Source organism: Enterococcus sp. DIV1758, from assembly GCF_051711985.1.
GTDB lineage: Bacteria > Bacillota > Bacilli > Lactobacillales > Enterococcaceae > Enterococcus > Enterococcus faecalis.
The window spans coordinates 1,128,187-1,185,857 of the sequence record NZ_JBIOOA010000001.1 but is presented as its reverse complement, the minus strand read 5'-3'; the positions used below and the strand labels follow the sequence as shown (position 1 = coordinate 1,185,857).

Annotated in this window: 56 protein-coding genes, 3 tRNA genes and 1 riboswitch (1 of these 60 running past the window's edge); of the genes, 10 read left to right on the top strand and 49 right to left on the bottom strand. The window is 38.0% G+C overall.

Features of this window, described 5'->3' with window-relative positions:
- Together IGJ52_RS05920 and IGJ52_RS05915 are read left to right on the top strand one after the other, a co-directional pair.
- A protein-coding gene (locus IGJ52_RS05920; protein ID WP_219259509.1) for a PepSY domain-containing protein crosses the window boundary here: on the top strand, window positions 1-129 show its end. Its footprint begins 372 nt before the window's first position; only the last 129 of its 501 coding nucleotides appear in the window; its start codon lies off the left edge, out of view; the stop codon is at window positions 127-129.
- Between the two features lie 196 nt (window positions 130-325).
- On the top strand, window positions 326-787 hold the full coding sequence (locus IGJ52_RS05915) for a hypothetical protein (protein ID WP_002419792.1): 462 nt from the start codon (window positions 326-328) through the stop codon (window positions 785-787).
- Window positions 788-828: 41 nt separating this feature from the next.
- Here IGJ52_RS05915 and trxB read toward each other — a convergent pair whose 3' ends face one another.
- The 4 genes from trxB to IGJ52_RS05895 form a co-directional block, all read right to left on the bottom strand.
- The gene (gene trxB, locus IGJ52_RS05910; protein WP_002357780.1) at window positions 829-1,743 is read right to left on the bottom strand and encodes a thioredoxin-disulfide reductase; all 915 of its coding nucleotides are present in this window, start codon (window positions 1,741-1,743) and stop codon (window positions 829-831) included.
- A 168-nt stretch (window positions 1,744-1,911) separates the two neighbouring features.
- Window positions 1,912-2,343 (bottom strand): cupin domain-containing protein, encoded by a 432-nt coding sequence (locus tag IGJ52_RS05905; protein ID WP_002419793.1) that lies wholly within the window; start codon window positions 2,341-2,343, stop codon window positions 1,912-1,914.
- A 725-nt stretch (window positions 2,344-3,068) separates the two neighbouring features.
- On the bottom strand, window positions 3,069-3,776 hold the full coding sequence (locus IGJ52_RS05900; protein ID WP_002357800.1) for a GntR family transcriptional regulator: 708 nt from the start codon (window positions 3,774-3,776) through the stop codon (window positions 3,069-3,071).
- 206 nt (window positions 3,777-3,982) lie between these two features.
- The gene (locus IGJ52_RS05895) at window positions 3,983-8,230 is read right to left on the bottom strand and encodes an acyl-CoA dehydratase activase-related protein (protein WP_438792181.1); all 4,248 of its coding nucleotides are present in this window, start codon (window positions 8,228-8,230) and stop codon (window positions 3,983-3,985) included.
- A gap of 175 nt (window positions 8,231-8,405) precedes the next feature.
- On the opposite strand from IGJ52_RS05895, the gene IGJ52_RS05890 reads away from it, so the two are divergent.
- Window positions 8,406-9,017 (top strand): TetR/AcrR family transcriptional regulator, encoded by a 612-nt coding sequence (locus IGJ52_RS05890; RefSeq protein WP_002357803.1) that lies wholly within the window; start codon window positions 8,406-8,408, stop codon window positions 9,015-9,017.
- A gap of 55 nt (window positions 9,018-9,072) precedes the next feature.
- Here IGJ52_RS05890 and IGJ52_RS05885 read toward each other — a convergent pair whose 3' ends face one another.
- From IGJ52_RS05885 to IGJ52_RS05850, 8 genes are all read right to left on the bottom strand, one after another.
- Entirely contained in the window at window positions 9,073-9,252 is a 180-nt protein-coding gene (locus IGJ52_RS05885; RefSeq protein ID WP_002357804.1) for a hypothetical protein, read from the bottom strand.
- A gap of 154 nt (window positions 9,253-9,406) precedes the next feature.
- A tRNA-Gln gene (locus IGJ52_RS05880) sits at window positions 9,407-9,478 on the bottom strand.
- A 9-nt stretch (window positions 9,479-9,487) separates the two neighbouring features.
- Window positions 9,488-9,568: transfer RNA gene (locus IGJ52_RS05875), tRNA-Tyr, on the bottom strand.
- Window positions 9,569-9,664: 96 nt separating this feature from the next.
- Window positions 9,665-9,898: a DUF2969 domain-containing protein gene (locus tag IGJ52_RS05870; protein ID WP_002357806.1), complete on the bottom strand. Its 234-nt coding sequence runs from the start codon at window positions 9,896-9,898 to the stop codon at window positions 9,665-9,667.
- Window positions 9,899-10,044: 146 nt separating this feature from the next.
- On the bottom strand, window positions 10,045-11,514 hold the full coding sequence (locus IGJ52_RS05865) for a flotillin family protein (protein ID WP_002365565.1): 1,470 nt from the start codon (window positions 11,512-11,514) through the stop codon (window positions 10,045-10,047).
- Between the two features lie 16 nt (window positions 11,515-11,530).
- A complete protein-coding gene (locus tag IGJ52_RS05860; protein ID WP_002357809.1) occupies window positions 11,531-12,064 on the bottom strand; it encodes a hypothetical protein in 534 nt (177 codons plus the stop codon).
- A 182-nt stretch (window positions 12,065-12,246) separates the two neighbouring features.
- The gene (locus tag IGJ52_RS05855) at window positions 12,247-14,883 is read right to left on the bottom strand and encodes an FtsX-like permease family protein (protein ID WP_033624597.1); all 2,637 of its coding nucleotides are present in this window, start codon (window positions 14,881-14,883) and stop codon (window positions 12,247-12,249) included.
- A 9-nt stretch (window positions 14,884-14,892) separates the two neighbouring features.
- Entirely contained in the window at window positions 14,893-15,594 is a 702-nt protein-coding gene (locus IGJ52_RS05850) for an ABC transporter ATP-binding protein (protein WP_002363831.1), read from the bottom strand.
- Between the two features lie 160 nt (window positions 15,595-15,754).
- On the opposite strand from IGJ52_RS05850, the gene IGJ52_RS05845 reads away from it, so the two are divergent.
- Together IGJ52_RS05845 and IGJ52_RS05840 are read left to right on the top strand one after the other, a co-directional pair.
- Complete coding sequence (locus tag IGJ52_RS05845) at window positions 15,755-16,414, top strand: DNA/RNA non-specific endonuclease (RefSeq protein ID WP_002363828.1); 660 nt, start codon at window positions 15,755-15,757, stop codon at window positions 16,412-16,414.
- A 13-nt stretch (window positions 16,415-16,427) separates the two neighbouring features.
- Window positions 16,428-16,814 carry a hypothetical protein gene (locus IGJ52_RS05840; protein WP_002419803.1) on the top strand — a complete coding sequence of 129 codons (387 nt, stop codon included), beginning with the start codon at window positions 16,428-16,430 and terminating at the stop codon, window positions 16,812-16,814.
- A gap of 42 nt (window positions 16,815-16,856) precedes the next feature.
- Here the strand turns inward: IGJ52_RS05840 and nagA are convergent, their stop codons facing one another.
- Both nagA and IGJ52_RS05830 read right to left on the bottom strand, forming a co-directional pair.
- Complete coding sequence (nagA, locus tag IGJ52_RS05835; protein ID WP_002357814.1) at window positions 16,857-18,005, bottom strand: N-acetylglucosamine-6-phosphate deacetylase; 1,149 nt, start codon at window positions 18,003-18,005, stop codon at window positions 16,857-16,859.
- Between the two features lie 100 nt (window positions 18,006-18,105).
- Window positions 18,106-18,933, bottom strand: coding sequence for a helix-turn-helix domain-containing protein (locus IGJ52_RS05830; RefSeq protein WP_002381942.1), 828 nt, complete (start codon window positions 18,931-18,933; stop codon window positions 18,106-18,108).
- A 177-nt stretch (window positions 18,934-19,110) separates the two neighbouring features.
- Between IGJ52_RS05830 and IGJ52_RS05825 the strand changes: the two genes are divergently transcribed.
- On the top strand, window positions 19,111-19,287 hold the full coding sequence (locus tag IGJ52_RS05825) for a hypothetical protein (RefSeq protein ID WP_002357816.1): 177 nt from the start codon (window positions 19,111-19,113) through the stop codon (window positions 19,285-19,287).
- A gap of 65 nt (window positions 19,288-19,352) precedes the next feature.
- Here IGJ52_RS05825 and IGJ52_RS05820 read toward each other — a convergent pair whose 3' ends face one another.
- The 12 genes from IGJ52_RS05820 to mgtA all read right to left on the bottom strand — a co-directional run bounded on the left by IGJ52_RS05820 (window position 19,353) and on the right by mgtA (window position 33,990).
- Window positions 19,353-20,570: a pyridoxal phosphate-dependent aminotransferase gene (locus tag IGJ52_RS05820; protein WP_002357817.1), complete on the bottom strand. Its 1,218-nt coding sequence runs from the start codon at window positions 20,568-20,570 to the stop codon at window positions 19,353-19,355.
- A gap of 246 nt (window positions 20,571-20,816) precedes the next feature.
- Window positions 20,817-20,900, bottom strand: a tRNA-Leu gene (locus IGJ52_RS05815).
- A gap of 68 nt (window positions 20,901-20,968) precedes the next feature.
- Window positions 20,969-21,430 carry a SprT family protein gene (locus IGJ52_RS05810; RefSeq protein ID WP_033600782.1) on the bottom strand — a complete coding sequence of 154 codons (462 nt, stop codon included), beginning with the start codon at window positions 21,428-21,430 and terminating at the stop codon, window positions 20,969-20,971.
- Between the two features lie 26 nt (window positions 21,431-21,456).
- Complete coding sequence (locus IGJ52_RS05805) at window positions 21,457-23,649, bottom strand: Tex family protein (protein WP_002381943.1); 2,193 nt, start codon at window positions 23,647-23,649, stop codon at window positions 21,457-21,459.
- Between the two features lie 97 nt (window positions 23,650-23,746).
- Complete coding sequence (locus tag IGJ52_RS05800) at window positions 23,747-24,481, bottom strand: metallophosphoesterase family protein (RefSeq protein ID WP_002377683.1); 735 nt, start codon at window positions 24,479-24,481, stop codon at window positions 23,747-23,749.
- A gap of 238 nt (window positions 24,482-24,719) precedes the next feature.
- Window positions 24,720-25,889: a molecular chaperone DnaJ gene (dnaJ, locus tag IGJ52_RS05795; RefSeq protein ID WP_002357822.1), complete on the bottom strand. Its 1,170-nt coding sequence runs from the start codon at window positions 25,887-25,889 to the stop codon at window positions 24,720-24,722.
- 54 nt (window positions 25,890-25,943) lie between these two features.
- On the bottom strand, window positions 25,944-26,066 hold the full coding sequence (locus IGJ52_RS05790) for a hypothetical protein (protein WP_002357824.1): 123 nt from the start codon (window positions 26,064-26,066) through the stop codon (window positions 25,944-25,946).
- A gap of 114 nt (window positions 26,067-26,180) precedes the next feature.
- On the bottom strand, window positions 26,181-28,010 hold the full coding sequence (gene dnaK / locus IGJ52_RS05785; RefSeq protein WP_002357825.1) for a molecular chaperone DnaK: 1,830 nt from the start codon (window positions 28,008-28,010) through the stop codon (window positions 26,181-26,183).
- A gap of 59 nt (window positions 28,011-28,069) precedes the next feature.
- Entirely contained in the window at window positions 28,070-28,609 is a 540-nt protein-coding gene (grpE, locus tag IGJ52_RS05780) for a nucleotide exchange factor GrpE (RefSeq protein WP_002357827.1), read from the bottom strand.
- A 54-nt stretch (window positions 28,610-28,663) separates the two neighbouring features.
- Window positions 28,664-29,707 (bottom strand): heat-inducible transcriptional repressor HrcA, encoded by a 1,044-nt coding sequence (hrcA, locus tag IGJ52_RS05775; protein ID WP_438791965.1) that lies wholly within the window; start codon window positions 29,705-29,707, stop codon window positions 28,664-28,666.
- A gap of 225 nt (window positions 29,708-29,932) precedes the next feature.
- Window positions 29,933-31,081, bottom strand: a complete 1,149-nt coding sequence (gene hemW, locus IGJ52_RS05770; RefSeq protein ID WP_438792180.1) for a radical SAM family heme chaperone HemW — start codon at window positions 31,079-31,081, stop codon at window positions 29,933-29,935.
- A gap of 248 nt (window positions 31,082-31,329) precedes the next feature.
- Window positions 31,330-33,990, bottom strand: coding sequence for a magnesium-translocating P-type ATPase (mgtA, locus tag IGJ52_RS05765; RefSeq protein ID WP_438791964.1), 2,661 nt, complete (start codon window positions 33,988-33,990; stop codon window positions 31,330-31,332).
- A 113-nt stretch (window positions 33,991-34,103) separates the two neighbouring features.
- Window positions 34,104-34,274: riboswitch (M-box (ykoK) riboswitch) on the bottom strand.
- A 252-nt stretch (window positions 34,275-34,526) separates the two neighbouring features.
- Here mgtA and IGJ52_RS05760 point away from each other — a divergent pair.
- The gene (locus IGJ52_RS05760; RefSeq protein WP_002382245.1) at window positions 34,527-35,402 is read left to right on the top strand and encodes a LysR family transcriptional regulator; all 876 of its coding nucleotides are present in this window, start codon (window positions 34,527-34,529) and stop codon (window positions 35,400-35,402) included.
- 23 nt (window positions 35,403-35,425) lie between these two features.
- A complete protein-coding gene (locus IGJ52_RS05755) occupies window positions 35,426-36,313 on the top strand; it encodes a LysR family transcriptional regulator (RefSeq protein ID WP_002357832.1) in 888 nt (295 codons plus the stop codon).
- A 61-nt stretch (window positions 36,314-36,374) separates the two neighbouring features.
- Here IGJ52_RS05755 and IGJ52_RS05750 read toward each other — a convergent pair whose 3' ends face one another.
- The 23 genes from IGJ52_RS05750 to IGJ52_RS05640 all read right to left on the bottom strand — a co-directional run bounded on the left by IGJ52_RS05750 (window position 36,375) and on the right by IGJ52_RS05640 (window position 56,425).
- A complete protein-coding gene (locus tag IGJ52_RS05750; RefSeq protein ID WP_002357833.1) occupies window positions 36,375-37,523 on the bottom strand; it encodes an FtsW/RodA/SpoVE family cell cycle protein in 1,149 nt (382 codons plus the stop codon).
- The gene (locus IGJ52_RS05745) at window positions 37,489-38,664 is read right to left on the bottom strand and encodes an FtsW/RodA/SpoVE family cell cycle protein (RefSeq protein WP_002377695.1); all 1,176 of its coding nucleotides are present in this window, start codon (window positions 38,662-38,664) and stop codon (window positions 37,489-37,491) included. Before IGJ52_RS05745 ends, IGJ52_RS05750 begins: the two co-directional genes overlap by 35 nt.
- 158 nt (window positions 38,665-38,822) lie before the next feature.
- Window positions 38,823-39,053, bottom strand: coding sequence for a DUF2087 domain-containing protein (locus tag IGJ52_RS05740; protein WP_225597045.1), 231 nt, complete (start codon window positions 39,051-39,053; stop codon window positions 38,823-38,825).
- A gap of 55 nt (window positions 39,054-39,108) precedes the next feature.
- A complete protein-coding gene (locus IGJ52_RS05735; protein ID WP_002395093.1) occupies window positions 39,109-39,450 on the bottom strand; it encodes a DUF1048 domain-containing protein in 342 nt (113 codons plus the stop codon).
- A gap of 3 nt (window positions 39,451-39,453) precedes the next feature.
- The gene (locus IGJ52_RS05730; RefSeq protein WP_002357837.1) at window positions 39,454-39,777 is read right to left on the bottom strand and encodes a PadR family transcriptional regulator; all 324 of its coding nucleotides are present in this window, start codon (window positions 39,775-39,777) and stop codon (window positions 39,454-39,456) included.
- A gap of 545 nt (window positions 39,778-40,322) precedes the next feature.
- Entirely contained in the window at window positions 40,323-40,919 is a 597-nt protein-coding gene (locus tag IGJ52_RS05725) for a GNAT family N-acetyltransferase (protein WP_010816469.1), read from the bottom strand.
- Window positions 40,919-41,869, bottom strand: a complete 951-nt coding sequence (ribF, locus tag IGJ52_RS05720; RefSeq protein WP_002363808.1) for a riboflavin biosynthesis protein RibF — start codon at window positions 41,867-41,869, stop codon at window positions 40,919-40,921. The genes IGJ52_RS05725 and ribF overlap by 1 nt, the downstream gene beginning before the upstream one ends.
- A 25-nt stretch (window positions 41,870-41,894) precedes the next feature.
- Window positions 41,895-42,815, bottom strand: a complete 921-nt coding sequence (truB, locus tag IGJ52_RS05715) for a tRNA pseudouridine(55) synthase TruB (RefSeq protein ID WP_002419811.1) — start codon at window positions 42,813-42,815, stop codon at window positions 41,895-41,897.
- Window positions 42,816-42,968: 153 nt separating this feature from the next.
- Window positions 42,969-44,093: an SH3 domain-containing protein gene (locus tag IGJ52_RS05710; RefSeq protein WP_016614150.1), complete on the bottom strand. Its 1,125-nt coding sequence runs from the start codon at window positions 44,091-44,093 to the stop codon at window positions 42,969-42,971.
- A 118-nt stretch (window positions 44,094-44,211) separates the two neighbouring features.
- Window positions 44,212-44,607: a phage holin family protein gene (locus tag IGJ52_RS05705; RefSeq protein WP_002357842.1), complete on the bottom strand. Its 396-nt coding sequence runs from the start codon at window positions 44,605-44,607 to the stop codon at window positions 44,212-44,214.
- Between the two features lie 5 nt (window positions 44,608-44,612).
- Entirely contained in the window at window positions 44,613-46,448 is a 1,836-nt protein-coding gene (locus IGJ52_RS05700) for a hypothetical protein (protein ID WP_438791963.1), read from the bottom strand.
- A gap of 32 nt (window positions 46,449-46,480) precedes the next feature.
- Complete coding sequence (locus tag IGJ52_RS05695; RefSeq protein WP_010715127.1) at window positions 46,481-47,938, bottom strand: phage tail protein; 1,458 nt, start codon at window positions 47,936-47,938, stop codon at window positions 46,481-46,483.
- Window positions 47,939-47,950: 12 nt separating this feature from the next.
- Window positions 47,951-48,877, bottom strand: coding sequence for a distal tail protein Dit (locus IGJ52_RS05690; protein ID WP_002365553.1), 927 nt, complete (start codon window positions 48,875-48,877; stop codon window positions 47,951-47,953).
- 1 nt (window position 48,878) lies between these two features.
- A complete protein-coding gene (locus IGJ52_RS05685) occupies window positions 48,879-51,812 on the bottom strand; it encodes a phage tail protein (protein WP_438791962.1) in 2,934 nt (977 codons plus the stop codon).
- Window positions 51,802-52,170, bottom strand: a complete 369-nt coding sequence (locus tag IGJ52_RS05680) for a hypothetical protein (protein WP_002361692.1) — start codon at window positions 52,168-52,170, stop codon at window positions 51,802-51,804. Before IGJ52_RS05680 ends, IGJ52_RS05685 begins: the two co-directional genes overlap by 11 nt.
- 17 nt (window positions 52,171-52,187) lie before the next feature.
- A complete protein-coding gene (locus IGJ52_RS05675) occupies window positions 52,188-52,547 on the bottom strand; it encodes a tail assembly chaperone (protein WP_002357848.1) in 360 nt (119 codons plus the stop codon).
- Between the two features lie 32 nt (window positions 52,548-52,579).
- Entirely contained in the window at window positions 52,580-53,092 is a 513-nt protein-coding gene (locus tag IGJ52_RS05670) for a phage major tail protein, TP901-1 family (RefSeq protein WP_002369526.1), read from the bottom strand.
- A 12-nt stretch (window positions 53,093-53,104) separates the two neighbouring features.
- Window positions 53,105-53,521, bottom strand: coding sequence for a hypothetical protein (locus IGJ52_RS05665; protein ID WP_002382237.1), 417 nt, complete (start codon window positions 53,519-53,521; stop codon window positions 53,105-53,107).
- A 221-nt stretch (window positions 53,522-53,742) separates the two neighbouring features.
- Complete coding sequence (locus IGJ52_RS05660; RefSeq protein ID WP_002360491.1) at window positions 53,743-54,150, bottom strand: RinA family phage transcriptional activator; 408 nt, start codon at window positions 54,148-54,150, stop codon at window positions 53,743-53,745.
- A gap of 19 nt (window positions 54,151-54,169) precedes the next feature.
- Window positions 54,170-54,562, bottom strand: coding sequence for a hypothetical protein (locus tag IGJ52_RS05655; protein WP_002360492.1), 393 nt, complete (start codon window positions 54,560-54,562; stop codon window positions 54,170-54,172).
- 66 nt (window positions 54,563-54,628) lie between these two features.
- Window positions 54,629-55,471, bottom strand: coding sequence for an ATP-binding protein (locus IGJ52_RS05650; protein WP_010816466.1), 843 nt, complete (start codon window positions 55,469-55,471; stop codon window positions 54,629-54,631).
- A gap of 18 nt (window positions 55,472-55,489) precedes the next feature.
- A complete protein-coding gene (locus tag IGJ52_RS05645; protein WP_002419821.1) occupies window positions 55,490-56,245 on the bottom strand; it encodes a DnaD domain protein in 756 nt (251 codons plus the stop codon).
- Between the two features lie 45 nt (window positions 56,246-56,290).
- Complete coding sequence (locus IGJ52_RS05640; RefSeq protein ID WP_002360495.1) at window positions 56,291-56,425, bottom strand: hypothetical protein; 135 nt, start codon at window positions 56,423-56,425, stop codon at window positions 56,291-56,293.
- A 217-nt stretch (window positions 56,426-56,642) separates the two neighbouring features.
- Between IGJ52_RS05640 and IGJ52_RS05635 the strand changes: the two genes are divergently transcribed.
- Together IGJ52_RS05635 and IGJ52_RS05630 are read left to right on the top strand one after the other, a co-directional pair.
- Window positions 56,643-57,125 carry a helix-turn-helix domain-containing protein gene (locus IGJ52_RS05635; RefSeq protein WP_002371257.1) on the top strand — a complete coding sequence of 161 codons (483 nt, stop codon included), beginning with the start codon at window positions 56,643-56,645 and terminating at the stop codon, window positions 57,123-57,125.
- Between the two features lie 34 nt (window positions 57,126-57,159).
- Window positions 57,160-57,645 (top strand): toxin, encoded by a 486-nt coding sequence (locus tag IGJ52_RS05630; protein ID WP_002382232.1) that lies wholly within the window; start codon window positions 57,160-57,162, stop codon window positions 57,643-57,645.
- Window positions 57,646-57,671 lie beyond the last annotated feature (26 nt).

Genomic DNA, 57,671 nt, shown 5'->3' with positions numbered 1-57,671 from the left:
GAAGTTGGAGGACTTTCTCCACGTATTTTGACTTGGAAGTTAACCAAAAATAACAACAAACTTGTTTATACAGTAGATGTTAAAACGACTACGGCAGATGAAAAAGTTACTTTAGATGCCAATAAATAAGTACAAGCGTATAACTTATCACTAAATAACCAAATCTTAAAATACTCTTCGGGACAGAACCTACGCTTTCGGAAAGCTTAACATTTTCTGAAGCCGATCGTTCTGTCCTAATTTCATTCTTTTAAGCAATAATAATTGTTCGTTACCCCTGCTACCGTTATACTTAGTTTAAAAGAAAAGATGGGAGTATCAATTCATGGTTTATACAGTTGATTTTAAAGAAGTAGCCACTCTTGGTTTAGAAAGTTCACCAGTGGCACCTGTTCTTGCTGGACTAAGAGCGAATGAAGCTCGCTATTTTTGGAATAAATACAAACATCGCTTTACAACCGTCCCTGCCTCTGAAGCTCCAGAAACATTGGCCTGGATTGAAAAAATTTTATTAGAACGAGAATTACATTTCCCTTACAAGCCACTTGAAATTTCTTCTTTCACTTTAGATGGCATAAAAATGGCCTATGTATTTTATGAAAACGGCTTAGCAGTTAACGTGATGTACACATTAGCTGATGAAGGCAAACGCGCCGTTGGGTTTAAACTTTCAGACGGTATGGCAATTCCTGCAGAATTTGAAGGAAAATTCAAATTTGCTCGTCAAAAATCAAAATTAGCTGGAACCATTCGCGGCTCTTATTTTGGCATTAAAGGAACCTATTAAAAAATGCTTTTGCCTTTAATAATAAAGGCAAAAGCATTTTTTTATTTTAATTCTTCAATGTAGTTAAATACTTGTTGTCCAGCAATACCGCCTTCACCGACCGCTGTAGTGATTTGACGCAATGTTTTTTCACGGACATCACCAATGGCATAAACACCAGGAATTTTTGTTCTCATTTCTTGGTCTGTTTCAATCCAACCAGCCTCATTCGTAATACCAGCTTTCTTAAATGGTTCTGTTAATGGATCTAGCCCCACGTAAATGAACACGCCGTTTGCTTCAATTTCAGAAACTTCATCTGTTTTGACATTCCGGGCTTTCACACCTGTCACAACCATTTCATTGCCAACAATTTCTTCGACAACTGTATCCCAAACAAAGGAAATCTTTTCATTTGCAAAGGCACGATCTTGAATGATTTTTTGCGCACGCAATTCATCACGACGGTGAACAATCACTACTTCAGAAGCAAATTGCGTTAAATAGATTGCTTCTTCAACTGCAGAATCGCCGCCGCCAACGACTACTAAGCGTTTATTTTTAAAGAAAGCACCGTCACAAACGGCACAATAAGAAACACCACGGCCAGCAAATTCTTCTTCGCCTTTTACACCCAATTTTCGGTGTTCACAGCCTGTTGCAATAATTACCGCTTTAGCTTCATAAGATTTGTCATCACAAATCACTTCTTTATAAGATCCGTGGTCTTCAATGCCCATCACAATGCCATACGCATTTTCCGTACCAAATTTCTCTACATTTTCATACATTTTATAGGCCAATTCTGGACCCATAATAGAATCAAAGCCTGGGTAATTCTCTACCTCAGCAGTGTTGTTCATTTGCCCACCAGGCGCACCGCGTTCAATCATCAATACAGAAAGATTGGACCGTGATGCATAAAGTGCTGCCGTCATCCCAGCAGGACCGGCACCAATGATAATTACATCATACATTTTATTTCCCCCAAAATTTTAAGTAAGTTTACTTTACTCCTTAAACAATTTCTTGTCTACTTTTCTGCCCTTTTTTGACATTCGGAGTAGGTGTGTCTATTACGTAAGTTATTGTACCACGGTTTTGTGTTTTCTAGGAGGGGGAAAAGAAAAGTTTAAAAATAACGATCACAATGAATCATTTATTTTTAGAAGCCGTTGTACTGCCGCATCAGAGAATTCTTCTTTATCATTTTTTATGCATTCTTGTTGATTTTGCCCTTGTGGAACAAAACGAAATACTGTAAATGATGCAGATAACGTATCAGGATTACTAATCCGATGAAGACTATTATGCATCCGAATAAGTTCTCCTCCTGCACAAATTCTTGAAATAATTTGCTGATTTTCTAGCTCTTCTATTTTCACTTTTCCCGACTGCACAAGTAAAACTTCTTCGATTTCGTGATGCCTATGCCAACCTTGCACAGTTTTTCCTGGCAAGCTATTTATATGTATTTCAAACTCTGGAAATAGAAAATAATTTACTTCTGTTCCATCTGGCTTTTTACGAAAGATGGCCTCGTCTCTTGTTAAAATTTCTATATATTTCTGTAACATGGCAGGCTCCTTTTAACTTTTTTTATAGCCGAAAGCTATTCTTTCAAACTAAGTTTGAAGCTACTTTCTGAAAATTCAAGTTCCTTTAAATATACTTTTGTTACCGTTTGAAAATCACTTTTTTAAACAATTGACTGTTCAGTATCAATATCCACTAATCCATCTGTTCATCAGAAACACTTCTACTCTTCTCAAGTACCGCTATGGTATACATTAACCTTACTACTAGCATTATAGCATCAAGTTTTAATCATATGTAGATTTAAAAAAATTGATAGCACTCTAACTGATGCTTTCGCTGTTCATTTAATTTACATGATTATTTTTTAGATGCTAATTAAATGTTTGTCAGTAAGCTGAATTTTTGATATTTTTATCCAGATTACTTATGTCGGCTTATCAATTAAAAAAAAGAATATAAAAAATGGACAAGAACGAACTACAGCCAAAAAAAGAATAAATCAAATAAACTAGCAGCTATTATAAGTTTATTTTTTAACAATATTTATAGCGGGACAAACCATCTCACTTTTCTGGTATTCAGACTTGCTACTCTATTCAATATTTATTTGAATTGAGATGCTTTCACTAATTTTAATTTGAATTCTACCTTATAAGTTCATAAAAATAACCTCCAAAAATTGTATTTTTCAGATACAACTTTTGGGGGTTAAAATATCTTACCTCAGCCTATTCCTCGGCATTTTTCCATACTTATCATTTCTCTACTTCTCTAAATAAAACTCAAATCGACTTCCTGCATACTGCGTACGAACATATTCAAAAGGTAGTCCGTTTTCAAAATAGGATACTTGGCGCACACGCAGAATCGCATCGCCTCGTTTAATCTCTAAATATTCTGCGATCTGTTCCGATGCTTGAACAGCAGAGATTGTTTGGTTAGAATGGCCAATTTTGTGGCCAGATTTGGCTTCAAGTGTTTTATAAAAAGAGTTCGTGATTTCAGATTTGCCATATTGCGAGACCAATGAATAAGGAATGCTCGCCACCTCAAAACAAATCGGAATGTCATCCGCAAAACGAATTCTTTCCATTCGTAAAATTGAATCTTCTGGACCTAGTTGTAATTTTTCCATCTCACTAGAACTAGGTTTCGCTACAAAATAAGACACCGTCCGACTAGAAGGAACGCGATTTTGAGACAAGGTAATTTCTGTAAAACTAGTGGTACCTGTCATTGTTTCTTGAACTTTCTTACGTGCTACATACGTTCCTGAACCAATTTTTCGTTCTAAAATCCCTTCGTCTGCTAAAGTCTGAATGGCTTGGCGTAAGGTCATTCGACTAACATCAAATTTCAAGGCTAATTCTCGCTCAGAGGGCAAACGATCCCCGATACTCCAGACACCTTTTTCAATATCTTCTTTGATTTTATCGTGAATTTGAATATAAATTGGTATATTTTGAACCATTTACGCTTCCTCCTCTTCGTTCATCTCCTCTTCTATTATAACTGGTATAGACCGTATAAACAACCAAAAAATGATAAATAAAAGAGGAATTGGAATTTTTATCAAAGTTGGTCTAGTTGCATGCTTTCTTTTTATAACAAAAACATTTGGCTTAGTCAGTAAAAAGTGACCAAGTCAAATGTTTTTAAACGAATTTCTATTAGTTATTATCTTTTTACATTTTCTTCTTTCAACAACTTGTTCGCTGTGGCCATCATCAAACGGATTCGGTTCAACTGATTGACCAAAGATACCCCTGGATCATAATCCACCGCCGCAATGTTTGCTTGCGGATATTGACGTCGTAGCTCTTTCACGACCCCTTTTCCAACAATATGGTTCGGTAAACATCCAAACGGCTGCATACAAACGATGTTATTCACCTCATGTTTTAAGAGCTCAATCATTTCAGCTGTTAAAAACCAACCTTCACCCGTATGATTGCCAATTGATAAAATTTTACTTGCGTCTGCTGCCATATCATAAATGGAATGAATGCCATCAAAACGGACCGACTTTCTCAATGCCTTATCCATTGGTTTTTCTACCAATTCAATGATTTTTATCGCAAATTCTGCTAAACGTTTGCTTTGTTTTGACATGCCCATATTTTCGTATTTCCAAATTTGATTGTACAAAGAATAGTTCATAAAGCCAACAATATCTGGCACAACTGCTTCAGCACCTTCTTCTTCTAGCAAACGCACAATATCATTATTCGCTGTCGGCGAATATTTCACTAAAATTTCCCCGACCACACCGACTTTTGGTTTTTTTATCTCTTGTAAAGGAATTTCATCAAACGTCCGAATAATTTTTTTCATGAAGTGATTAAATTGTGTCAGCGAACCATTCCGGACATTGGCTTCCACTCTTTTTAGCCAATCTTGGTGCAGTTGATCCACCATTCCTTTTTCTGTTTCATAAGGTCTTGTTCGATAAACTACTCGTTCGAATAAGTCACCATATAAAAAGGCAACTACTAAGCGTTTGATCATTGGCAACGTAAATTTAAATCCTGGATTGGATTCGACCCCTTTATTACCCATCGAAACTGAAACTACAGGAACTTGAGAAAAACCAGCATCATTTAAGGCTTTTCTTAATAATGGAATGTAATTCGTTGCGCGACAACCGCCCCCCGTTTGCGTCATTAAAACACTGACATTATCCAAATCATATTGACCACTTTCCAAAGCTTCGACTAGTTGTCCGATAGAAATAATTGCTGGGTAACATGCATCATTATTGACATATTTTAACCCGACATTCACGGCTTCTTTATCCTGCGCAGGCAAACAGACGACATGATAGCCAGAAGCTTGTAATGCTACATCGACTAATCCAGATTGATGAATCGGGCTAAGCATTGGTAACAGTAAAGTATGTGTTTTTTTCATTTGTTTTGTAAACACTATTTTCTCTGGCTCTTCCATTTGCATATGCGGAACAAACTGTTGCTTCTCCCGCTCATTGACAGCCGCTTTCAAGGAGCGCAACCGAATACGAATTGCGCCCAAATTCGCGCCTTCATCGATTTTGAGGACTGTATAAATTTTGCCAGACCGATCCATGATTTCTTCTACTTGATCGGTTGTCACAGCATCTAAGCCGCAACCAAAGGAATTCAGTTGGACAAGTTCTAAATTTTTCGTCTTAGCCACTACTTTAGCCGCCGCATATAAGCGAGAATGATAGACCCATTGATTCACCACACGTAAATTCTGCACGTCTCCAAGATGCGAGATACTGTCTTCTGTCAAGACATGGAATCCTTCCTGTGTAATGACTTCGGCAATGCCGTGATTAATTTCTGGATCCAAGTGATACGGTCGTCCCGATAAGACAATTCCTCTCTGGCCTTTTTCAGTTAACATGGCTAACGTTTCTTCGCCTTTTTCTTGAATTTCTTTTTTAAAAGCTGCTAATTCTTGATAACCATGATGCAGCGCTGTTTGAATTTCTTCTAGGGAAATCCCTAAATCAGCAAAATTTTCAGCTAAAACTTTGGCAACTGCAGCTTCATTCGCTAAATTAAGATAGGGATTTCGATAATCCACTTGACCCTCTCTGATGGCATCCACATTATTTCGAATGACATCTGGGTAGCTTTGCACAATTGGACAATTAAAATGATTATCCGCTTCCACTGTTTCTTGCTGTTCAAAAACAACACCAGGATAAAAGATAATTGGCACTTGCGCATCAATTAATGCTTGAATATGTCCATGCGCCATTTTCGCTGGGTAACAAACCGTATCACTGGGAATCGTTTCAAGGCCTTGTTCATAGATTTGCTTATTAGAACGTGGCGATAATTCGACCCGAAAGCCCAAGTCAGTAAAAAATGTATGCCACAAAGGATAATTTTCATACATGTTTAGGACTCTAGGGATACCCAAACGCCCACGAACCGCTTTATTTTCCCGCAAAGGTCGGTACTTAAATAACTTGCGGTACTTATAATCAACCAAATTCACTTTGCGTTCTTCTCGTTTAATTTTAATTCGCGCACCACGTTCACAGCGATTTCCCGTAATAAATTGGCGCCCATCTGAAAACACTGTGACCGTTAATTGACAATTGTTTTCACACAAGCCGCAATGAGTAAATTCCTTTTCAGAGGTAAATGCCGCTAACTCTTCTAAAGAAAGAAGCGTGGTTTCTTCCCCAATTTCATAAGCGTCCAAAGCAATCAGCGCTGCCCCATAGGCCCCCATCAAACCAGCAATAGAAGGACGAACCACTTCACGACCGCTAATTTTTTCAAAAGCTCTCAAGACCGCTTCATTGTAAAATGTTCCTCCCTGGCAGACAATCTTTTCTCCCAACTCTTCAGGTCGGCGAACCTTAATAACTTTATAAATGGCATTTTTGATGACTGAATAAGATAGTCCAGCAGAAATATCGCCGACAGAGGCCCCTTCTTTTTGAACCTGTTTCACTTTTGAGTTCATAAAAACAGTACACCGAGAACCTAAATCAACCGGCGCTTGCGATTCTAAAGCCGCCAAAGCAAAATCCTTCACGTTATAGTTTAAGGATTGCGCAAAGGTTTCAATAAAAGAACCGCACCCAGAAGAACAAGCCTCATTTAATTGAATGGAGGAAAGTACGCCATTTTTAATGGTCATCGCTTTCATATCTTGTCCTCCGATATCCAAAATAAAATCCACACCTGGCTGAAAATGGTTGGCTGCTTTGTAATGGGCCATCGTTTCAACTTCACCAATATCGACTTTTAACGCATTTTTTATTAGCTGTTCTCCATATCCTGTAACAGCCGCTTTTCCGATAAAAACTTCTTCAGGCAGTTGTTGATAAAGTGATTTCAGTACTGTCATGGTGGTTTCTAAAGGTTGCCCTTGGTTATTACCATAAAAAGAAAACAACAAATGACCATCTTCATCAATCAATGTGACTTTTGTCGTTGTGGAGCCTGCATCAATCCCTAAAAAGGTCACGCCAGTATGTTGAGATAAAGGTTTCTCCGTTGCTTGGGCTTGCGCGTGTCTTTCTCGAAAATCTGCTAAATCTTCTGCGCTGTTAAATAACGATGGTAACGTGTCGCTCGGCTGTAAATCAGTAGCCTGGCTGTTCACTAAGCGCTGAATTAATTCTTCCAATGTACATTCGGCTGCATCTTCTGAATAAAGTGCTGCTCCCATTGCTACAAACAGTTGCGGTTGTTCTGGAAAAATAACATCTTCTGGCTGAATTGCTAAGGTTTCAATAAACCGTTTTCTCAATTCTGACATGAAAAATAAAGGTCCCCCTAAAAACGCTACTTTACCTTTAATTTTGCGACCAGCAGCTAACCCGGCGATTGTTTGATTAACTACCGCTTGAAAAATACTCGCCGCGATATCTTCTTTCGCTGCTCCTTCATTGATTAAAGGTTGAACATCCGTTTTAGCAAAAACCCCACAGCGGGAAGCAATCGGATAAATAGTTTGATAATTCTTCGCCAATTCATTCACTCCATTGGCATCCGTTTTAAGTAAAACAGCCATTTGATCGATGAAGGCGCCTGTCCCACCTGCACAACTACCATTCATTCGTTGCTCTAAAGCACCATCAAAAAAAGTGATTTTCGCATCTTCTCCGCCAAGTTCAATAGCAACATCCGTTTCTGGGATTATTGTTTCAACAGTTCGTGTACACGCGATAACCTCTTGAACAAAGGGAATCCCTAATACCTCAGCCAGCCCCATACCACCAGAGCCAGTTATGCTCATTGTCACAGGTTGGTCTGCACCGATCCTTGCTAGCCCTTCTTTTAAAATGCGTTCCGTTGCTGCTTTGACATCTGAAAAATGGCGTTCATATTTTGTAAAAATAGGCTGATTTTGCTTATTTAAAAATACTAATTTTACTGTCGTTGACCCAACATCAATCCCTGCTCTCATAACCATCAATTAAAATACCCCTTCATTTTTCAACAGTTTGTTGATTATTATACAAACTGTTTGTTATAATAGATATACCTATTTTAGAAAGGTTCTAAATGATTTGCAACAAGCAATTTACCCTATTTTGTGAGATAAACAACAAAGTTTCCACGAATGTTGACTATCTCGAAAGGAATTTATGATGGCAAAGAAAACAGACCTTAGAGTACAACGAACCAGAAAAATGATTATTGAAGCTTTTTTTAAACTTGTAGAAACGAAAGGCTACGAAGCGGTGACTATTCAAGATATTGCTGATGAAGCTATGATTAATCGTGCGACTTTTTATGCTCATTTTAAAGACAAACAGCATTTATATGATGCAATCTTCACCTTTACGCTTAGTGCTTTCACCGCTATTCTTGATTCGCAACAACTGGTTAATGGCAACCGTGTCCGCGTGAAGCACATTGAAGAACTTCTGACGCAGCTCTACATTAACATTCAAGAGAACAAATCTTTCTTCTTAACTATCATGGACAATAATTTCAACGAACACTTTCGAAAACGCTTAGCTGAAATTATCGAAGAAAAATATGCGACGATTTTTTCGCAGTTGCGTATTACCGAAAATGATATTGACGTACCGATAGATTTTGTTATTGAATACATGACCTCTATCTTCATCGGTACCCTTCATTGGTGGATTACTAGCGAAACGGATATGACACCCAATCACTTAGCCCAATTAGTTATCAAATTAGTTGGTAATGGTCATTTAACTGTCTTAGGCATCGAATTAGAAAAATAAAAACACCGGAGTAGACAATAATGTTGTCTGCTCCGGTGTTTCTGTTAAAGACGAGTTAGTTTTTTGAACGCCATTTGATATTGTGGGCTGTATTTCTCGAAGAAGTGACTTTAACACCACTTTTGATGTTGCCTTTTTTACGAGGAATTAAGTCAACTTTGACATCATACTTACCATCGCGTGCTAAATCGTAAACATTTTCAACCATTTCTGTAATTTTTTCTTTAAAGTTCATTCTTATCAACTCCAGACTATTCTTTCTTAATACTTTAGCATATTCTTATATAAATGAAAACTTTTCTAGCCTGTACATGAGGAAAATCTTACCTCATTTTTGTTATATAATTATACAAAAAAAGAACATCTCTCTACCAGAAATGTTCTGAAAACTGGGGTAGCTGGATTCGAACCAACGCATGACGGAGTCAAAGTCCGTTGCCTTACCGCTTGGCTATACCCCAAAAAGAAAATGGAGGAAAGTGGATTCGAACCACTGAACCCTAAGGAACGGATTTACAGTCCGTCGCGTTTAGCCACTTCGCTATTCCTCCAAAAAGTCATTGTCGCTGTAACGACCTGACTTAGTTATAATACAATCTTTTCCAGAAAAAAGCAACCCTTTTTTTAAAAAAATTGTTATTTATTTTTTATTCACTTAAATTCCATTGACGAATAATTGTTTCAAAGGCTTCGTCCAGATTTTTTGCTGTACCTTCTTGCTTACCATCAATTTCAATGATGAATTTTTTATCATTTTGCGGAATGACACGACCGATTTCTTTTTTACCAATAAATAATTTGTTCATTAAAACGTTCGCTCCATTGTATTGGGCTTTTTCTTCTTCAACACGTACTTCAATATCTTTATTCTTTTTTGACATCTCTATCCCTCCAAGAACTCTATGTTATCAGAATCTTTGAAACAAAACAAGCACTCGCTATTTCTCTGTCAGATTGTTCGTTTATCGTTTCAATGCAGCATTAAGGAGTAACGAAATGCGATTCGCTACTCCTTAAAGGCTGATTTCTATTCTTTTTCTGAACCTTCTGCTGCATGATAGTTCACGCTATTTGAGGTACCTTTTTTAGAAAAGTTTTCAATTAGCTCTTTCACGTCAAGGCCCGTTGTTTCTTTTAGTGTTTCTTGTGTACCAGCCAACAAGTTTGTTGCATAATTGGTAATACGGTTGGCGCCAGAATTTTCGCCACCTGCGCCTGTATCTACCACTGAAATCTTGTCGATGTTGCCCAATGGTTGTGCTGCTTCTTTCATTAATTGTGGCAACATTTCCATCACCATACTTAACACAGCTGCTTCACCATATTCTTTGAAGGCATCAGCAATCTTTTGTTTGGCTTCGGCTTCCGCTGCACCACGAGCTAAAATAGCTTCGGCTTGCGCTTGACCTGTTAAACGCGTTTTGTTGGCTTCCGCTTCGGCTAATGCTTCAACTTTGAAGCGCTCTGCTTCGGCTTCTGCCACTTCACGTGCTTTTTGAGCAAGAGCTTCTTGTTCACGTGCATAACGATCTGCATCGGCTTTTTTCTTCACTTCTGAGTCGTATTGTTTTTCACGACGCGTAATTTCTTTTTCTTCTAACTCAATTTGTTTTTGACGTTCAACGACTTTGACTTCCATTTCTTGTTCCACCACGTGTTGTTGTGCACGCGCGCTTTCCAAGTTATAGGCTTGGTCTGCTTTGGCTTTGGCAATGTCTTGTTCTTGTTTGTATAACGCTAATTTCAATTCTTTTTCTTTTGAAGCTTCTGCAATTTCTGTTTGACGTTGCAATTCCGCTTGTTGTGATTCTTTTTCTGCTTCCGCTTTTTTGATGCGAGTTTCTTTCAAGGCTTCTGCTTCAGCAATATCTGCATCACGTTTAACTTGAGCGATTCTTGGTTTCCCTAATGAATCCAAGTATCCATTTTTATCACGAACTTCTTTAATTGTGAACGACACAATAACTAAGCCCATTTTAGCTAAGTCAACACTGGCAACTTCTTGTACACTTTGGCTAAATTTATCACGATTTTGGTAAATTTCTTCCACTGTCATTGAACCTAAAATCGAACGTAAATGTCCTTCTAATACTTCACGTGCTTCATTTTCTAATTCTTCTGTTGTTTTTCCTAAAAATTGTTCCGCTGCTGTCGCAATTTCTTCAACTGACGAGCCAATTTTAATGATTGATGTCCCATCACACATCACAGGAACCCCTTGTTCTGTGTACACTTCTGGTGTAGAAACATCTAATTTACTTGAAAGCAAACTAATTCGATTTGAACGTTGGAACACTGGTAAGACAAACGCACCACCGCCACGAACGATTTTAATTTTGTTGCCACCTTCGTCTACATGAACATTTTTAGAGCCTAGATAGCTCCCGCTGATAATTAACGCTTCATCAGGTTTGGCTGTCTGATATTTAGAAACAAACACAATTAATAACATTAATAATACTAAAACTGCAATAATAATCGGTAACAAAATCCCCATTTTCTTCTCTCCTACTCTATATTTTTAGACTGCCTTCGTAAGGAATGACATAACAAACCCGTTCTTTCAATTCAATAATCAATACCTCACTACCTCTTGGCGCAGCCACTTCTTGTGGCACATAAAATGCTGCTGGTCGACTTAACGAACCTGTGACACTCTTCAATTGAATCTCGCCCATTCCCCGGACAGGAATTGGGGTAATCACAGTAGCAACACGCCCCTCCATGTCTTTTTCCGAAATAGAAATTGTGGCCTCCGAATTTTTCAAAGGGACCAACACATAAAAATTTAGGAAGAAAACAATAATGGTTGAAAGAATACCACTGACAATTAAAATAAGCCAACTATTCACCGCTGTTAATTCTTCCCCAAGGTACCCAAACAGCGAGGTAAAAGCAATCCATGGAATAATCAGCATTGGGTCCACCGGTCCATCAAAATTAAAAACATCCCCAAAAATAATTAGTAAAAAAGCGAGGACCGCGCTCCCCACTAATGCATAAAAATAAACCGTTTCCAATGGTAGACCTTCTAACACTTTTCCCACACTCCTTTCTGTGCTATAACCTAGTAATAGTGTACCAATTTTTAAATAAAAAGAGTAGTAATTTCCAAATAAATCTCAAAAGATACATCTTAAGACCTATTTTTTCTTAATAAAAGAAGCAGCAATAAACGAGCAGTCCTAGAATTATCGAACTTCTACGGACTGCTCGTTTTTAAAATGTGCTATTCATTTGATTTTAACGCTTCAATCATATTGATTTTCTTCAATTTCCGATGCATAATGACCATCACAAACAACGTGAAACACATGGTGATGACTGCGGAATACAGATAACTTGGCCAATGAATAATTGGCGAAAACATAATTAAATCAACTTCAACGGTTGCTAAAATATATTGATGCAAAATTTTCCCAAAGAAGCAGCCAACAATAATACCAATGAACGTTAAAATAATGTTTTCACGGTAAACATAGGTGGTGACTTCACGATCGTAAAACCCTAAAACCTTAATCGTGGAAAGTTCTCGAATCCGTTCAGAAACATTAATGTTGGTTAAATTATATAACACAATTAACGCTAAAGAACCAGAAACAGCAATTAGTACCCAAATGACAATATCAAGGCTTTTCAGCATATCATCAAACGAACCTTTCATCGCAGTTAAAAACGTAATGTTCAACACTTTCGGCTGTTTTGTCAACGCCTCTCCGATTGAGGTTTCTTGTTTTGAGGATAACTTTTTGTCAAAAAGTAGGAATTCTGTATTATACTCCGGCTTCTGTGTCGTCATCGTCTGGTAGAGTTTCGGCGTCATATAGACAAAATGACCCGTGTAGTTCTCTGCAATCGCGGCAATTTTCACGTGATAGGTTTGATTATCACTATTTTCTAAATTTAATTGATCTCCGACTTTATAGCCGAATAATTTAGCTAATTTTTCATTAATGATTACACCGTCATCGTTGAGGGAATATTTTTCTCCAGTGACTCGATCATTAAATAATTGAAACTCAGCCATTTTCGAAGGATCTTGTGGCACATAAAGAGTAATATTTTGAGTTGGTGCACCTTGGCCCTTCGTTTTAAAGATTTCTGAATATAACGGAATTGTTTTATTCAAACCATCCAGTTTGCGCAACGTTTCTTGATACTCTTTTGTCTCTTCAGGTGTTGTTTGCTCTTTAAAAGTCACGACTGCTTGGTAATGCCAGATTTTATTAAATTGAATTGTAGCGACATCCACAATTGAATCGCGTAAACCAAAACCAACAATTAACAGCCCCATACAACCAGCTATTCCGATAACGGTCATCAGCATCCGTCGTTTATAGCGGAACAGATTTCTAGCGGTCACTTTTTGAATAAAGCTCATGCGTTGCCATAAAGGGCGGATTCGTTCTAGTAAAATCCGTTGGCCTGCTTTCGGCGCTTTGGGTCTTAGCAAGGTAGCTGGGGTACTTAATAAATCGATTCTTAATGTCACCAAGGCCGCTCCCACAGTACAAGCTAAGGCTACAACGATGCCCCATAGACTGTAATTTAAGTACCACGGTGTAACTAAATCAGGAATATTGTACATTTGACCGTAGGCATCAAAAATTATTTTAGGGAATAGATAATAGCCAACTGCCAATCCTAATAATGCACCTGTTAGGCTAGCAACCGTTGCATAGGTAATAAAAATCGAAGCAATTTCACGATTACGATAACCTAAAGCTTTCAAACTACCAATTTCCATTCTTTTTTCTTCCACCATACGTGTCATGGTAGTTAAGCTGACTAATGCCGCAATTAGGAAAAAGAACAACGGGAATAGCGTGGCTAAAGAAGAAATCCGATCAGCGTTATCTTGATATTCAGAAAATCCTGGATTGTCTTCCCTGGTAAAATAATAATACGTTGGGGCTTTCAAATTGGCTAGCTCTGTTTCTTTTTCAGCCAACAGTTGTTCCTGTTTAGCCAATTCGTCTTTTTGCTTTTCAAGCATCTCAGCTGGAATTCCTAGTTGTTGCTCCAACTGCGCAAGCGCTTGTTTTCCCGTTTCCAGCGCTTGTCGACCTTGGTTAATGTCCGGCTGAGCCGAATCACGTAGGGCGGCAACCTGTTCTTCTGGCCGATTTTTCAGTGCCTCTTTTACCTGATCCAAGGCCTGCTCTCTTTTCTTTTCATAATCAGAGGAATACGTATTTTGATGTTTTAATGAACGAAATGAGATTAGCAATTCTGGATACCGTTGACTGTCAAAGGCTTTTTCCGAAACCACGCCAAAAAAGTTTAACGTTCCAGAACCGACCGTTGTGGTTCCCCTGGATGTATTATCAATATATTCTGGTGAATTGATAAATCCAACAACAGTAAAATGAGTTTGTGTCAGCCCTTTTTCTTTAATCGCTGCATCGTTTAAAGTGATTTTATCACCCATTTTATAGTCATATCTAGTTTTCGCTAATGTATCTAATGCAATTTCATTTGTTTGTTTAGGTAACCGACCGTCAACTACTTGATAGTTAACCGATCCTGCTTGATTTTTTCGATAGCCAAACAATTTTACTGCATTATTTTGCGGCCCAATCGTGGCATCTATTGTATACCGCGGCACAACTGTTTCGACATCTTTTAAAGACTGTAGTGTTGTTAAATCTTTCTTTTCCAGTCCCATTGTAGAAATTATTCGCGCATCTGGAAGCTGCTCTTTCTGGTAATAATTATTCGCGGTTTTAATCATATCTGGGCCAGTAGCTTTCAAACCAACAAAGACCATTACACCAAGGAAAATAATCCCCATAATCGATAAAAACCGTGTAGTAGATTGTCTAATTTCACGTAAGCTTGTTTTAATTAGCGCTGTTTTCTTCATTTTAGGCACCTACCATTCAATTTCAGCAACCAATTTAGGCTGATCATTCACAGTCATTTCGCGAACTTTTGCATCATTAATTCGAATTACCCGATCGGCCATTTCTGCAATGGCTGAATTGTGGGTAATAATTAAGACGGTCGTTCCAGTTTCACGAGCAGTGTTTTGCAAAATGGTTAAAATTTGTTTCCCTGTTTCATAATCCAGCGCTCCTGTCGGTTCATCACATAAAAGTAACTTTGGCTTTTTAGCAATCGCACGGGCGATGGTTACTCGTTGTTGTTCACCACCAGAAAGTTGCGCTGGAAAATTATCTAAACGTTCCCCTAAACCCACCGATTGTAAAACATTGGTCGAATCCAACGCATCCGCAACGATTTGCGAAGCCAATTCGACATTTTCTTTTGCTGTTAAATTTGGGACTAAATTGTAAAATTGGAAAACAAACCCGACATCATTGCGTCGATAAGTGGTTAATTGTTTCTCTGAAAACTGAGCGATATCTGTGCCATCAATAATAATTTCCCCTTCATCACAGCTGTCCATTCCACCAAGAATATTTAAAACAGTTGATTTTCCAGCACCGCTGGGGCCTAAAATAACCGCTACTTCTCCTTTTTCCACTTCAAAAGAAATGCCGTCATTCGCAGTAATAGTTGTCTCTCCCATTTGGTAACGCTTGTATTCATTTTTGACTTCAATATAGGCCATCCACTATCCCTTCCCTTCTACATTAAAATAGTAACATATCTGAGAAAACAAGTCTTTCAAAGAAAAGCCTTTTTTGATTTTTTAGCAAATTTACGTATAATAGAAAAGATGGTCCACTTAAATTTGGACTATTGCAAGTATAAAATTAGAGGAGCACGTTATGGCAAACAGAAAGAAGAAACCACCATTTAATTCAACCATCATGCTGATTGGCGCATTAATCATTTTAATTTTAGGCGCGGTTGGCGTTAAAGTTCCTGATGCTTTACAAGATTTATTTAATGTTCAACCACAAACAACCACCCCCTCAAGCACACCAGCACCAAAAGGAGATAATCCTGGACCCATTGAAAATGGTAAAGCCACATTTTCAGCAGAGGAATTAAAGGATAGCTCAAACGGCTGGATTACTTATCATTCACTAGATCGTCTAAAACGAGCGACAGGCGCTGATGCGCTATTAAAACCCGCCATGGTCAATACAGGCACTTCCGCTAATAAAGATATTCGACCAGCTGGTTTCATTTCAGGAAAAGCTAATCATTCGCGTGGCCACCTAATCGGCCGTCAAATGGGAGGCAGTGGTGATGATCCACGTAACTTAACCACCTTGTATCAGAATCCTGTCAACACTCCTTATATGACGAAATATGAAAATCAGATTCGGGCAGCTCTTGATCGCGGCGAAACCGTTCGCTATCGAGTGACACCTGTATATAACGGAAACGATTTGTTGGCTGAAAAAATCATCTTAGAAGCCAAAAGCCTTAAAACAAATTCACCCATTGATTTTTCAGTAACTATTTTAAACAAACAATAAGGAGGAACTTTCATTGGATTTTGAACAGCTAAAAGAAACATTACCCGATGCAAAACCACAAACATTTTTGCAAGCAATCCTCTCTCAACCTCAAGAAGAGGATGCTGAATTAACCTTCAGTGAAGAAATTGATGAACAGTTTGTCGAAAATTGTAAATTTTTAGCCTCTCCAGAAACCATTTCTGAAACAGATGTGGAACATTGGCGCGAACAAGACTTTTTAGTTGTTGCCCAAAGTTTAGATGGCGATTATCTAGCAGGCACTCTAGAGCAAACCTTTGTGATTCCTAGCTCCCTTTACAAAGAGGATATTGAGCAATTTGACAAGCAATTAATCGATTTTTTTATTGCCTACGAGAACAAAGAAATCACTTCTGCGATTTTACCAAAAGAATTATAAAAAAAGCTTGCGGATAAATTTCCGCAAGCTTTTTCTTGTGTCTTATGCTCGATAACGTTCTACGCCATCTAAATAAGTGGCTGCTAATTCCATGGTTGGTTCTAATACGATAAAGTCAGCATCGCGACCATTTGCAATCATGCCGCATTGATCATCAATTTTACAGCTGATCGCAGGAACTAATGAAGCCATCATAATTGCTTGTGCTGGTGTTGCAATACCCCAATCAACTACATTTTTAATTGCTTCTTTTAGTTTTAAAATACTACCTGCTAAGTTCCCAGTATCCAAACGAGCCGTTCCTTCTGCTACCACAACAGGAAATTCACCTAAATTGTAGTTGCCATCTGGCATACCGCCAGCCATCATGCAGTCTGTAATTAACGCAACGTGATCATGGCCCGCTTTTTCCATCAATACTTCAGCCGCTTGCGGATGTACATGGTGTCCATCACAAATTAATTCAGAGAAAACGTGTTGTAACGTTAACAATGCACCAACCATCCCTGGTTCACGGTGATTTAAGCCACGCATCCCATTATATGCATGAACAAAAACGCTAGCGCCTGCTTCAACTGCCACATCAGCTTCTTCTAAGGTCGCATTACTATGGCCTAAAGCAACAACGACACCTTCATCTGTAACGGTTTCAACAAATTCTTTCACACCATTACGTTCTGGTGCCAACGCAATTTTCTTAATAATTCCGCCTGAAGCTTCTTGCCATTCGTGGAATGTATCAAGGTCTGGATCTCCAAAATAACTTGGATTTTGTGCGCCTTTATGTTCTTCAGTAAAGAAAGGTCCTTCAAAGTAAATCCCTTGAATTTTTGCACCAGGTACTTCTTGGTAGACTTGACCAATCGTACGTGCAACGTCTGTTAAACGTTCTTTACTTGAAGTTAACGTTGTTGGTAAAAATGAAGTTACACCACAAGATAATAAGCCTTCAGACATCACTTTAATGCCTTCTGCATCGTTATCCATTACGTCATGATTCATGTAACCATGAATATGAGTATCCACTAAACCTGGGGCAATCCATTTGCCTTCCTCACGAATAATTTTTACGTCCCCTTGCGGTTCATCTTTTGTATAATTACCAAAGATACCATCCGTAATTTCTAAATAACCAGGTCCTTTAACATCGCTTTTTAAAAAGAACTTGTCTGCAAAGATAAATGTTTTCATCTTCATCCTTCTTTCTTTATTTTACTTACTTCAAAAGTACTCTTAATCAGTACAAAAGTCAAGAAATGGTGTAGACCTTTTAAGCAATTCTGAGGATTTTTTAAAGATTGCCACTTTCCACATTTTTCATTTGTTGTGCTAAGTTTAGATAACGTTCTGCTTCTTCGTGTTTATTCTTTCTCATTAAAACTAAATATTTTAGATTTAATAATTCACTTAAATAATAATAACTATTTTTTTTGCGTGCCCAAGTAATTCCTTGATCCACATAAATTTCGGCATCTTTTTCTGTATAATTTTTGAATAAGAAATCAGCATAATTAAAAAATATTTTCGTTAACTCTGCATTACTGCGTTCATTTGGCAATTGATTAAAATAATGAATACTCAAACTTAAAAATCGTTCTGCTTCTACTCGATTGCCCATGTAACCATAAGTGGCACCTAGACAACTAATTAATTGAATCTCTAAATCAGAAACATTTAATTTATCGGCTTTATAGGTGAAAGATAACCCTTTACGCAAGCTAGCAATAGCTTTTTCATAATCATTTAGAACAAACAATTCACAACTACCTAAATAATAATAATATTTTTGCCAGTCCGTATCTAAATACAATTGTTCTTCAATACGATTTTCCTTTAAATAATTTAATAATAATTGATATTTTTTATGGCGAAAATATTCAGCCATTTTTTCAAATGAATACGTAACAACATGCACATCACCAGATTTGTAACGCATAATCTGATCAACAGTCACACCTAAACGATCACAAAGTTGTTGCATTACGAGGACGTTTGGCAACTCTTCATTGTTTTCAATGCGACTTAAAACACTTTGCGAACAGATGTCTTCTGATAACATTTTCTGTGTCAATTTTCTATTTTTTCTAATTTCTTTAATAACTGCACCTAAAGAATTCATCACAATAGCTCCTATTTATATCGGCCATTTTCCTTGCAAAATGGGGATTTTGTCAAAATATGCGAATTCGCATTATGCTTTTATTGTACTTTATTGCATAATATACTGCAAGAACATTATCTAAGGTTTTCTTAGAAAATAAATAGGTTCATTTTTATTAAAAAGGAGTGTTATTGTATGGCCGAAGAGAAAAAGGTTCACTTCATTTGGGAAAAAACAAATTATTCAGGCTTTGTGGAGAAGGAGTATGAAAATTCTTATCTCATCGTAGTAGCAAATCCTAGTCCTGATATGGAAGAAAAATATACCAACCGAATGATTATTAGTAAAAAAGCATGTGAAACCGCAGAATAGTATTGTTGATAAAACAAGAACTACCAAAAAATAGCTTCGTTAGAGGCTATTTTTTGGTAGTTCTTTTATTTTTGTTTGTAGGTACTTAAAAATTCACGCATTTTATCTGCTGTAGTTTTTAAGTCTTCCATCTTCGGTAAATAAACAATACGGAAGTGATCGGGTTGTTGCCAGTTGAACCCACCACCATGGACTAATAAAATATGATGTTTGTGTAAGAAATCTAAAACAAATTTTTCATCATCATAAATGTCAAATTTGGCCGTATCAATTTTCGGGAAAATATAGAAAGCTGCTTTAGGCTTCACGGCTGATAAACCAGGAATATCATTTATCGCATTGTAAATAAATTCTCGTTGTTCGTAAATTCTGCCACCTGGCAAAAGTAAATCATCGACACTTTGATAGCCACCTAATGCGGTTTGAATGATTTGTTGTGACAACACATTTGAGCATAACCGCATGGAAGCAAGCATATTTAGCCCTTCGATATACCCTTTTACTCGTGATTTATCTCCACTTAACACCATCCAACCGCATCGAAAGCCTGCCACTCGATGTGATTTTGACAAACCATTCAATGTTACGACAAATAAATCAGGTGCTAATGTAGCAATCGGTACATGAACCAAACCGTCCATGACCAAACGATCATAAATTTCATCGGAGTAAATAATTAAATCATTTTGACGTGCCACTTCGACAATTTCTAGTAATAACTCTTTCGGATATAAAGCACCAGTCGGATTATTTGGATTTATAATAACGATTGCTTTTGTATTCGAAGTTATTTTTGATTTTATATCATCAATGTCTGGATACCATTCTGCTTGCTCATCACAAATATAATGAACAGGTGTACCGCCCGCCAAAGAAACAGAAGCAGTCCATAAAGGATAGTCTGGCATTGGCACAAGTACTTCATCGCCGTTATTTAACAAGCCTTGCATACACATGGTAATTAATTCACTCACGCCATTACCAGTGTAAATATCATTAATCGTTACATTAGGAAATTTTTTTAATTGGCAATATTGTTCAATCGCTTTTCTTGCAGAAAAAATACCTTTTGAATCGGAATAACCTTCTGAATCGCGAACATTCACAATCATGTCGCGCACAATTTCATTTGGGGCATCAAAACCAAATGGCGCTGGATTCCCTGTATTTAATTTCAAAATACGTATGCCCTCTTCTTGCATGCGTTCTGCTTCTTCTAAAACAGGACCACGGACATCGTAACTTACGTTATTTAATTTATCGGATTTTTTAAAATTTCTCACACGGACTCCCTCGCTTCACAAATTTATACTCTAAAGTTACGCCAACTATAATGAAAAAGCAATAATAAATATCAGAATTTAATAAAAAATTGATGGTTTTTCCGTAATAAACAAGAGCGTGGGACAAAAATCACTTTGGATTTTTGCTCCACGCTCAAAAACTGATAAACGGCGGGAACAGAAGCAACTCCTTCTTATTTCTCGGAGTTAAACACTTCTGTCCCGACCTCTTGTTATACTAGTTGATGCAGATGATGGGACTCGAACCCACACGGACATCTGTCCACATGACCCTCAATCATGCTTGTCTGCCAATTCCAACACATCTGCATTTTAAGAGCACTTATTTATCCTAAAATAATTACTGGTCTTTGTCAAGATAACAAAGACCAGAATCGTTAGATTTGTTCTTTTTTCACTTGCCAGGACAAACGCCCATGACATTTTCCGCAGACATATCGTGTCGTATCAATTCGTCGTTTTCTGAGGATGACTTCTCCACAAGACTGACATTGGTACTGATGGAAAACTGCTTTTTTCCGTTCTACTAGAGGCGGTGCATAACGGGCACCGCCAGTCTTAGCCAATAACTCTTTAAAGTCCTTATCTTTATGCTGATAGCCTTTGCCAGCTAAATGTAAATGATAGTGACATAACTCATGCTTAATGACTTTTTCCAGTTCCTCTTGTCCATACTTTAAAAAGACAGTTGGATTAAAATCCAGGTGATGCGAAGCTAAATGATAGCGACCGCCCGTAGTTTTTAACCGCCGATTAAATGTAGCTTGATGCAGAAAAGGTTTCTGAAAAAATACGATTGAAATTTTTTCCACTAGCGTTTGAAGCGCTTGATCTGTCATCAAGACTGGTTGAGACTCTTTCATTGTTACTCTTTTCTATCAGCCCGAGGCAACATGGTTAAACTAATACGCCCCTTTTTCAAGTCAACATCTTCTACCCAAACTGTGACTACATCACCCACCGCAACAACATCCGTTGGGTGCTTAACAAATTTAGGACTTAACTTAGAAATGTGGACTAAGCCATCTTGCTTCACACCAATATCGACAAACGCACCAAAGTCAATTACGTTTCGAACAGTCCCTTGCATTTCCATTCCTGGTTTCAAATCTTCCATCGTCAACACGTCTTTACGTAAAAGTGGCGCTGACATCTCATCGCGCATATCACGACCTGGTTGGATTAAACTAGCAATAATATCCGTGAGTGTTTCTGAACCCACTTCTAACTCAGTAGCTAATTGATTCACTGGTAACTGTTTCAATTTTTCGATAGCTTCTGCTGTCCCTAATTCTTTAGAAGCAATCTCTGCTTTTTCTAAAATTGCTTGTGCTACTGGATAACTTTCTGGGTGAATGCCAGTGTTATCTAACACATTTTTGCCATTAGGAATTCGTAAAAAGCCAATTGCTTGTTCAAATGCTTTTGGTCCTAAACGAGGTACTTTTTTGACTTGATTTCGTGCTGTAAAGACACCATTTTCATCACGATAAGTGACTAAGTTTTGCGCCGTTGTTTTATTTAAGCCAGAAATATGTTGTAAAAGTTGAGCACTCGCTGTATTCACATCAACACCAACTTGGTTTACCGCAGTTTCTACAACAAAATCCAATTGCTCGGCAAGACGTTTTTGCGATACGTCATGCTGATATTGACCAACCCCGACTGCTTTGGGATCAATTTTTACTAATTCTGCCAACGGATCTTGTAAACGACGTGCAATGCTGACCGCACTTCGTTCTTCGACTTGTAAATCAGGAAACTCTTTACGAGCTACTTCACTCGCAGAGTAAACGGAAGCCCCTGCTTCATTAACAATCACGTAAAAGACGTCACGCTTCACCGCTTTTAATTGCTCTGCCACAAACAATTCAGATTCACGACTTGCCGTTCCGTTTCCAATAGCTACCATGTCCACTTGATAGTCTTCAATGATCTTTTTAAAGGCTGGACCAGCGGCTTCACGTTTCGCAGCAGTCGCTGGTTTATGTGGATAAATCACTTGAATTGCTAAAACTTTACCCGTTTCATCGACAACTGCTAATTTACAGCCTGTCCGATAAGCCGGGTCAAATCCTAGAACAACTTTTCCTTTAAGTGGTGACTGTAATAATAAATTACGTAAATTTTCACCGAAAATTGCAATCGCTTGTTCATCAGCTTTTTCTGTTAATTCATTGCGGATCTCCCGTTCAATCGCTGGTCCAATAAATCGTTTATAGCTATCTAAATAAGCAGCCTCAATGTATGGAGCAGCAAAACTTGTTGCTTGTTTGCCGATTAGTTGACGTTGGAAATAATCATTAATTTTTGTTTCATCAGCGACAAGCGAAACCTTTAAAATGTCTTCTTTTTCACCACGATTCGTTGCTAAGACACGGTGCGGCACCATTTTGCTAACTGGTTCTGCAAAATCGTAATACATTTCATAGGTCCGCTTTTCGTCTTTTTCTTCATCCTTAACTACGCTAACGTATTGCGCATGTTTAACCATATAATCACGTAACCATGTTCGGTATTTTGGTTCATCGCTAATACGTTCTGCTAAAATTTCATGAGCACCTTGCAAGGCTATCTCGGCGGTTGCAACTTCTTTTTCTTCATTAATAAAAGTAGCCGCTTTGGCTAAGATATCCGCGTTTTCAGGTAAAGAGAGCAACCAATCTGCTAATGGTTCCAACCCTTTTTCTTTCGCGATAGTCGCTTTGGTCCGACGTTTTTGTTTATATGGTCGATACAAATCTTCCACTTGTTGCATTTTTACTGCTTTTTGAATATCTGTTTTGAGTTCTTTTGTTAGTTTTCCTTGCTCTTCAATTAAACGGAGAACTTCTTCTTTCCGCTTTTTCAAGTTTTGTAGATAATGATAACGTTCTTCTATTTCACGGATTTGGACTTCATCTAAACTTCCAGTCATTTCTTTCCGGTAACGGGCAATAAAAGGAACTGTATTTCCTTCATTTAATAAAGTTAAAACCGTTGTTATTTGTTTTGAACGATACGTTGTCAATTCTTTTTGAAGTAGCGCTACTACTTCTTCGTTATAAGCTTCTGCCATTAACTAGATACCTCTTTTCTTATGCATACTTATCTATTTTAGCATATTTTTGCTTCTAAATATAGAAGTGAGGTAACTGATTCGTGCGATTAAGGAATCAAAATTCTGGTTGCCACGCAGGGGTGCGTTTTTGATATTCGATATCTTGGACAATGCCTTTTTCATTAAAAATCACACCATGCACAGAGCCGCCAAAAATAGCACCACCATCTATCCCAATTTTTCCATCACTTTGCCAAAGGTCCGTGGTCTGCATATCACCATGTAACATCGGAGTAATGGTATGCCCAAAAACAATGGTCTTGCCTGTATTATTTTTCCCTTGATGAAAGGGTTCGCGAATCCACAAAAAATCCTTAGGTGCCGTTTGCCGCCAATCTTCCATCGTTAAATCAACCCCAGCATGCACAAATAAGTAATGCTGCCATTCAAAATAAAGTGGTCGTTTTGTTAAAAAATCAATTAACTCTGGATAGCGACTACGGATCATTAAGGCCATTTCTGTTGGTGAGTATTCTGCAGTAGCTCCTGGATGCAAGAGACTTTCAATTGTTTCCTTGCCACCATTGCGAACATATCCTGCAAACCAGTCCTCTGGATTTTGAAGAAACTGCAAAAAATATTCTTCATGATTGCCTCGTAAATAAACAGCGCCGTGTTGCTCGACAAGTTCTTTTCCTTTGAGAAAACAGGCTTTAGAATGCGGACCACGGTCGTTTAAATCACCAATTAAAACTAGCTGATGCTCGACTGGGTCATAGTCTGTGAGTAAGGCATCAAACAAATCTGCTTGTCCATGAATATCACTGATTACATAAACATATGGTTTCATAAATAAGCCCTCCTAACTTGCTTATATTAAGTATACGCTAAATTTTAAAATATTCTCGTAAAATGTTTGGAAATAAGAAACGAAAATAGGACATAAGTCAAAACGACTTATGTCCCACTCTCTAAATCTTAAAATAATCAGTTGAACAAAAGCAGTACCTGCAATTACTCGTTGCAATTTAGCCTTCGAGAGTGATGAACACTTGGAGCTAACTGCTTTTGTCTCTGACTCGTTTGGTTTATTTTTTCTTCTTACCGCCAAACGCATCTTTCATTTTATCAAAGAAGCCTTCTTCTTGTTGTTCAGTTACATTTTGTCCGCCAGCTTTTGCAAAAGCTCGTAGGGCATCCTTTTGTTCTTCATTAAGATTTTTTGGTGTTATTAATTTCACTTTCACGTGTTGATCACCATTGCCCCCACCACGTAAACGTGGCGCACCTTTGCCTCTTAAGCGGAAGTTTGTGCCAGTTTGTGTTCCAGCCGGAATTTTTAATTTCACGTCACCATGAACAGTTGGGACAGTTACTTCGTCCCCTAGAGCCGCTTGGACGAAACTTACTGGTAAATCGTAGTAGATTTCTGCGCCATCTCGATCGAAAATATCACTATCTTCAACACGAAAGACTACATATAAATCACCATAAGGTCCACCATTGGTACCCGCTTCTCCTTGGTTAGCTAAGCGCATTTGTTGACCGTCTTCTACTCCAGCAGGCACATTTACTTTGACAGTATGTGCTTTTTTCTCATGACCTGTGCCATGACAAGTTGGACATGGTTCTTTAATTTCTTTCCCTGTGCCATGACACACATCACAAGTTTGACGACTCATCATACGACCTAATGGCGTTTGACGTTCAACATTGATTGTTCCAGAGCCATGACATTTATGACAAGTTTCTGGATGTGTGCCTGGTTTGGCGCCATTACCGCCACAGGTTGCACAAGTATCTTCTCGATTGTACTTAATCTCTTTTTCGACACCGAAAATAGCTTCTTCAAATTTCAATTGAATTGTATATTGTAAATCGGCGCCTTGTCTTGGTGCATTTGGATCAACAGAACGGCCACCGCCGCCGCCAAAGAATGAATCGAAAATATCTTCGAATCCACCAAAACCACTACTACTAAATCCACCGCCACCGAAACCGCCAAAGCCACCAGCGCCGCCACCGTAATTAGGATCAGTTCCTGCATGGCCATATTGGTCATAGGCCGCTTTTTTCTGTGGATCACTTAATACTTCATACGCTTCAGAAACTTCTTTAAATTTTTCTTCCGCATCGGCTTCTTTGTTAATATCTGGATGGTACTTTTTGGAAAGTTTGCGGTATGCTTTTTTAATTTCATCATCTGAAGCACCTTTTGCTAATCCTAGCACTTCATAATAATCTCTTTTCGTCGCCATTGACTTCCCTCCAACTTTCTTCAAACTTTACAATGTGTTTAGAACCAGCCAAATTCATCGATTGCTTTCGGTCTCTCTGGTTGGATTATCTGTCACACCTTGAATCAGTGTTACTAGCTGTGAATAGGTATTTTCAGCTTGTTTAACATCGTTGTAATCATACCACAGTTCTTTCAAAACCTAAATAGTTTCTTGCTAACTTGATTGTGGTTGATTTTCTCACAAAAGACAAGGGACTGGGACATTAGTCATTGTACTAATGATCCAGTCCCTAAAATCAATTGTTATTGATTATTTGTCATCACCATTTACTTCTTCAAAATCAGCATCAACAACATCATCAGCGCCACCTTGAGCAGCTTCAGGATTTTCTTGTGCTTGTTGTTGCGCAGCTTGTTCGTAAAGTTTTACTGTTAAGTTTTGGACGATTTCATTCAATGAATCACGTTTTGCTTTCATTTGTTCGATATCGTTTGCTTCGATGGCTGCTTTTAATTCATCACGCGCATCTTCTGCTTTTTTCACTTCTTCAGCGTCTACTTTGCCTTCTAATTCTTTCAATGTTTTATCAACAGTGAATAATAAAGCATCTGCATCGTTACGTAAGTCAACTTCTTCTTTACGTTGTTTATCTGCTTCAGCGTTTGCTTCAGCATCTTTCACCATACGTTCGATTTCATCATCAGATAAACCTGAAGAAGATTTAATCGTGATTGTTTGTTCTTTTTGAGTGCCTAAGTCTTTCGCACGAACATTTACAATCCCGTTTTTATCAATGTCAAAGCTTACTTCAATTTGTGGCACACCACGAGGAGCCGCAGGAATATCTGTTAATTGGAAACGACCTAATGTTTTATTATCAGCGGCCATTGGACGTTCACCTTGTAAAACATGAATATCAACAGCTGGTTGATTGTCAGCAGCAGTTGAGAAGACTTGTGATTTACTTGTTGGAATCGTAGTGTTACGATCAATTAATTTTGTAAATACGCCACCCATTGTTTCAATCCCTAATGACAACGGTGTTACGTCTAATAAGACAACGTCTTTAACATCACCAGTGATTACGCCACCTTGGATTGCAGCACCCATTGCTACTACTTCGTCAGGGTTAACTGATTTGTTTGGTTCTTTGTTTGTTTCTTTGCGAACAGCTTCAACTACAGCTGGAATACGTGTCGAACCACCAACTAGGATAACTTCGTCGATTTCAGAAGGATTTAATCCAGCATCTTTTAAGGCTTGACGTACTGGTACTTTTGTACGTTCAACTAAATCACTTGTTAATTCATCAAATTTTGCACGAGTTAAGTTCATTTCTAAGTGCAATGGTCCTGCTTCGCCAGCAGTAATAAATGGCAAGCTGATTTGTGTGCTTGTTACACCTGATAAGTCTTTTTTCGCTTTTTCAGCAGCATCTTTCAAACGTTGTAACGCCATTTTATCGTTAGCTAAGTCAATGCCATTTTCTTTTTTAAATTCTGCAACCATGTAGTCAATGATCTTATTATCAAAGTCATCCCCACCTAGGTTGTTATCACCTGCTGTTGATAATACATCGAAAACGCCATCGCCTAATTCAAGGATTGACACGTCGAATGTACCACCACCAAGGTCAAAGACAAGAATTTTTTCATCTTTGTCTGTTTTATCTAAACCATAAGCTAAAGCTGCTGCTGTTGGTTCGTTAACGATCCGTTCTACTTCTAAACCAGCAATTTTACCAGCATCTTTTGTTGCTTGACGTTGTGCATCGTTGAAATATGCTGGAACTGTAATAACTGCTTTTTCAACTTTTTCACCTAAATAGTCTTCAGCAAAACCTTTTAAATATTGTAAGATCATTGCAGAAACTTCTTGTGGTGTATATGATTTTCCTTCAACATCAACTTTGTAGCCAGCTTCACCCATGTGACGTTTAATAGATGAAATCGTGTTAGGATTTGTAACAGCTTGACGTTTTGCTACTTCGCCCACTTGAATTTCACCGTTTTTGAATGAAACGACCGAAGGAGTTGTGCGGTTACCTTCTGGGTTTGCAATAATTTTTGCTTCGCCGCCTTCTAGTACTGCGACAGCTGAGTTTGTTGTTCCTAAGTCAATACCAATAATTTTACTCATAGTGAATATCTCCAATCTGTATTAGTTTTCTATAATAATATATTTTTAATTAACGTTTGTTATTGTGCAACAATGACCATTGATGGTCGTAACACACGATCTTGTAATTTGTACCCTTTTTGTAGAACTTCAACAATAGTATCTGCTGGGGTTTCTTCAGAAGCAGGGACTGTTTGAACGGCTTGATGTAAATTTGGATCAAAGGTTTCACCCATTGCTGGGATTTCTTCAATTCCTTCTTCTTTTAAAGCCACAGTAATACTTTCTAGCACCATCGAAATACCTTTTTTCAAGCTTTCGCCTTGTTCATCTGATACTTCAATGGCCATTGCTCGTTCTAAATTATCAATGGATGGTAAAATCTTTTTACCTAAATCTTGTGAGCGGTAACGAACTAATAATTCTCGTTCGTTTTTATTTCGATTGCTCATATTAGCAATTTCGGCTCTTGCCCGCAAGAACTTGTCTTCCATTTCGGAAAGCTCTGCTTTAAGATTTTCGATCTCTGTTGCTTCAACTTCTACTTCAGAAACGCCAGCAGCATCAACAGCTTCCATTTCTTCTTGTAATTCTTCTTGCTTCTCTTCTTTTTTACTCACTTCAGCAACTTCCTTTCTCTTTATGCATCTACTTCTTATCCTAACAAGGTTTGCTTAATTACCTAAAAAACGGTAATAGTCACCTAGTTGTGAAGCTAGCTCATGTCGAAACGTGTCTACCAAACCGAATATTTTTGAATACGGCATACTGGTTGGTCCTAGCAGGGCAATTGTTCCTTTGCCATGTCCTGATACTTCATACGTAGCAGTGATCATGCTCATATCTTCTAAGAGATTGTTGCCAATTTCTGAGCCGATACGAAAAACAATTGGATTTTCTGTTGTTGCAGAACCATTTAATAAATGCGTCAGCTCATCAGAATTTTGCATAAAGGAATAGACAGATTTCAATTGTTCAATATCTTGTTTGATGCCAAAATCTAACAAATTCATGCGACCACCGACAAAGACTTTTTCTTCAAAGGCATGTCCTAACATCTCATCGAATAAGTTCATCATTCCTTCTGGCGTTTGGAAATAGCGATGTAAAATCATCGGAATCTCCGTCCGCAAACGATGATAAACGGTCAACAAAGGTTGTCCAACCAACTTATCATTGATGATTTGTGTCATTTTTTCAAGATCTTGGCTAGAAACAGCGGCAGGAATGGCAAATACTTGGTTTTCAACATTGCCTTTATCTGTCACTATAATAGCAAGGACTTGCCGATCATTCAAAGGAACCATTCGAAAGCCGGTTAATTTCCGTTCTTTCACTTCAGGTCCTAATGAAAAAGCAGTATAACTTGTCAATTCTGATAGAATTTCAGCTGATTGTCGAATAATATCATTAATCTCATGAAATTCTTTTCCAAAAGATTGACGGATCCTTCTAAGTTCGTTATCTTCTACTTGTGTTGGTTGTAAAAGATGATCCACGTAGTAACGATAACCAGCCATTGAGGGGATTCGCCCTGAAGAAGAATGGGTCTTAGCTAATAAGCCGTATTCTTCTAATGCTTTCATATCATTACGAATTGTGGCAGAACTAGAGGCAATGCCATCCTCCATCAATTTCTTAGAACCGACAGGTAAGCCCGTGTTCGTGTAATTTTGGATGATAAGTCTCAAGATATTTTGTTGTCTTTCTGTAATCATCGTTATTACCACCCTTCATTAGCACTCTTAACATCCAAGTGCTAACTACATATACTAATATAACAAGTCCTTACCTTTTTGTCAAGGGAAATACGCAACTTTTTAGCACTCTTCGCACAAGAGTGCTAATCGCTGCAAACCACCTTCAAAAACCATCAATACCAACTTTTGTAATAAAAAAATCATCGAAATGCTTTGTCACACTTCGATGATTTTTTTATTTTTTTACTCTTTTTCACTTAACAAAAATGCTTCAAAAACATTATTCCCCACAAATAGTCCTTTTTTCGTTAAACGTAAGATATCTGCTTCTTCAATTAATAATTCTTCTTTGATTAAGCGTTGAATGACCTCTCCATAAATTGCTTCAATTGGTTCATGAAATTTTTGTTGGAATTTTTGTTTAGAAATGCCTACTTTTTTACGTAAGCCTAAAAATAGCTCTTCTTCTATTTGATTTAGACGAGTTAATTCTTCGGTCTCCACAATTGGCAATTGATTTTCTCGCAAGGGTTTTAAATAATGTTGGATTGGGCCGTGATTTTTGTAACGAGTTTGTCCAAGATAGCCGCTGGCACCTGCACCAAATCCATAGTAGTGGTCATTATTCCAATAAGCTAGATTATGCTGGCTTTCTTTTCCTGTTAAAGCAAAATTACTGACTTCATATTGGTGACGTCCTTTTTTCTCCATTGCTTCAATCGTTTCGTCAAACATCTGTGCTTCGATTTCTTCTTCAGGCAGCTGTAACCGTCCTTGACGAACCCAGTTCATGAACATTGTTTTATTTTCAAGAATTAATGAATAAAGCGAATAGTGCGGCAAGTCCAATGCTAAGGATCTTGTCAAAGTATCGCGAAAACTTTCCAATGTTTGTCCAGGTAAAGCATAGATTAAGTCAATACTGACATTGGTAAAATTTTCTTTCTCTAAAAATTTCATTGTTTCATAAACATCTGCAGCGGTGTGCTTGCGACCGATTTTTTTGAGCAAACGATCATCAAATGTCTGAACGCCCATCGAAAGACGATTGACGCCATAGTTTTTCATGACTTGTAATTTTTCTTGGGTTAAATCACCAGGGTTTGCTTCCACCGTAAATTCATTTCGGTCATCAAACGTTAGCTGTTCACGAATCCCTTTTAGTAGCACATCTAACTGTTTCGCTGATAATGAAGTTGGCGTGCCTCCGCCAATATAGATGGTTTTCATTTCTTGTTCTGGATACAATGCTTGCGTAAGTTGAATTTCTTTTAATAAACTCTGAATATATTCATCAACTGGTTGTCCTTCTAAAAAGACCTTATTAAAATCGCAATAATAACAAATATGCTCACAAAATGGAATATGAATATAGGCCGACCGATCGAACATCGGCGTTGAAGTTGAAAGTTGGTTTGTTTTGGTCATTAGCTCGTTTTATCTCCTTATTACCAAAAAGCTCGTTCTTTTTGGAAAGTCTCTACTAGCCATACTAACTGTAAATGACAAATAAATCCATAAAAAAATTCGCACAGTCACTTTAAACAACAACGAGGAGCTGTCATAAAAACCGACACCTCCTCAACCTTGAAAGAAAAGTAAAAAAATTTTTCTATTCTATATATAATAGTACAAATCAGTTACAGTAATTGACCGTAACGTTTGACGTATAAAACTTTAATGAACGCAACCAGTGCCAAATAAGCAACAATTGTCGGGATTAAATACAAGAAATAGCTTGGTGATAAACCGACAAATCCTAGTTCTGCACCGAAAGCGGTAAAGGGTAAAACAGTTCCGAGAACAATCCCTGCTGTAGTGACTAACGTCATAATTCCAGAAGCACTACTTTGAAGGAAAGGCATCTTTTCTGTTCGTAGGAAATGCAAGACGAGCATTTGGGACCATAAGGACTCAATGAACCACCCTGCATGGAAAATACCAATAAAGAGCAATTGATCTGCTCCATTTAATTCAAAGAATGAGCCACCTAGGATAGCCGGACACACAATGAAATACATAAATAAATAGGTAACAATATCAAAAATAGAACTCGTTGGGCCAAACCAACGCATAAAATTACCAATTGATTTTGGTTCCCATTTTTTTGGTTTTTCTACGTATTCTTCATCTACTTTGTCCCAAGGAACTGACATGCACGAAGTATCGTAAATTAGATTTAATAATAGCGATTGAATCGGAGCAATCGGTAAAAATGGTAAAAAGATACTTGCTGGGATCACGGAAAAAACATTGCCAAAATTAGAACTTGCTGTTAATTTGACGTACTTCATCGTGTTCGTAAACACGCGCCGTCCAGATAAAATTCCTTTTTCCAAAACCATTAAATCTTTTCTCAATAAAATTACATCCGCCGATTCTTTCGCCACATCGACAGCTGTATCAACAGAGATTCCCACATCAGCAGCACGCATTGCTCCAGCATCATTTATTCCATCACCTAAAAAGCCAACAGTTTGACCATTTTCAGTTAACGCATTTACAATACGAACTTTTTGGTCAGGCGTAATTTTGGCGAAAATATTATACGCTTGAACGGTTTTTCTTAATTCTTCTTGGTTTAATTGTTGAAGTTCATTTCCTGTAATAATTTTTTCGCCAGCCAGACCAACTTCTTTACAAACAGAATGCGTCACATATTGATTGTCCCCCGTTAATACTTTCACAGCTACATTATGTTGATGCAAGGCGTGAATAGCTGCCGCTGCTGTTTCTTTTGGCGGATCCAAGAAGGCAAGATAACCTTGTAAAATCAACTCTGATTCATCTTTAGTTGTATACTCCCATTCAGCCGCTTCGACTTTTTTATCGGCAATTGCTAGAACGCGCAAACCATCTCGATTTAAAGCTTCAACGTCTTTGGTAATTTTTTGACGTAGCGTCTCTGTTAAGGGCACAATTTCGCCATTTAAAAGTACCTGTGTGCAGACCAAGAGCATTTCTTCAACCGCACCTTTGGTAATTAAGCGTGTTTCTCGAGTTTTAAACTCTTTGATAATCACGCTCATTCGACGTCGATTGAAATCGAAAGGAATTTCATCTACTTTATAAAAATCATCTGATTGTATATCACTTTCTTGCGTCGCCGCTTGAATAACGGCGTTATCCATTAAATTACGCAAACCTGTTTGAAAATAACTGTTTAGAAATGCTAAATCCAAGACTTTTTGATCTTCTTGGCACCCAATATTATAGTGGTATTCTAAAATTACTTTATCTTGTGTTAAGGTACCTGTTTTATCCGTACAAAGTACATCCATCCCGCCAAAATTTTGAATGGCATTGACATTTTTCATAATCGTGCCTTCTTTAGCCATTTCTCGAGAACCTTTGACTAAATTGGTTGTTACAATCATGGGTAACATTTCTGGTGTCAAGCCGACAGCTGTGGCAATCGCGAACATTAATGCTTCCACCCAATCGCCTTTTGTTAACCCATTAATTAGAAAAACAGTTGGCGTAATGACCAACATAAAGCGAATCAGCACCCACGTTGTTTTATTAATTCCTGTTTCAAAACTCGTCTGCTGCTGCTCTTCTCCGTTATCAGAAGCCATCCGTCCGAATAAAGTTTGATTACCAACTTTAATGACAATGCCCAAACCAGTGCCACTAATTACATTTGTTCCTAAAAACAAAAGATTGTCGTATTCTGTATCAATTTGATCACTATCTTTTTGATGAGTCGCGTGTTTTTCAATGGGAAAACTCTCTCCAGTCAAGGATGATTGGGAAACAAATAAGTCCTTAGATTGGATTAAACGTAAATCGGCTGGAATCATATCGCCAGCGGATAGTTGGACTAAGTCGCCACACACAACTTCCTCAATAGGAATTTCCATTTGCTTCTTGTCACGAATGACTGTCGCTGTAACTTTAATCATATTTTGTAATTTTTCAACTGCATTGCTTGATTTGACTGATTGGACAAAACTCATCGTGCCGCTTAAGATGACCATCGCTAACATAATTAACACGCCAGTAACATCTTTTTCCTCTGGCGCAGCATAGACATATTCTGTAAAGAATGAAATCGTGGCTAGTGCTAATAACACCAAAGTAAACGGCGTGATATACGATTTTACAAAAAGTCGAAGCCGTGAAGCTTTTTTTTCACTCATAATTTTGTTGCGGCCATAACGTTCTTGTAATTCTTCAATATCTTGGTGTTTAATACCATCCCAAGTTGAGCCGAAACGTTGTAAAACTTTTTCTACTTCTGAATGGGCAAACTTTTTGTAACTATAGTCATGGCCCAAGTGACGCATTTTCTTTTCCATTTTCTTTCACCTCATTTATCTGTTGTTGACTTGAATTGACGATCGGTTCATCTTCCATTTTCCTCACCCTTTCCACAAAAAAAGACACGCTGAAAACTCAACGTGTCAAAGAATAATCGTTCTTATCGTTGAGCTTTAGCACTATACAACGTAAAAAGCGATTGCTTTTAGCTACCTTAAGAAAAGCCTTCATTCGACAGTTCCTGTTCTACCCATTGGCGTCTCTCGACATTTTTGGGCAGTAGCCTATGTTTGTATAGGAGCCTCACCTAACAAATCTTATTTAATTACAACAGCAAGTATAATTCTTCCATGAAAAAATAACGATATAGAAAAAGTTTTTAGTAGATAACTTTTTGTCCATTAAGTAACAAAAAGAAAAATAATCCGCTTATTTACTATGGTTTTCTGGTATGATTCGTATTTATTCATAGAATCATAACTGGTTAAATTAATCTAAAGACCGTCAGATAGCCTTGTCGAGAAGCTTTTCTTCTGCTATTTTTTGTATAGTTAAAGAAACGGCGGTGAGGAAAATGAAATTACAACAACTAGAATATTTTATGGCAGTTTCAAAGTATGCGAGTTTTACTTTAGCTTCTCAAAAGCTCCATACGAGTCAACCTTATTTAAGTACCCAGCTCAAGGAGTTGGAACGTGAATTAGGTGCTTCATTAATTTTAAGAGACAAGAAACATTGTCGGCTTTCTCCAGCAGGCGAAGTCGTCGCCAAGCGAACAGAGATGATTTTTGCACTCATTAAGGAAGCGCAAGAAGAGATTAATGAATTAGTGACCCAAGGATCGACAACGACCATTCGGATTGGAACAAACTTAATTGATATAGATAAAGCATTTGGAGAAGTCTTGTTGTTATTTAATCAATCCTATCCGTATGTAAGTATTGATTTTAAGTATTATTACGATCTTGAAACAGCCTTGGAAACAGATTTAATTGACATTGGGATTGGGATATTTTTGGATACCTCGATTCCATTAGAGAAAGAATTAATTTATACAGAAAGCTATCTCCTTTGTGTCAATAAAAATCATCCTTTAGCCCATGCCGATAGCGTAACGATTGACGAAATTCGTTCTTTACCTTTTGCTGCATATTCCGATCAAGTATATGAAAAAAAAGTGTTTAAACGTTGGGAACGTAAAATCAATTGGGAAAATCGGCAAATCGTCATCGAACTTCCTTCTCTTCATTTAGTCTTAGACATGGTCCAACGAGAAAAAGCCTGTAGCATTCTTCCCTATTCACTCACTGATGAACTAAACAGACGTAACTTAGTTGGTATTCCTCTGGAAGATAGTCCAGAACGAGCCATCTATTTAGTTCAGAATAATCATCACGGACATTGTGAAGCACACCGTTATTTATTCGAACAATTACGTTATTTATTCTAGGAATAGAAAAAGGAGGAATTCCCATGGAACTATTTCGTTTACATTATTTTTTAGAGTTATGCAAAGTGAAACAATTTACTAAAGCAGCCGAAAATTTAGCAATTTCTCAAGCTGCATTAAGTAAGCAAATAAAAATTCTTGAAGCAACGTTAGGCGCTGAACTTTTTAATCGCCAAGGTCAAACTACCACCTTAACACCGGCTGGATTAATTTTAGAAAAATATTGTTGGCGCATCACCAATGAGTTGGTCTCAATTGAAGAAGAGCTAAAAGAAATTAATCATTCTTCCAACCATATTTATGTAGCCACTTATCTCTGTGATTTAGAATATAAATTGAATGACTTACTAATGACAACATTAACGGATCGTTCATCCAACTTACAAGTCCATACTATTATTACAGAAAATATTCTTCAATCCTTGGAAACAATGGATGCAGATTTTGGTATTTCCTTTGCTGACTTACCATTACCTGAACATATTGGTAAAATTGATTTATTTACAGCAAATTATCAATTCATTTTAAGAAACGATCATCCAGCTTTGGCCAAAGCCACGACGGAAGAAATTTTAAAAGAACTAACAATGTACCCCTTCGTCCGTTTAAATACCGAATTTTCCGAGCAAAACAAATTAACCAATTGGCTAGATACTACGTTTTCTAATTTTTCTCCAGAGAAAGTCATTCAAGTGGATACTCTTTCACTTATTACTCATTTGGTGTCTCATTCCGATAGTTTCGCTATTGTCCCCGAATACACAAATATTCAACTTTTAGACAATTCGATCCATACACTAACTTACCAAGAACTACCTAAACGAAACATGGCAGTTTATTATTTAAAAGAACGTTACATGAGTCGACAACTTCAACAACTTTTGGCTGAATGCCAAAAACAATTTCAATAGTAAAAACCAAGACTAGAGCTTGTCGGCAAGCGAGTTCCAGTCTTGGTTTTTATTTGTGTTTTCAGGTAGCGGCTTCTCTTCCTTTGACAAATCCTAAAGAAGTGATAGCCATCACTAACGAAGTGCCTCCTTGACTTAAAAACGGAAGCGGAATACCTTTTAACGGCAACAGTCCAATCACCGCACCGATATTCTCCACCGTTTGAAAAACCAGCGAAAAAATGAGGGCGACACAGATGTACATACAAAAACGCGAATTGCTCCGCAAGCCAGCTACTAAAACTTGATAAAACAAGTAAAAATAGAGAAAAACAACGGTGGCACTGCCCACAAAGCCCCAGGCTTCCCCGATAAAAGTAAAAACCATATCAGACTCACGAACAGGAACATACACTTCAATCCCATGTACACCCTTGCCGAATAAACCACCCGAACCGATTGCCAATAAGCCTTGTACTTGTTGATAGGAGATTTTATCGACATAATCATAGGGATGAATCCATGCTAAAATTCGATCCAATTGATATTGTTTAAAATGTAAAAAGAAGAGTACTTTGTGCCCCCACTCTGTAAAGACTAACAGAATCAAGACCACGCCTAACGTTGCTAAAGCGCTGAAAATAATGATTAAAATTTTGCGATCAATTCCTGAAATAACTAAAAGAGATAGGATAATCGTTACGAAAACAAGGGATGTCCCAAAATCTTTTTGTACCGCCATCAAGAAAAAAACAGGGACACTAACCGCAACGATTTTTTTTAGAAGTTGCTTGTCTGAACGCCATTTATCGGACCAGTCTTGTTGCTCATGTTGGACAATAATTTTTGCCAACATTAAAATAAACGCAATTTTCGCAATTTCTGATGGCTGAAATTTAATAAACCCTAAATCTAACCAGCGCTTTGTGCCCGTCAATAAATACATTCCTTTGTCATAGGAAAAATACAAAGCACTCATTAAGATTAATGAAAACCCATAGAAAAAAGGAGCTACTTTCCAAATAAACTTCTGTGACAGCCGACTAGCTAAAAACATGCCTGCATAGCCAACAAAAATAAAGAAAAGTTGTTTTAATGCTGGCACAGTTCCATCTTTTCCTTCATTAACGGCAATCCAATATTGCACACCAGAAGATAAAAGTGTGAGTAAAAAAATGGGCAATAATAAATCATAATTAAGATGTAAGTTGAATTTTTTTGTATTGACCATTTAACTGCCGCCTTTCGTTTGCAATAATTTTAATGACGATTCCTAATGCCACTGAAAAGATTAAATAACTTGTCCCACCGTAACTAACAAACGGTAAAGGAATTCCTGTCATTGGAATCAAACCCAAAACGCCACCAATGTTAATCGCCGTTTGAGCTAAAATCAAGGTCCCGACCCCTAACAAAAACAAGCCGTAACAATGATTTTTTATTACACAACTACTCCGCAAAATCGAGGCCGCTAAAAATAACAAAAGAAATAGCAATAGTAAGCCGCCAATCAGACCAAGTTCTTCCACAATCACCGCAAAAATAAAATCGGTTTGACCTTCTGGCAAGCCACCTTTTTTTACCATACCATTGGCTAGTCCGGTGCCCCAAAACCCACCGTTATACATTGCTAAATAGGCCATTGAAGGCTGAAATCCGCGATCATGAAAGGATAAAAACGGATTTTTCAAAACAACTAAGCGGTCATACACATGCGCAAAAAAATGTGGTAAGTACTGGTGATCCCCTAGAAAAATAATTATTTTAGAAAGAAGCGCCGCGCTAGCAACGACAATCCCCGCAGCAATTACACTAAATTTTGCATGAATACTTGCTGAGAAAATCAAGACACTGCCAATAACTAAAATAAGAATAGCCCCGCCAACTTTGGGTTGAATCAAAACTAAAAATGCAACGACCAAAACAAACAGCCATTGTTTTCTTAACTGCTTCGTTGTCAAGCCATTTTCTTTTTCACCTAAATAACAGCTCAAGTAATAAATAATCGCAAAATTACAAAGTTCTGATGGCTGAAATTGGATTCCAAAGAGAGAAATCCAACGTTGTGCGCCATTCGCTGCTACACCAAAAAAAGGTAGTCGAACCATTAACAGTAATAGTACCGAAACTAAAAGCAGTCCAATCGCAATTTTTTTATTAAATAACACTTCTAGTCGAACTTTGTAAATCACGAACATTAGCACCCAGCTGAGACACATAATAATGCCTTGTTTAATAAACACAGCAGTGGGCTTCACGCCTTGCATCAGCAAGTCATAGCTACTGGCGCTATAAATCATTAACGCGCCAATAATACTTAATATAATAAAGGTCAAAAGAATTTTTGTTAGACCTAAAGTACGTAGATTCATTCTCTCACCTCTATCTTTTTCTAATTAAATCAATCTTACCAGTCTGAATTAGAAAACAAATAGAGAGTTTTTTATAGAACTATTACTAAGCTTACATAACAAAAAGTAGCTAGACTTGGTTCATTTCACCTAGTTTCGCTACTTTTAAAAAAAGACATTTATATAATTTTTGTGTGTTGCTCACATTTCTGATAAATTTTTCCAAACTTATCTCTTTCTAAATACTGATAATCTACTAAATACCGTCTCAAAAGTGCATAATCTTCATAGATTTCTCTAAGTCGCTGATTGACTTCTTTTTCCGTATATTCTTTCCCAAATTCAAATTGGTTGGCCACACGTTGAAACACTTGGACTTTTTTCGCATTTTTCTTGGGAATAACCAGCAACTTTCATTCTTTAAAAAAATTTTCAACCATGTTTATTCTCCTTTTTTTGTTTTGACTATTGTTTAGAAAATTGATGATTCAGTTTTTCTTTCTGTTTATCGGTCCATTTGCCAGCGACTTCATTGACAATTGTTTCAGCAAAATCACCTACTTTTTCTCCCGTAATATTTTTGATAGGTGTTCCGTTAGCAGCTCCTTCTTCAAACAAATCAAGTAAATCAGTCAACGCATTGAACATATTGGCTCCGCTATGATCTGAAAAATGCCATGCATATTTTTCAATTTCTTGAAATACTTGTCGATACTCTGCTGGTAATGCTGCAATCCGTCGTTTATATTCTTTGTACTCTTTTTTATCCCCAATAACTTTTTTGATCAACGCTTTAAAATCTGACATGCTCTATCCCTCCATTTTTTTCATCTTGTTTACTTGTTTTGAAAGCAACGTCCAACGCTGCCAAAAATCAGCGAGTTCTGCTTCTCCTGATGAGGTTAAGCGATAGAACTTCCGCATTGGTCCTTTTTCTGAAGGCTTTTTTTCAGCTATAACCCATTGATTTTTTTCTAAACGCAGTAAAATCGTATAAACGGTTCCTTCAACAATTTCAGTAAAACCTTGGTCATTTAAAATTTTTGTAATTTCATAACCATATGTTTCTTTCCTTTGGATGATGGCTAAAACTAAACCTTCTAAAATGCCTTTTAGCAACTCTGTCTGCTTCACTGCTTTTCCTCCCTGAACTACTCTTTATTACTATGTACCACTACATAATAATACTGAGTACCGGTTCTGTCAACTACTTTGTAATAAAAAGTAGTAAATGAGCGTGGAGCAAAAATCCAAAGTGATTTTTGCTCCACGCTCAAAAACTAATAAACGGCGGGAACAGAAGCAACACTACGCGTTGCTCCGATCTCAACAACTTCTAAGGTGTTTTCTCGACATGCGTCTCGTCACAGTACAGCCTTCAAAAGAGCTACAGCTCTAAGAGTTGCGATGTTTCACTGTGAAGCATGAACAGATGAAATCATCGTACCTACTTGGTGAAGGTCCTTCGGGAATAAGCCGAAATTGTTGAGAATCACGAAGAACGTAGTGATTCGATGATGGACAATACCTACTTCGCAGAGCTCCGATCTCATCAATCTCTAAGTGATAAATCACTAAGAATTGAAGGACTTGGTCTCCAAAAATTATAAAACAATTTTCGGAAATTCCTTCTTATTTCTCGGAGTTAAACACTTCTGTCCCGACCTCCTTATTATTCTTTATTCATTTATTCCGAGGTCTGCTTCAAAGGCTTCTAATTCTGCAAGGTGTGTTTCTGGATAAGCAAAGCATGTTGAAAAATGCCACTCCCCACCACTTGTACCAAAATAACCTGGCAGTAATTCCAAAGCCAATAATGCTTCTGATGTTTCTTTTTCCGGTAACGTAATCTGAAAAGTAGTCGCTGGAACAAAACCGAACTTCTTATAGTAAGTTGGATGGCCCAGGATAATCAATCCGCCGATGCCTAATTCTTTGGCCTTCTGCACAGAATGCTTAATTAACGCTGAGCCTACGCCCGTGTTCTGTGCTTCTGGATGGACACTTAGCGGCCCAACGGTCAAAACAGCCTTCTCTGTATGATCAGGTAATCGTAGTTTGGCTTTTGAAGACATAATATGACCCGTTAATTTTCCTTGATCAGTTTCTGAAACTAAGGACAACTCCGGAATAAAGTCGGCACTTTCTCTTAATAAATGCACGATAAAATGCTCTGTGGGACGCCAGTTTTCGGTCAAGTTTAATCCCTTAAACGCTTGATACGTTAAACGTTCTACAGCTTGATACTCTGCAGGTTTTTCTTCACGAATCTTCATTATTTGTCCTCAGATTGTTGGAAATAGTCAGCCGTATCTCGTTCATCTTGTTTTAATTGGTCGATCAAGGCTTCAGCCCCATTGAATTTCACTTGGTCACGTAAATAATGATTCCAACGAACCACCACTTGTTCACCATAGATGTCTTGATGGAAGTCCAAAATATAGACTTCCACGGTTAAATCGCGGCCTTCTCCAAAGGTGTCATTATGACCAATTGAGCCCATGCCAACATACCATTTGCCACCGACTTCGATTTGCACAGCATAGACGCCAATTCTTGGTAAGCGCACGGTGCTTTTCACTTTGACATTAGCGGTCGGGAAACCCAATAAACGGCCCCGAGCATCGCCATGGACAACTGTTCCTTCTGTTTCATAAATATATCCTAACAACTCCGTGACCTCCTCCATTTCGCCGGCTTCCATTTTTTCGCGAATTCTTGTTGAGCTAATTTTGGCACCAGTCATTTCTTCTTTTGGTACTGTCACCACTTCAAAACGGCCTTGCGCATAAGTTGGTAACTGTTTGACTCCAGCGATTTCTTTAGGACCATACGTATAATCAAACCCAGAGACTGCCACTGCACTATTTAAATTAACGATATACTGATCGACAAAATCTTGCGGCTTTAATTGAGCAAACGCTGAAGTAAATTCGACAATATATAAAATATCAACGCCCAAGTTGGCCATTAGGCGTTCTTTTTGTTCCAAGCTAGTTAAATATTTCATATTTTCTGGTAAAACTTTTTGAAAAACGATTGATGGGTGTTGGTTGAAGGTCATCACAGCTAACTTCAAGCCTTTTTCCTCCGCAATCTTTTTGCCTGTTTCAATTACTTTTTGGTGGCCTTTGTGAACACCGTCAAAAAAGCCTAGGACCATCACGACTTCTTCATTAGGAATTTGATTGGGTTCATAGGGATGATGTAGTTGAATAACTTGCATGTGCAAAAACTTCCTTCTTTTTTATTTAATTGTTCCGTAGAACTTTACTTGGTTTCAATAATTTATCATGCGTTGGGTGTGGCATGTATAAACTAACCACTTGATTTTGGTAAAATAAGGCAACTAAGGATTCTGGCATTGCCTTTATTCCTAATTCTTTTTTGTGCAAACGCATGCCATTTTTTACTTTTTGATACAATTCATCTGATAAATCAATTCGTGGGAATTGTTCTACTGCTGTCTCAATGGGCAATAGGCATTGATCGATTGTTTCAGCAGCCATTTGTTTGGCTACTTCTTCTAACGTTAAGCATTGCGCAGCTTGCAAACCGCCACTTGCCGTTCTCGTTAAATCCGACATATGGGCAGGATAGCCTAATTTTTTGCCAGTATCCACTGATAGTGTCCGCACATAGGTTCCTTTGCCACAGACCACTTTAAACCGCCAACTTTGTGTATGAGCGGATTCGTTAAAAATTGGTTCACTAGTGCGTTCAAATGAATAAATCATAGCTTTTCGTTGGGGCCGTTCAACTTCTTCCCCGTTCCGCGCATATTCATATAAACGTTTACCATTGACTTTCACCGCAGAAAACATCGGTGGGATTTGTGTGATTTCACCTGTCATTTCGGCCATTGCTTGATCAATTTGTTCAGTTGACAGAGGTGTTGTAACTGGTTTTTTTTCAACAATTTCGCCACTAACATCTTCGGTTGTCGTAGCAAATCCAAGTGTAATTTCACCTTCATAGGTTTTGCCAGAATCTACCATGTATTCGATCACTTTCGTTCCTTTGCCAACGCAGATGGGTAAGACCCCTTCGACATCTGGATCTAACGTACCACCATGACCAATTTTTTTGGTATGTAAAATTTTTCTCAATTTAAATACGCAGTCATGACTTGTCATGCCACGTTCCTTCCATAACGGTAAAATGCCGTCCATTATAGTTCCTCCAGTTCCGATAATACTAACTTTGTCATTATAGCATAAAAGTACCTAGCTTCGCAGTCTCCATTGCTTATTCCCTTTGGCAAAATCTCTGCTAAATGCAAAAAAAGCCACAAACTCTGATAAAAGCAGAGTTTGTGGCTTTTTTTAGCTAGTAAATGATCCCCATGTATTCTGTGCGTTGCCATCGTTTGGTCCGATTGGCAAATAAATTCTCGCGCCTGTCGTATCTGTTCCACCAATGAAAACATACCCATCTGCAATATAAAACGCATCGTAATAAAAGCGAGTATTTTTGGGCCAGATACCATAAATGGGTGCTGACAAACTAGGTTGTCCTGCTCTTAAAACAATGCCTTCGTCCACACCAATTAGAAATGATTTCTTCGTTTGCGGGCGCCAAAGTTCAGCAATGTCGCCGTCGTTCACATAACCTAACAAATGTCCGCTATTTTCAATACGGTAAAGGTTTTGTCGGTCCGGTAATTTCGCTGTAATTGTTCCTACCTGTGTCCAAAGTGCCTCTGCTGATAGATGTTCATTGATTAAAGCATCTGGTGTTGGATAGATTGAAGTGAAACGAATTGCTTGTCCTACTTGATATTTTGGTGCATTAGGTTTACCCGGCTGAACAATGACAGTCTCACCTGTTTCAGAAACGCCCGTTTGTAAATCTTGTGCCAACTGCGCTTTACTAATCCCCCAACGCGCTAAATAACCATAAGGATCTGTATGATCTCCCCACCAATTTTTTGTAATCCAATCATGAGTGACTATTCCATAACCTGTTCCATCGTCCAGCGAAAAATCAGCACCAATGTTCTGAGCTAAATCACGGGCCAAATTAACATAGGCAGCATAATCTTTTTTAAACGTCGCCGCATTATTCGTTCGAGCCAATTCGATTTGCGCATATGCTTTTTGGTTAGCTAAAGCACCTGCGCCATATTGAATTTGACCAGCAGGAGCTAATTGTTTCACTCGTCCACCAGATCCGACAAAATATGAGACATAAGCATTTGACCAATTTCGTTTCATATAGGCTACTTCATTGTCTAAACTGTGTGGTCCTAGGTTCCGCTCGTTTCCTGATTCATGTAAAACAATTAATTCATTGGTTGCAGAGCCTGGAAAATAAGTAAAGTTGATTGGATCCGCTTCGATGGTGTAAGCGCAAGCTGTCATCGGAATCGTTAAACTTAAGCCAATCACTAAAGCAAGTTGAATCATTAATTTTTTAAACATAGCATGCTCCTTTCTTAAAAAAGCCATGAAAGGAAAGTCAAAATAACTTCCCTTTCATGGCTTAACCCTGCAGATAAATGGCGAGACAGAAGTAATTTCTTCGGCAATCAGCCGAAAGTTCTACGTTTGTCCCGACCACTTCTACTTAATCATCTTTATTTTTTAACTGAATAAATAACTCTTTTAACTTTTTCGGCATAGGAATAAAGGTCGCAATGTTTTCAAAAAAAGAAAGTCCTTCGTTCGCAATGTAAAAAATCAGAACCATTTCCCGAATTGGCAAATTGTTCCCCACAACTTTTTCAACACGAACCGCTACGGCAACCACAAATAACATCGTCACTTTTTTCGCAATTCCGAGCATACCAATCCGACTGGACAATTCTTTTGTGGCGATTGCCTTAATCCAACCTGTGATGAAATCGACAATAATTAAAAAGAGGAAGACATCCAACAATTGATCTAATCCACCTAATAAACGTACGACAATCCCACCGAAAATGCTTAAAAGCATTGTTATTGTGTTGAGATAACGTTCCATCCAAATCACCCTATTTTGATTAGCGTAGCAGATTTAATTCCTGTACTGTTTACTTCACCCATATAATTTGTCTCAATTAATGCAGAAAGTTGGTCTCCTTTCTTAAAATTACGTATGACCATTCCAAGTCCATCTTGACGATTTTTCCAGCTGGTACCCCCGAGTCCCCAAAAACGATCTGTTGGACCACCAGCTCGTACACCATTAATAGCAAAATTAAAGTACCAATAGCCATTTACCGTTGTTGTAGGCTGTACCCAAAAGTGTACAATTAAAATATACATTCCATCTTCTTCAATAACTAAACGGTTGTTATTTTTATTTAAATTAGCAAGTTTTGCTCGTTCGTCAATGTAAGAAAAATCACTACCAAATCCTACTTCTTTATTGTTCATATTTCCAATGACTTTTGTAAAACTACCTTCTGTTCCGTTTATACCTACGAGGTTAAACTTACCTAGACTAACTAAGGGAAGATTTTTGAATAGAGGAGCTTCGGAAAAATTCTTCACCCCAGCAATCTCTTGATCACCTGTTTGTGTCACAGCTTGACCTTTAATCGCTTCCGCAACGTTTTTCGGATGCATATATTTACTCGTTAAAGTTCCCGCGACTGCTTCGCTGTCTGATGCGAAGCCATAATTTTCTACATTGCCTAGCCCCACTTGTTCAGCGGTTACTTGGTGCGGATTATCCTGATTTTCCACATGGGTATTGAGTTGCTCTGCCTGAACAAAACCACTCTTCGCTAAAACCGCTTGGGCATCAACAGACAGACCAATATGAAGTCCCACGTAATCAACTTCTACGCTGGCTGGCGTCACCCCATTCGATGAATCTGTATAGCTCATTAAATAAATGAACCCTTCATTTGTGATAAAATTCTGATCATTGATTTGAATTGAAAAATCGCCGAACTCTTTTGCTGATTCTTGGATTTGAGTTACCCAATTATCCGTAGTTGGTAAATACGTAGCGATTTTAATCGTTTGATTATTGGGCGCAGCGGCTTTCACACGTTGATTAATCGTAAAAAATTGAACGTTCTGGCGAATAAATGCCACCGCCTCGTCAGTTGTGAATGTTTCAAACATTTGTGGAATTAATTTTTTAGCGGCTTCAACGAGATTGAAGGCTGCTAATTGTTGCGGAATCACACCGCTTTGGGTGGAACCTGTTTTCACACCCTCATCATCACGGCTGGCCATTTTATTGTAGTCCGCTTGGGAAACTTCCTCCCAAACGTCTGTTGGCTTCTTAAGAATTTTAGCCGTAAAATCAGTGGAATAACTGTTTGCATTGGTGGCTGTATTGCCGGCCGTTTTACCGTTAAAGTCTAACTTCAATTTGACAGTGGTTGGCTTAGCCAACAAAGAAATGCCATCTGCTTTTGTCATACGGTCATTCAAATCAATTTGAAGACGATTCGCTAAGGTAGCTTGTTTGATGCCTTGTGTATCTGTGCGTGCTTGGACAATTTCTGGATTACTATCACCTGCTTCTGCTACTAATTGATCGAAATCATTTCGCAAAGTATCAAATTCTTGTTTATTATTATTTGCCGTTGAAACTGCATTTCCTGCAATCGTGATTGCTGTTTTGGCATTGTTCATCGCTTGGTTAGCTGTTTCATTTGCTTGATTGCCTGCATCGGTGGCAATTTGTACGGCTTCTTTGCCAGCTTCATCTGCGATGTTTTTCGCTTCAGAAATTCCATTCGTTAACTGGACTTGGTAAGCATCAACTTTCTCAGCTGATGCATTCGACTGATCCAAGATTGCATTGATTTTAAGGCGACCTTGATTCAGGGTATCTAATTCTTCAATATGTTCTACTGACATTTCGTCACACTCCTCTAGTTTTCATTATTTTATTAAAACTGGCCACCCAATTGGGATTGAATATACACACGACAGATGACCGAAGCATCCAACCATAGTGGCTGATGAGAGAAAAATTGAAGCGTGTGATTGCCGCGTTCGATTTTTCCATCTGTTGTTTTTCGTAAATAACTCAAAATGTTTAGCCGTTGTTGTTTCAATGATAGTTGGGGTAATTTTTTGCCATCCACTACCAAATCAATGTTCGTTACAGAATGCGAAGGTCCTTTAGCAGTTGCCTTGAACGTTAATTCTGCGGTGTTTACATAAAGAATGTCCTCGTCAAAGTATAAATTCAGCTCCACTGGCTGTGTCTTGCTAAGTTCTCCTTGTATTGAACGATTTAAAAGTGTCGTCGCCCCTTGTGCGTAAGTTTCGCTAATCTCTTGTTTCCGACTGAAAGCTGTCATGGTACTATGAATTGTTTCTTGCAGATTTCCCAACTCTAGCTGAATGTCTTGGGGGGCACCAAAGACATCTTTTTTACTTTCTTTTTTGATACGAAGGTTGACACTCCCAAATTCATTCGTATTAATCATGATAACCGTACCCAACCGCAAACGATCGATTGCCAAAGGTTGATCTGTTAATTTAATTAAATCAGCTGCAGTCACTACCCAAGAAACTTGTGGTTTGGTCCATTCTTCTAACATTCGCAAAGCATTTTCCTTTAATGCCTTGGGATCAGAAAAACGCTGTTCTACCCAAATTGACTCCAATAAACCATAGCGGTCAATTGCGGCCTTGTTCTCTAAATACGGAACCCCTTGATTGACCGAGCGAATATTGACTTTGTTAACACCTTCGCCTGAACCTAATGGATAAATCCGATTGATTAGCATCTTGGGATTACGTTCTATTTCAAATCCTTGCATGTTGTAACCTTCTTGAATTCGCGCAACTGCTTCTGTTGGTGGTTTGACTAATGAAAGTTCAAAAGGATAGACCTCTGTATTCCATTGCCAAAGATATTCCTCTTCGAAATCGGCTGGGATGCTAAACAAAGGCTCGACTAGCCCATTTTCATTCTCCCATTTATAGGTTAATCTCCTTGAAAAATCACATTTTTTTAAGACCCAATGTTTTGTTTTTTGTTTATTTAATAGAAATTGAATGGCCTCTTTCGTTGTTTTGTTTTTAATTTCGTGACAACCAAAAAGGACAGTATCACCTAAGGTACATAATGCTTCTGTGGCAGAGTAGTGAATTTGATTATTGTTCGCATCTTTCTTAATTGTGGTTGGCATCACGCGATATAAACCAATATATTCATTCTCATTGTCGGTCAGTTCCACCCATTGCATTTCTGCAATAAATTCATTTTTAGGATCATCTAGTGGCATGGTAAAATCTAAACTGCCAATTTTGTTCTCTATTTTTTCATAACTGACTTGATAGGCATTATCCAAGATTGCCGTATATGTTCTTTTCAAATCCAGTGCCATTAACATTTAATCACCCTCCTACACAAATCGGTTAGGATAGCGAATCGTCAAGCGGAAGTCGCTATCTTTGGCTTGAATATACAGCGGTTCATTAGGATATAGATAAAAATCGTTCATTGGTCGAATCATCGGTGCACCATTTTTTGTCAGATAAAAATTTTCAGTATCAATGATAATTTCCGAACGATCAAAATCTCCTAAGTTAATTGTATCGTTCCGTGTTTTAATCCAAACACCACGTCCGGTTCCTGTTAAAATAATGGTCGGTTTGACTTTTAATCCTTCAACCGTAGGATAAATTTCAATTGGCCGAACTTCTTTGCCTAAATCCCCCATCGTGTAAGCCCGATTTTGAAACGTAATCATGGTTGATCCCCAATAGGCTCCACCTTCAATTAAAATTGGAAAATCAACTGCACCTGAGCCTGTATTCCCCATTAAGTAATTCGCTTGAAATGTAATGGTTGGCGAACCCCACATCACACTAGTCGCATCACTCCGCGTGTATTTATACGGATCAGAAAGCAATAAAGTAAAGGTGCCTGTTACTTGGTTAACACCTTCGGGTACATCACTCACTGAAGATTTACTGCCAAACCACAGCATTTCCGGTTCATCGTTAAACCAAATAGAAACGTCTTTTTCCGTAAACAAAGCAACGTTTAAATGATTAAATGCATCTCGAAACGCTTCATTATTCACAGCTGAAAGGCGATATTTGACTGTTAATTCTCGTTCTGGAATCCGCGCATAAACGTGACGTTTACCATCACGAATCCCTAATTGATAGCTTTCAATTTCGCTTGGAACTAATTCTCGTCCTGAAACTGATAATGTTTGATAACCAGGGATGACTTTTTCTAAAAATTGGCCGTTAAAATTCAACGCTTCTGAAGGAAGAGGCGTTGAATGAGTTGCTTGATTGGTATCAACAAATTTATACATGTTATCCTCTCCTTCCTAAGCGGTTATTTTGTTTCACTTGTTGTCGTTGTAACTCCGTTGCTAAATAAGGCGCCGTAGTTGCTGCGACAACTTTTCCATCTAACGTTGACTCTACTGTCACAAATAATGGTCGATTGTATGCATCATTTTCTAAACGATGGTCAATCGTTGCCGTGAAGTTTCCTCGACCAGCTAAGTCCAAGGCAAAATCATTTAACAGCGGTAAATCTAAAATAGAAGCCATTGCTCTACTAACGGCTGTTTCGCCTGCATAAATCCCCGTGGCAATCGTGCCGCCGAAATTCAATTTATGCAAATCAGATAAGGGACCTTCTTTTGCTGGTGAAAATGGTAAAAAGTTACGAATTTTACTGACGACCCCATCGATTGCTTCTTTGGCTTTTCCAATTGCGCCTGTAATTCCATCAGCAATCATGCCGACAATATTCGCACCGGCATCGGTGAATTTTGAAAACCAACCTTGGATTGCTTGCCAAGCACCTTCAATTACAGAACCAATGGCATTTTTTACCTGATCGGCTGCATTGGTAACCCCATTTTTGATATTTTCAACTAACTGTCCGCCAGAAGCTAATAGTTGACCAAAATAAGAACCAATCTTCGTGATCATTTGTGAGATTAATGTTCCTGCTGCGGACAACAAGGCACCCAATAGACTGAGTGCACCATTAATTAAGGCTTGAATCAGTTGAATCCCAGCACTTAATAACTGTGGCAACGCATTGATTAACGCACCCATTAAAGCGGTAATTAGCGTAATTGCTGCAGTAACCAATTGCGGTAAAATTGAAATAATCCCTTGGATCAAAGCCATTAGCAATTTGACACCTGCGCTGATGATTTGTGGTAAGGCACCAATTAAGGCATTTACCAATGTCAAAATTAAGGTAATAGCTGCTGCAACTAAGGTTGGTAAAATCGAAATAATCCCTTGAATTAACGCCATTAACAATTTGACACCTACGCTGATAATCTGTGGTAAGGCACCTATCAACGCAGTCACTAACGCTAGAATAATCGTCAGTGCTGATTGAATTAACTGAGGTAAAATCGTCATAATCCCAGTGATTAATGCCATCAAAATTTGTAAACCAGCAGTCAAAATCAACGGTAACATAGTAACAAATGCATTAACTAAGGCCGTGATAATTGAAACACCTGCTGTAACTAGCATTGGTAACGCTGTGACAAAAGCTGTCACTAATGTAGTGATGATATTAATCGCTGCAGTTGTAATTGTTGGCAAGGCGGTGACAATCGCATTAACTAAAGTCATTAATAAGCTCAAACCAACTTCTATCAACATTGGTAAGACTGTTGTAATCCCCTGAATCAACGTAGTAATAATTTGTGTTGCCGCTTCAATTAAGACGGGCAAATTGGCAACGATCGCACCAACAATTAACGTAATTAAACTAGATAACGCGGTTACGATGCTTGGAATAGCTTCTGTTATTTTCCCGAGAATACTGGTTAAGACGGTTGTAAAAAGTTGTATAACTTTCGGTAGATTAGCCGCAAGCATTGTTGTAACCGATGTAATCGTGTTACCTAAATTATCAAAGACTTGGGTAATACCACCCGCACTCAAATCACCGGTTTTCATCCAGGCCGTCACGAATGAAACAATCAAGGAAATAATTAGACCAAACGGCCCAGAAATTCCTAATGCAGCCAGTGCAACTTTTGTCAGAACTTTTACCAAAAGACCAACCGCTAAACCAGCTTTGTCAAAGGTACCACCAAATTGCCCTAATAAGTTACTACCTAATTGCAAACCGCTGGCAAAAACGCCCGTTAGCACACGACCAATTGTTGAAAAAATAGTCGCCATTTTCTCTAAGCCTACTGCAAAAAATTGTTTAAAAACTGCCATTACTTGCTGAAAGGCCGGCTGGATCTGTTGTAGCAATCCTACCAATTTGCCAAACGCCGCTGAAACAGCTCCTTGAATGGCACTAGCTAAGCGATTGATACTATTTCTAAATGTTTCATTGGTTTTATAGAAATAAACAAACGCTGCTACAGCTGCTAAAACGGCTGCTACAATTAAAATTAATGGTCCTCCACTTAAGGCACTAAAACTAGCACTTAGTTTTGATAAGCCACCACCTAACTTCCCAATGTTTCCTTGTACAAGAGCCAAACCAGCACTAAACTGTTGAAATTTTTGCTGAGCCATCGTTACCATAATCAGCATGGGCCCAATGGCGGCTAAAATGCCCATAATGGCAACAATAAAAACTTGGACGGGTTTTGGTAATTTGATAAATAAATTCACCAAAGCTGTAATGCCTTTGACGACTGTGATAACCACTTGAACCAAAATTTCCATTCCTGGAGCCATCACGCTTTGAATCACTTGTGCCGCCGCTTCAAATGATTGATTCATCTGAGTCAATGCCCCTTGCAACTCGCCTTGCAATGAATCAGAAATCCCTCCTGCACTAGCCATAATCAGTCCTTGCATTCCTTGAAATTCGCCACTGACCCCAGCACCGACGCCCATAGCTGTTTTTAAAACGTTCAGCATAGGTAAGGAAACGGCACTAGTCATGGCCGTCCCAAAGCTCAGCATATTATTTTGTGCATTAGTAAAGCCATCAGAGGTTTCTTTCCCCACTTTTTTAGCTGCTTCACCAGCTTGTTCAGCAGAATCTGTTAACGCTGTGTTCATTTGATCTGCTGCCTTTGCTGTTTCGTCTCCTGTTTTTTTCACTGTTTCTCCAGATTGTTGCATGACGGTTTTAAATGTGTTCATGACAGTGGCTGACTGATTGACACCCGCACTAATTTTCCCTAAATATCCACTTAATAAGGCATACTCACCGCTCATACTTTTTAATGCTTGTTGGACACCTGCAAGGCTTTTCTTTGCCTCCGATAACGGCGTTTTTTCTTTGTCATTCTCCATCTACTCTCCTCCCTTCTCGATAGCGGCGTAGACGCTCTGCCACAGTGGCAAGTTGCGTTTTTTTCCGCTCATTTAATTTTGTTCGTTGTGGCTGGTTAGCTGCCAGAACTTCAGCAACTCGTTTTTCATAATCATAAAAACTTTTAAAGCTTTCAAAAACGGGTTTTCCTTTTTTGTTTGTCGCTTGCGCTTTAACATTTAAGTAGGCAAGCTCGTGCCTTTTCCGCTCTTCATCTACTTCTGCTAAATTAAAAGCAATCATTCGTAATTCAAATTCAGACATGGTCATCCGATCCACTTCTTCAAATGAGCGACAGCCTAAGTAGCGAAAAGCAGAAAGAGCGATGTCGTGATACACGTCATCGCTCGTTTTAATTAGTTGGTCGCTTGCGCTTCTGCTTTCTTCGCTTCTTTGCTGAACTGATCGATCATTGGTTTTGTAAGAGGTTGCTTTCCCATTTCTTTAAGCAAATCATCTGAAAGTTTTTTGACATCTTGGGTCATTAACCATGCTTCAATTTCCGACTTACCTATTTTTAATTGCCCACTTTGTAAAGCTTCCATGATGTCAACTAAGATTACTGGATTGTATTGGCGTAAATAAATCATTGCTGAACTGATGCCCATGCCGAATTTGGCAGCGCCATTTTCAATTTGGTAACGTTTATCTAATTCGCGAATCGCGCCAATCGTAAATTTCACTTCAATTGTTTTTCCGTTAATCTCTAAATTCATTTTTTATCCTCCTAAAATTCAACACTTTTTGATTATTCGCCAGGTTGTGGTGCTTTCTCTGGAACGGTATCTTGGAACGCATATTGTGCTTCCGCAATAATATCTGCTTCTACTGTTGCAAAACCATCTTGTGGTTTGCCATTAATAGAGGCTTCTGTTTCGATTTCTACTAATTCTTCTACATTGGCTGGTAAACTCCATGAATTTACATAACCTTGGGCATAAATTGCTGGATATTTACCTTCCGCATTTTTTTCACCTTTTAAATCAACGTCCCAAAATTCCATTAAGATGCCATCTTCAACTGCGTCTTTCATGTATAAATTTTCATCATCTCGAGAGGCTAAACCGCTTAACGATAACGTAACTTCTAAACCAGAAACAGCATTCGCAACGCCATCTTTTGTTTGCGTACCGCTCGATTCACGTGAGAATTCCCATTCATGTTCAATTTGAAATAAGGGTTTCATTGCTTTCTTTGTCGCTGCTTCATCCAAGCGACGAACTAATAAAATACGGTCTTTTCCTTGCATAACTTCTCCCATTGATAATTCCTCCTAGTAAAATTGCATGTGTAATGGTAGTACAGCATGCCAAATTGTTTTTTTCATTTGTTTGGTATCTTTTACCATTTGTGCTTTGACTTCTTGATGTTTGATACCCCAATTAAAATGAGCCGTTCGTTTTAAGTTACTAGTTGCCTGCCGTAAAATCGTTCCTTTAATTGTAGAAATTTGTTGTCGTTCAGATAACGCACCATAAACATGCATTATTAATTCAATCTCTCCCAAAATAGCTGATTTAGTTGGCTTAGGTAATTCTTTACTATCACCTAAGTAAACAAATGGCTGATCTGGTAAATCTGTCGGCAGTTCCTCTAGCAACAAAAATCCTGACGTCTGGCAGATTGCAACAAGGGCTTCATATAACTCTTGTTCCGCTTCATTCATTTTTAGCGCCACCTTTCCATTCAAAAAATTCAGGATTGGTTAACAAATTGGCTCTCTTCTAGTCAAAATGAAGGATCTTGAAAGTAGCCGGCATTTTCTGCTCCTTCATAGCTGACACAAGAAAGCAGTCAAAATTATAGAATTCCGTGTCTTCATTTTTTTGGTTGCCTCACGTTTATCTATCTCTTTCGACACTATTAATTTACCATGTTGACACCTGAAAAAATTCCACGCTTTTTCCATTTTTACATCCCTAGTTCATCCGCCACCGCTTCAAAGAAATGATTTCTTAATTTATAGGCTTGGCTTTTACTAATAAATAATTGCTGGGCAAGTCCAATTAATGTTAAAGAGGGCCGTTTTTTCATATATAGTTCTTCAATAATCACGCGCGTTTGTTCATCCGCTTCAGCTAAACAATTTTTGATAATGTCTCGATTTCTCTCTAAATTCCACAGACGACGATCCATAGCTATCGTAATCGCCATTCGTTCGGTCACTACAGAGTGAAGTCCTTGTCCTCTAATACCAGCATTTAAATCTGCTTCTTGATAAGGGTGCCGTAGTTCTTCTTCCCGTTGACGGATATATTCATCTGTTTTATAAAAGTCTGCTAAAATATCTTTGATATAATTAAATGTTGACGTACGCATTGGTTAATCTCCTTTACTTTTATTCATTTAAAAGTGTTAATCGATAAATAAAATAACACTCTTTCGACATGTCTAAGCCGTGACGAATCGCTTCATCTGAATAACCGAGCCAAATTAAATAGAGATACTCGCTTTTTGTAAACGATGCGGCCTTGATGGATTGGATGGGTCTTGATTGATCCATCGACCAATTACCGATTGCTTGTCCTAATTCTTGAATTTCCTGCATAATAAGTTTATTTTTTTGACTTGCCCAATCGGGATATTGATTCATTAGTTGTAAGAGTCGTTTTCTTTTTTGTGCTTTTTCGCTTTGTTGCTTTGAAATATCTTTAAATACAACGCTTTTCATTTCAAATAAATCTTTTTTACGTTTTGTTAAATTACTCATGTTTACGGCCTTCTCTTTCACCAATTAGATAACCTAACATCAGTGTCATTGTCCAAAAGATAAACCCAATAATAATTGTTAACATATTTATTTCACACTCCTCATTCGTTTGTCTGTTGTGTCTTTATATTGGAAAACATAACCACTGGCGTGCTTCATTAGACGAGAAATAATGCGTGTTCCATAGGCCTCCACCAGTTGTTTTCCAGAAAAATTAGTAGTAAAAATAGTTGCTTTATTCTGTCTAGCTTCTAAAATTCGGTTTAAGATGTCATTGTTAAAATCCGTACTAACTTTATTTTTAATTCCTAATTCAGCACCTAAATCATCTAAAACCAAAACGTCTGCTTTTTTCATTCTAGTAATATACGCTTGAGCCTTTGCTTGACTTTTGGCCGACTCATTCATGGACATTTTTAGTTTTTCTAATAACTCAGAGTAGCTGACAAATAAACAATACTTTTGATATGCAGAGCGTTCTAAGACTTCAACTAAAATACTGATAGCCAAATGACTTTTACCAACACCAGGTTTCCCTGAAAAAATAACGTGGATTGGCTTTCCTTCAATAATCGCTGAAACTGCTGCTAAGGCCCGTTCTTTTGCTTGTCTTGTTTCTAATTCAGTGGTTTGGTAATTGGTTAAGCGACATTGCCGTAGCGCATCATCAGCAATTAAGGATCCTTGATGAAAAAATTTTTGTGTACGCGCCATAAAACTCTCTTGAGAACGTTGCTGAGTGGCTTCGTGTTCATGTTTTTTTAGCATTTTATACCCACACGACCAACAAGTTGGGGCACAACGTTCTGTACCATCTTTATTTTTTTGTTGCCAAACATATTGTTCACTGCCACATTCAGGACAACGGTCTTCAACTTTTTCTAACAATTGACTCAATAGTATTTGAAAAGTTTGATCTGTCGCATGCATACTGATTTCCTCCTTTCTTTAAAAACCTAACTCTTGATATTCTTCTGTCATTTGCAGCGCATGCTCCGACACTTGTTTTTTATCATTTACTAGAACTTCATGTACGGATAAATAATTTTGTTGCTCCCAACTTTTCAAAATAGCATTTACATAGCCATAATTCCGTTTATTTCGATCGATGGCAATTCCTAAAGCATGCAAGATTAATTGGCATGCTTCCTCTTGGCTAGCCCCTTTTTGCATAAAATCTTGCAACCAATACTTAAAATCTTGGCTTGTTTTTGAGGCCAGTGTACCAAAGCCGTTTTCCTCATAAAAATGATAAATCATCTTTAAACAATCGTTTTCTGAACTACTACCTTGACTCTGACCTAACTTAGACTGGACTATGCTTTCCTGTGGTAACCGTTGGTAGTCAGCTGGTTGACCACTGACAGACGATTCTGCTTTAAACGTATAAGCTTTGCTATTTTTTTCAACAATCTGATTTTTCTCTTCTTGATACAAGGTTGGTTTGTAACGATCACTGCGAATATAATTATGAATTTTCCAATGTTTGATAACGATCACACCACTTTCAAATACTAGAATAAATTTTTTAACCATTAGCAATTTTAGATCGTCTTCCCCACAACCGACCATTCGCTGCAATTTTTTGGGATTATTGATAAATCCATCATCATCGGCACGCATCGCTAAATGAAAATACAGAGCCTGACTTGATAAGGGCATATCTAAAAACGCATCACTATCAATAATCGTTTTTGCAAACATGCGTCGTTCTGCCAATCCGCTTCTCTCCTTTTAACTAAATTATTGTTACTCTGTCAGTAATTCCATGAGGCCAATCATACCAATCACGATGGCCCCAATTTTTATTGAGACACTGCTTATTAATAAAATAATTGCTAAAAGTAACATATCCGACAACGTTTTTTTATAGTTCCGACTCATTTCTTCACCCTTTCTACAAATATACGGTTTTCCGAACAAATTGCTTAAAAAAATTTGTTCAGTTAACCGAACATTTGAATGGCTCTATCTTAGCACCAAATATTTTCACTGTCAACTCGTAAGTTCGGTTTTATGAACCGGTGATTTTAATTGCGATTGTTACTTGCCTTCTCTAAACAGGTATAGTATACTTTGAGGCAATAGGAGGTTCGGAAATATGAACATTTTTGCTATCCGTTTAAAAGAGGCTTTAACAGCCAAGAACATCAAACCTAGTGATTTAGCGAAAAAAACTGGCATCGGTAAATCTTCAATCAGCGATTGGCTAGCTGGTCGTTACGAAGCAAAACAAGACAAAGTTTATCGCATTGCAGATGCATTAGACATTAATGAGGCCTGGTTGATGGGGCAAGAAGTTCCCATGGAAAAAAATGCCTCAACTATCGACCGCATTTATAAAAAATTAGAGCCCCAACGACAAGCCATCGTTTATCAATTTGCCGAACAACAATTACACGAACAACAAACGCAAGCAGAAATTCTCTCATTCCCTCGCCGTGACGAAATGACACTGGCTGCCCACGCTGGGGATCCAGAAAAGATATTTTCAAAAGAAGAAATCGAGAAAATTCACGATTACTTGGATGAAATTGATGCCAAATATCAACAATCGATTTCTTCTGACAAAAAAGAGGATTAACTTCCCATCTACTCTTTTTATTAAGTAATGGCAGGTGAATGGTAAAGTGAATGATTATGAAAAACTCGTCAGTTCCATTCAAAAGGATGTGACGGTTTTAGAAATTGATTTATACAATCAAACAGGTTGTTATGGGTTGTATCGAAATGGCAAAATTTATATTGAAAAAACATTGAGTACCCGTCAAAAGAAGAACATTTTAGCCGAGGAATACGGGCATTATCAAACATCCGTTGGCACTATTTTAAATCAAAATTGTACAGAAAATCGGAAGCAAGAGTTGAAAGCTCGCAATGTGGCCTTAGAGCAATTAGTTACATTAGACGATTTAATTCGTTGCTCTGAAGCTGGCTTAAGTAACCATTATTCTTGTGCTGAATTTTTGGAAATCGATGTTGAAACATTAAAAAATGTGATTACGTACTATCGACAAAAGTATGGCGCCACTTATCTTTATAAAGGACGGATTTTTGAATTTAGGGATTATTCTGTGATGGTATTAAATACTGGGTTAACTTAAAAAGCATGGAACAAAATCAATAAGGA

Coding starts and splice junctions, on each gene's coding strand:
- IGJ52_RS05915 (WP_002419792.1), top strand. CDS start 326: ATGGTTTATACAGTTGATTTTAAAGAAGTAGCCACTCTTGGTTTAGAA.
- trxB (WP_002357780.1), bottom strand. CDS start 1,743: ATGTATGATGTAATTATCATTGGTGCCGGTCCTGCTGGGATGACGGCA.
- IGJ52_RS05905 (WP_002419793.1), bottom strand. CDS start 2,343: ATGTTACAGAAATATATAGAAATTTTAACAAGAGACGAGGCCATCTTT.
- IGJ52_RS05900 (WP_002357800.1), bottom strand. CDS start 3,776: ATGGTTCAAAATATACCAATTTATATTCAAATTCACGATAAAATCAAA.
- IGJ52_RS05895 (WP_438792181.1), bottom strand. CDS start 8,230: ATGGTTATGAGAGCAGGGATTGATGTTGGGTCAACGACAGTAAAATTA.
- IGJ52_RS05890 (WP_002357803.1), top strand. CDS start 8,406: ATGATGGCAAAGAAAACAGACCTTAGAGTACAACGAACCAGAAAAATG.
- IGJ52_RS05885 (WP_002357804.1), bottom strand. CDS start 9,252: ATGAACTTTAAAGAAAAAATTACAGAAATGGTTGAAAATGTTTACGAT.
- IGJ52_RS05870 (WP_002357806.1), bottom strand. CDS start 9,898: ATGTCAAAAAAGAATAAAGATATTGAAGTACGTGTTGAAGAAGAAAAA.
- IGJ52_RS05865 (WP_002365565.1), bottom strand. CDS start 11,514: ATGGGGATTTTGTTACCGATTATTATTGCAGTTTTAGTATTATTAATG.
- IGJ52_RS05855 (WP_033624597.1), bottom strand. CDS start 14,883: ATGAAGAAAACAGCGCTAATTAAAACAAGCTTACGTGAAATTAGACAA.
- IGJ52_RS05850 (WP_002363831.1), bottom strand. CDS start 15,594: ATGGCCTATATTGAAGTCAAAAATGAATACAAGCGTTACCAAATGGGA.
- IGJ52_RS05845 (WP_002363828.1), top strand. CDS start 15,755: ATGGCAAACAGAAAGAAGAAACCACCATTTAATTCAACCATCATGCTG.
- nagA (WP_002357814.1), bottom strand. CDS start 18,005: ATGAAAACATTTATCTTTGCAGACAAGTTCTTTTTAAAAAGCGATGTT.
- IGJ52_RS05830 (WP_002381942.1), bottom strand. CDS start 18,933: ATGAATTCTTTAGGTGCAGTTATTAAAGAAATTAGAAAAAATAGAAAA.
- IGJ52_RS05825 (WP_002357816.1), top strand. CDS start 19,111: ATGGCCGAAGAGAAAAAGGTTCACTTCATTTGGGAAAAAACAAATTAT.
- IGJ52_RS05810 (WP_033600782.1), bottom strand. CDS start 21,430: ATGACAGATCAAGCGCTTCAAACGCTAGTGGAAAAAATTTCAATCGTA.
- IGJ52_RS05805 (WP_002381943.1), bottom strand. CDS start 23,649: ATGGCAGAAGCTTATAACGAAGAAGTAGTAGCGCTACTTCAAAAAGAA.
- IGJ52_RS05800 (WP_002377683.1), bottom strand. CDS start 24,481: ATGAAACCATATGTTTATGTAATCAGTGATATTCATGGACAAGCAGAT.
- dnaJ (WP_002357822.1), bottom strand. CDS start 25,889: ATGGCGACGAAAAGAGATTATTATGAAGTGCTAGGATTAGCAAAAGGT.
- dnaK (WP_002357825.1), bottom strand. CDS start 28,010: ATGAGTAAAATTATTGGTATTGACTTAGGAACAACAAACTCAGCTGTC.
- hrcA (WP_438791965.1), bottom strand. CDS start 29,707: ATGATTACAGAAAGACAACAAAATATCTTGAGACTTATCATCCAAAAT.
- hemW (WP_438792180.1), bottom strand. CDS start 31,081: ATGTTCGATCGGTCGGCCTATATTCATATTCCATTTTGTGAGCATATT.
- mgtA (WP_438791964.1), bottom strand. CDS start 33,990: ATGGAAAAGAAAATGCGTCACTTGGGCCATGACTATAGTTACAAAAAG.
- IGJ52_RS05760 (WP_002382245.1), top strand. CDS start 34,527: ATGAAATTACAACAACTAGAATATTTTATGGCAGTTTCAAAGTATGCG.
- IGJ52_RS05755 (WP_002357832.1), top strand. CDS start 35,426: ATGGAACTATTTCGTTTACATTATTTTTTAGAGTTATGCAAAGTGAAA.
- IGJ52_RS05750 (WP_002357833.1), bottom strand. CDS start 37,523: ATGGTCAATACAAAAAAATTCAACTTACATCTTAATTATGATTTATTA.
- IGJ52_RS05745 (WP_002377695.1), bottom strand. CDS start 38,664: ATGAATCTACGTACTTTAGGTCTAACAAAAATTCTTTTGACCTTTATT.
- IGJ52_RS05735 (WP_002395093.1), bottom strand. CDS start 39,450: ATGTCAGATTTTAAAGCGTTGATCAAAAAAGTTATTGGGGATAAAAAA.
- IGJ52_RS05725 (WP_010816469.1), bottom strand. CDS start 40,919: ATGAAGATTCGTGAAGAAAAACCTGCAGAGTATCAAGCTGTAGAACGT.
- ribF (WP_002363808.1), bottom strand. CDS start 41,869: ATGCAAGTTATTCAACTACATCATCCCTATGAACCCAATCAAATTCCT.
- truB (WP_002419811.1), bottom strand. CDS start 42,815: ATGGACGGCATTTTACCGTTATGGAAGGAACGTGGCATGACAAGTCAT.
- IGJ52_RS05710 (WP_016614150.1), bottom strand. CDS start 44,093: ATGGCTTTTTTAAGAAAGGAGCATGCTATGTTTAAAAAATTAATGATT.
- IGJ52_RS05705 (WP_002357842.1), bottom strand. CDS start 44,607: ATGGAACGTTATCTCAACACAATAACAATGCTTTTAAGCATTTTCGGT.
- IGJ52_RS05700 (WP_438791963.1), bottom strand. CDS start 46,448: ATGTCAGTAGAACATATTGAAGAATTAGATACCCTGAATCAAGGTCGC.
- IGJ52_RS05695 (WP_010715127.1), bottom strand. CDS start 47,938: ATGTTAATGGCACTGGATTTGAAAAGAACATATACGGCAATCTTGGAT.
- IGJ52_RS05690 (WP_002365553.1), bottom strand. CDS start 48,877: ATGTATAAATTTGTTGATACCAATCAAGCAACTCATTCAACGCCTCTT.
- IGJ52_RS05685 (WP_438791962.1), bottom strand. CDS start 51,812: ATGGAGAATGACAAAGAAAAAACGCCGTTATCGGAGGCAAAGAAAAGC.
- IGJ52_RS05675 (WP_002357848.1), bottom strand. CDS start 52,547: ATGAATTTAGAGATTAACGGAAAAACAATTGAAGTGAAATTTACGATT.
- IGJ52_RS05670 (WP_002369526.1), bottom strand. CDS start 53,092: ATGGGAGAAGTTATGCAAGGAAAAGACCGTATTTTATTAGTTCGTCGC.
- IGJ52_RS05660 (WP_002360491.1), bottom strand. CDS start 54,150: ATGCGTACGTCAACATTTAATTATATCAAAGATATTTTAGCAGACTTT.
- IGJ52_RS05650 (WP_010816466.1), bottom strand. CDS start 55,471: ATGCATGCGACAGATCAAACTTTTCAAATACTATTGAGTCAATTGTTA.
- IGJ52_RS05645 (WP_002419821.1), bottom strand. CDS start 56,245: ATGTTTGCAAAAACGATTATTGATAGTGATGCGTTTTTAGATATGCCC.
- IGJ52_RS05640 (WP_002360495.1), bottom strand. CDS start 56,425: ATGAGTCGGAACTATAAAAAAACGTTGTCGGATATGTTACTTTTAGCA.
- IGJ52_RS05635 (WP_002371257.1), top strand. CDS start 56,643: ATGAACATTTTTGCTATCCGTTTAAAAGAGGCTTTAACAGCCAAGAAC.